The following is a 54,729-nucleotide window of genomic DNA, read 5'->3' as shown; positions in this document are numbered from 1 at the left end:
TTCAGAAAAAGGATCATGACGCAAAAACTGCAAAGCTCGTCGCTGCGATCCGTTCGTTTGAATATATCATAACTGCGACCGAAGAAGAAGCCTATCTTCTGGAAAACACGCTCATCAAACATCATCAGCCGAAGTACAACATCGATCTCAAAGACGCCAAATCCTACGCTTACATCGAACTCACGAAAGAACCGTTTCCGCGGATCACTATTGCGAGAAACACCCGCGGAAACGGCCAGCACTTCGGCCCCTTCGTCTCAGGAAAAGAACGTGACTACGTCCTTTCGGTCGTGAAAAAAACATTCAGACTCAGATCCTGCAAAAACATGCCGAAGAACAGACCCTGTCTGCGCTATCATATAGGCAACTGCACCGGGCCGTGCGGCGGGCACGTTTCCGCTGAAGAGTATGCAAAACAGTGCAGCTATGCAGCGGATGTCCTGAAAGGCAGCACAAAGGAGATCAAAACCAAACTCGAAGATGAAATGGCGGAGTATTCGAAGGATATGGAGTTCGAAGCGGCACTCCTCTGCCGGGACATGATCACCGCGGTCGAAAACCTCTCTTCACGGCAGTATGTCGCCAGAAAAACCGATCATGACGAGGACGTCATCGCCTACCGCGCGGCTGACGGAACGGTGTATCTTATGGTCTTCCATGTGTACAAAGGAACGCTCGGCGGCAGGGACGAGTTTATCTTCGAGGCATCGGAGGGATTTTTCGAGGAGTTTGTTTCGAGATATTACTCGGAGAATCCTGCTCCCAAAGAGATAATCGTCGAGGAGGAGCTTGAGGAGTCACTCGCCGCGTATCTGGGAAATCTGGCAGGGCATATGGTGAAGATCACCGTCCCAAAGCAGGGAGCCAAGAAAAAACTGCTCGAACTTGCGGGAAAAAACATCGAGACGGTCCACTTCGGCGACGAACTGAAAGTAATGGAACTCCAGGCCGCCCTTCATCTCAAAAAACCGCCGGCCGTCATCGAGTGTTTCGACATCTCCCATCTCTCGGGAACCGATACGGTCGCCTCCATGGTCAGATTCGTTTCAGGAAAACCTGACAAGAAAAACTACCGGCGGTTCAAAATAAAAACGGTCGAAGGGATCGATGACTTCGCCTCTATGGCAGAAGTCGTCCGCAGAAGATACAGCCGTCTGATCGAAGAGGAAAAACCGCTCCCTGATCTGATCGTGATCGACGGAGGAAAAGGGCAGCTCTCGTCAGCAAAGCGGATCCTTGATGAGCTGGACGCAAACATCCCGCTCATCTCCCTTGCGAAAGCGGAAGAAGAAGTATTCGTTTCAGGCGTGCCGTTCCCGCTGCCGTTTGGAAAAAAGACAAAGGCAAACATGTACCTCCAGGAGATACGGGACGAGGCGCACAGGTTTGCCGTCACCTACAACCGGCTGCTTCGGAAAAAGCGGCTGGTAAAATAATATTCAGACTTTTTTTATCCAGGTCAGCAGCACGCCGTCGTCGATCTTCTCGATATTTTTCAGCGAGAGCCGGGTGAACTCCGCAGGATCCGTGAACCCGGCGCCGTCTGCAAAGGTGGGGGCATCCTTCCCGCCGATGATCAGTGCGCCGATATAGATGCGTATCTCGTCAAAGAGTTCTTTGCTGAGAAACGACCAGAGCAGCGTGGCTCCTCCCTCGACCATGAGTTTTTGAACCCCGAGTTTTGCCAGTTCATCTAAGACGATTACCAGATCTACCGAATCCGCACCCGCAGAGATCACCGTGGCTTTTTCTTTCAAGGCGTCACATCTTTCCTTCGGGGCTTTTTCCGAGACGAAGATGACCACGCGGCCAAGTCCTTTTTTGAACATGTCCCCGTCTGCAGGCATTCGTGCCATGCTGTCGATCACGACCCGCATGGGATGAGGATCTTTGCCGCCGGCTTTTCGGACCGCGGCATACTCCTCGCTTTTCAGCCGCAGCGAAGGGTCGTCGGAGAGGACGGTCCCTATGCCCACCATCACTGCGTCGGACTCGGCGCGGAGCGTGTCAACTCTGAGAAAATCGTCAGGACCGGAGATCTTGGTCTGTTTTCGTTCCCGGGTGGCAAGTTTTCCGTCAGCACTCATTGCTGCGTTGATTATCACATACGGACGCATACATACACCCGTTGGATACGTGAACGTAGACTGGTCATGGAAAATAGAATGGGGCGAAAGTCTTATACCTTCTTATAAACGTTCACACCAACGCGGACATCGGGGTGTTTGCGGTCGATGGGTTTATTTCCCATGCTGGAGCCGATGATGATCGTTTTTCCAGAGGATGAAGGTCCGACTTCCTGGGAAAGATCGACCGTAATTGTAAGAATATCTCCATCAACTGACGTTTTCACATTTTTCATATCTGTTAATGTGTATGATGAAGAGATAAATCTTGCGGGATTTTTGGAGAGATTTTCGTCTTTTTCTACAGAGTGTACTGAGTGGGCAGAGGAGGCGGACCCATAAAACCCATAAATATAATCATCCGCAAACACCAATGAGTATAACCATGCCGAACTTAACAGTCGCCGTACTTGCCCCGAACGGATATGCCCGGGATCTCGGGAAGAAGGGGACCAGTACCGATATCACATTCTATAATCTGAAAAAAGGTCACGACACCGTGACGCTTCTGGAACCGACGAGGTATCCGGACAGACTTGCTCCGTTATTTTATGTCGTTTCCATGTCTCATGAGGCGATCGTGGTGATCTCTGAGATCACGCCGATGGTCGCCGAGTGGATCCTGATGCTTGATTGTGCAGGGGTGAAGAACGGGACGATCATTCTGAAGAATTATATCCAGCCGAATCAGATCGCCCCGCTGATCAAAGGAACGGTGCTTGAGAATTATACGATAATGGAAGAGGATTTCATCGGCCTTTCCGCCGGACTTCTTGAGCGTGCGGCAAATCAGCCGGATATCGAGCCGAAGGAGGGGGCAGTCGGATCGGTTCCGATCGATCACCACTTCAATGTGCGGGGTATTGGAACGGTGATCCTCGGATGCGTCGCGGACGGGTGGATCAAGAAGCATGATAAGATGCGGGTCGAACCGCTGGATAAGACCGCTCAGATCAGGTCGGTCCAGAAGCATGATGATGATTTTGCCTGGGCGTATGCGGGCGACCGTGTGGGCTGCGCTTTGAAGGATATCGATGCTGAGGAGCTGGATCGGGGTTTCGTTCTTACGACCGATCCGAAAGTGACCCACACGACGACGGTGACGGGCGACGCACACCTGGTGAAGTACTGGCCGGGAGAGATCAAGGAGCAGATGGTCGTGTCTGTCGGACACTGGATGCAGTTTTTGTCTGCACGGGTGACGAAGGTGGAGAACGGATCGGACTGGCACGCGCCGAAGCTGACGCTCGAACTGGATACGCCGCTTGTGTATAAGCCGGGTGATTCAGCGGTGATCCATTATCTGGACGGGGGCAAGCTGCGTATCGTCGGGACGATCAGACTTCCCTGATCTTTTTTTTACAGGGCATTTTCAGGTGTGCTCTGGCGATCGGATACCCGCCATTTTTTTTAATGTACCAAACCAATATCCTATCACGCAGATGACAGCATTTCACCATGGTCTCCTGAATGAGCAGCCGGTTTCCCTGACGGTGAACGGACGGGGTCTTTCGACCGTGATGATGCTGAATGAGATGGCCGAAGAGTTTGCCGCGGGGTATCTGACGACGGAGGGGATCGTGCCGTATGCGGATATCGAGTCGGTGATGCTGACGGAAACGGGCGTGAGTGTGCTGACGAAAAATCCGTTCAAGGTGCTTCTTCCAAAAAAAAGTGTGCTCTCCGGATGCGGGGGCACGGCGTCGTATCTGGATCCGGAGAAGATGCCGGTCCTTGAGTCATGCATCCCGGTGCCGAAAAATATTCTGAATCATGCATTTTCCAGCGACGTGATCAAGGCAGGCGGGTTTGGGGCGAAGGCGTTTGTCGGCGGAACGATCGCGGCATCAGCCGAGGATCTTGGTCAGTTTACTGCGCTGGACAAGGTCGTCGGTCGATTACTCATAGAGGGTATCCCGCCGGAAAGCACCGCGGTCCTTGTCTCAGGCAAGGTGACGGCGGAGCTCGTCAGGAAATGCCTGCATGCAAAGATCTCGGTGCTGGCATCAAAGCAGCCGCCAACCTATCTGGCGGCCGAAGTGGCGAAGAACGGCAAGCTGACTCTTGTCTATTGAATGAACAGGGACTTGCTGATTCGCTGGATAGGACTTAAGCGGTGTTGGTGTGGATCCAATTCGAGAGAGATAGCTAGATGTGGTCGCAAGAGAAAAACCAACCGCGAATCGGCGCGAATCCCGCAAGCCTTTGGCTTGCTCCCAGAATCGGATTTGCTGATCCTCACTCTCGCAAGCCTCGTCCCTCGACTTGCTCGTCCCTTCATCGGGACCGTTTGGGCAAATCCTGTCGCCGCCCCAGCGGCTCCTGTGAGAGAAATATGCATTGAGCAGTCCTAAAAATGGTAAATGTTTTTTTTATTGATAATCTCGAGATGAGATGGAGAGAAATTACCTTTGGGAGGCGCTGGGGCGCCGACAGGATTTGCCCGAACGATCCCGATGAGGGATGAGCAAGACAGCGAAGCTGTATTGCGAAAGTGAGGAATAGCAAATCCGATTCTTCTCGCCCGAAGGGCGGATTCGCGCCGATTCGCGGTTGGTTATTTTTATGTTTCCACACCCAAAAAACTCCTTTACGAATTAGAGTTACACAAACACCGCGTAAGTCCTATTTGAAAAAAAGGGTTAGTAGATATTCTCTGAATTATTTTCTCAGCTGGATGATCAGCTTCGCCACATTATCGCCGAACTTCTCCAGCGTCGCCATGCCCTCTGCATCGTTTGCGACATCGCCCGGTCCATGGCCGAACGCGATGTTCCAGTAGGTGGAACCGCAGACGATCATATCGGAGATGAAAAAGGACATCAGCATCTCCTGCAGCGTCGAGGTCAGACCCCCGCGTCGTGCCACAACGACCGGACCGCCGACTTTCCCTGAAAGCCAGTTCCCGTTCGACCGGGCGATCATCGAAACACGCTGGATAAGATTCATCACATCCCCTCTGGCCGTTCCAAAGTAGACCGGGGCGCCGATGATAAACCCGTCTGCCGCCTTGATATCATCCAGCATATCATTCAGTCCGTCTTTGAGACTGCATTTTCCGTTTTTCTTACACTCACCGCAGGCGATACAACCCTGGATCGGATTTCCCCGAAGCGAGATGATCTTTGCCGAGAGCCCCCTCTTCTCGATCGCGTCCTTGCATACATTCAGTGCATACTCAGTATTTCCTTTCGCCCGCGGGCTTCCGGAGATCAAAACGACATCTGTCATACGTATATCTTGTAGTGCAGATGTAAAAAAGATGGATGTTAGTTCGTAACAACGCGGGTGTTCTTGCCCATCAGCTTCCCGCACTGGATCTTGCCCATCACTAAAATATTGACCCCCCTCACCTCGGCGGAAATGACGCCCGGCCGAAGCAGAACGTTCCCGTCCGACCGGATCACCCGGACTTTTGCATTATCACACACAGTCAGCTGCTCTGTTCCCGCGTTCAGCTCCCCCTCGATCACCGAATCACGGCAGACGACCGCACCATTACAGGTCACATTCCCGGCAACGTGGGACTCGGGGCACAAAAAGAGTTTTCCGGTAACCACAAGATCACGCCAGAAGTACGTCCGGGGCGGAACAAGAAAGTCTCCCTCGATCAGTACAGAGCCCCGGAAGTAGGATCCTGCCTCCGCCATGTGCAGATTATCTTTTACTAATACTTTCATGCTACCCCAAGTATGCTTATTAATCCTTCAACCTCACGGATATTAATATGTTCTGAATTATCAGGCTCTTCACAGGAAAACCGCAGAGATTTCCATCAGCAGAAACACAAAGAGGGCCGCAAACATCCCGTACTTCAGATACGCCGTGCAGTTCGAAGCAGAAAGTTCGTCGGGCCGCGTAAATCCCAGCGCCCGGATCGTCACCAGAATGATGAACGCATCCACGACGCCGATCAGCACCAGATAGACGATCCCCCAGGTCAGGAACGGAACAAAGCTGAAGAGCACGGCGCACAGAACAAAAATCACGGCGAGGACTGCGGTTCCCCGGACCCCGATCCGCATCGGAAGGGTCCGTGCCCCGCCGATCCGATCCCCCTCGATGTCCTCGGCATCCTTGAGCAGTTCGCGTGCGAGCGTCCCGAAGAACGTGATGGCAAACAGAGGCAGCATCACGAGGAAGGACTCCGGCCCGACCAGAAACCCGCCGAAGAGGAAGATGCTCCCCGAAAGATAGGCTACGCTCAGATTGCCCAGCAGAGGGATACCCTTGAACTTCGCCGCATAGATGACCAATAGGGTCGTATTCACCAGAGCGATACCAAGACACCAGAAGTTCGTGAAACAGGCGGCGATGATCCCCACACCAAAGAGGAAACCTGCCCATACGACAGCGCCCCGCGGCGTGACCGCTCCCGACGGGATCGGACGATCCGGCCGGTTCACTTTGTCGATCTCTTTATCAAACACGTCGTTCAGTACGTTTCCTGCACCGCAGATCACAAGCACGATAAAAAACAGCAGCGCCGCAAAAAGCGGCTGCGTGCCGCTAGCGATAAAGTAGGCGATGCCTGCGGTGATACCCGAGACGCCCGCGTTCATCGGACGGATGATCTTTCCATACCCAGCCAGACTCATGTATCGTATTTGTGGGTGTGCCGCTTCGAAAAAGATATCCCCGTGAAGCCCGAATAATTATGAGAATCAGGGCATGTAGCCAAGCCAGGATATGGCGTCAGCCTCCTAAGCTGAATATCTAGGGTTCGAATCCCTACATGCCCGTTTACATTTTTTGGGGTCAATCATGGAATGCAGGGAGATCACGGAAGGGAGCACGACTTTTACCGCCCCGGTCCAGGACGAAAACACTCAGTTTCCGCCGGGCTCGGCTCCGGTCTTTTACAACACCAAAATGGAGTTCAACCGCGATATGACGGTACTCCTCACGAAGATCATACAGCCGGCTGATTATCTGGACGCGATGGCGGCAACGGGCGTTCGCGGCCTTCGGATCGCCAACGAGGCAAAAATACCGGTCACGATCAATGACCGGGACGAGCAGGCGGTCAGGATAATCCGGGCGAATGCGGAGAAACTGGGCGGCGATATCAGCGTGACCTGCGATGATGCGAACCGGCTGATGTGCACGGCCCGGTTCGATTCGATCGATCTCGATCCGTTCGGCACGCCGGTACCTTTTCTCGATGCAGCTTCACGGGCCGCAAAACATTTTCTCTTTGTCACGGCGACGGACACGGCCCCTCTCTGCGGAGCGCATTTCAAGGCAGGCTGCCGCAGATATTTTGCGACGCCGAGAAACACCGAGTATCATGCGGAAGTGGGTCTTAGGATGATGATGGGGGCGATGGCCCGGGAACTTGTGAAATACGACCGCGGCATGAAGCCGATCCTGAGTTTTGCGAAGTCCCACTACTTCCGCTCGCATGTTCGGGTCATAGGCAAAGTCACGGCCGCCGATGAAACGATCGGTCAGATGGGATTTGTGATGCAGTGCCCGAAGTGTCTCTACCGTGCCGAGCAGAAGGGGAGTCTTCTCCCGAAAACGCATATCTGCCCCCACTGCGGCGTCGAGACCATACCTGTAGGTCCCTTGTGGATGGGGCCTCTGCAGGAAAAGGAGGTCCTTGCCGAAATGCAGGAAATCCTGCCCGAACTGCAGTTCGGCACAAAAAGACAGATGGAAAAGCTGCTGACATATCTCCTCGCAGAGCCGGAAACATGCACATACTATGATTATCACATCGTTTCCCGGAACATGAAGGTCTCGCCGCCGAATATGGAAGAACTGATCGCGAGCTTAAATGACGCAGGATACTACACGACCCGCACGCATTTCTGCGATACCGGGATAAAAACGACGGCGCCTCTTCATGTCATAGAAGAGATGATCCGTCTCTGGAATAAAGAAAATCTTCAGATATAATCGCCGATGTCCATCTCGCAGGAGATGAGAGAGTCGCAATACTGACAGCGGAATCCTCTGGGGTGGACGACGAAGCGGCTCTGGACCGGCTCTTTTGTGTTGGTGATACAGTTCGGATTTGGGCATTTGATGACGCCGATGATCTTTTTTGGGACCTCAACGGTTTTTTTCACCGAGACTTTGAAGTTTCTGATGATACTGATGGTCGCGTCCGGGGCGACGAGAGCGATTTTATCCACTTCATCTTTGAGGAGTTCGCGGTTTTCGATCTTGACCATGTCCTTTCGCCCGCCGCGTGAACTGGGAACATTGGATGCGACGATGACGGTGACGTTCGTTCCGTCGCGGATCCCGAGGATCCGGAGAACGGTCAGCCCTTCTCCCGGGGTGATGTGGTCGATGACAGTGCCGTTTTTGATCGGCGAGATGACGATCCCGTCTGAGATAGTGCGCACCATCAGTTCATCACCTCGCTCAGCATGGCCATTCTGATAGGAACGCCGTTGTGCGCCTGTTCAAAGTATTTGGCGCACGGGAGAGCGTCGACTGCCGGATCGATCTCGTCGACGCGGGGGAGAGGATGAAGAACGATCATGCCGGGTTTGGCAAGTTCCAGGAGTTCGGGAGTGATCCGGTAGGTGGATGCATAGTTTGCAAAAGCGACCGGGTCAGGGAACCGCTCGCGCTGGAGGCGGGTCACATACAGCACGTCGAGCTCGGAAACTGCCTCTTCTATATTGTCATGGCCGATGAGTTCTATACCGGCATCCAGCAGGTCTTCTTTGATATATCGCGGAAAATCGAGTCCGTCGGGAGCTATGGTATGGATACGGACATTATTGTATTTGGCGAGGGCAAAGGCGAGGGAGTGGACGGTCCTTCCGTATCTGAGATCTCCCTGCAGGCCGACGTCGATGTTTTCGATCCGCATGGATTCGCGGATGGTGAACAGGTCGAGCAGGGTCTGGGACGGGTGCTGGCCGGCGCCGTCGCCTCCGTTGATAACAGGGACCGAGGCGACTTCGCTTGCAAGACGGGCGGCGCCTTCTTTGGGGTGACGCAGGACGATCGCATCGCAGTATCCGGAGATGACGCGTATCGTGTCAGAAAGGGTCTCACCTTTGGTGATGGAGGTGGCTTCGACACTACCGAGGTTGAGGATCTTGCCGCCAAGCCGCATCATTGCAGCGGAGAAGGACATGCGGGTCCGGGTGCTTGGTTCGAAAAAGAGGACGGCGAGGAGTTTGCCGTCGAGTTCGCGGCCGGTATAGTTCCCGCGGTCGAAGGCTGCTGCAGAACAGAGGAGTTTGTCTATTTCTTCACGTTCCATATCCCGTACAGATAGGATGTTTTTTTGTTCGTGTGTCATGAATGGTGCCCGGAAGTTTTCAGTGTTCAATAGTTGGACTGCCCGGGATAAATAACCCGCGGAAAATCAGAAAGGGCAGGGCGTAGCGGGTGAAGAGATGAGGCAAACGGCAGGAGTTGATCATAGACGACGACCTCAGACCTTCTCTCCTCTGCCCGAAGACCCCGACATCTCTCCCAAAACCGCACCTCCGAGAAGAAGCACCGCACCGAAGATCTGCATCGGAAACAGCACCTCGCCAAGAAGCAGGACGGAAAAAACTACCGCTGACAATGGCTCGAGATAGCCGCAGATTGCCACTGTCTGGACATCCAGCCGGCCGATAGAAGAAAAATACAGATAACATCCTATGCCTGTATTGACCGCGCCGAGAAACAGGATCGGCAGGATGTCTTCTCCTGCGATCTCAAATGCAAACCCTTTGAATATCCCGATAAAAACGGCAACCGTCAGAAAACTGATGAACAGCTGCACCATCGAATTTTCCAGACCTGTGATGTGCGTCGCCTTCTTCGTAAAAATCACCATCACCGCATACATAACAGCCGACATAGCACCGCAGAATAAACCGAAACTGATCGTGCCGGCAAAAAGAGCCTGACCATTCACCAGAATGATGCCAAGAAGAACGGCAAAAAATCCGGCTGTCTTCTGCCGTGTCAGCTTTTCGCGGAACAACAGCGGAGCAAGCACCATTACGATCACCGGTCCGCAGTAATATACCAGAGAGGAAAGACTGACTCCTATCTGCTGATAGGCTTCATACAGGAACATCCACCCGGCTCCCATCGCTATTCCGGAGACGGCAAGATAGGCAAACTGGCGCATATGGTTAAAAACGGTGAGTTTTCCATGCAGGATGAGAAACAGCCCGATCAGCAGAATACTCCCGATAAGCGTCCGTAAAAAGACGATCTCATAACTCGAAAGGGCAATGCTGGCTGCAACGACCCCGTTTGAACCAAATAAAAGCAGTGCTGCAGTATATTTTATAAATTCCCCGTTCATGCCGTCTTTACAGATATGGTTCTATGGATATTTGAAATGATGACATTACCAAATATTTATTATGATTAGCATGACAAAAACAGATGGTTAAAGGAACCTGACGATGGACACAAATATTCTGAAATACCAGGCATTTACAAAAACAGTGGAGTCCGGAAGTTTTACCAGAGCTGCAGAACTCTTAGGATACTCCCAGTCAGGGATAAGCCGGATGATCCGTGATCTGGAAATTGAATGGAACGTATCCCTCCTGCAGAGGGGAAGGTCCGGAGTCAGACTGACCTCAGACGGGGTGATACTTCTGCCGCATGCCAAACGCGTCTTGGAAGAGTATCAAAATCTACTGGTTCAGGTGAATGAACTCCATGGTCTGGAGTCAGGTCTTATTCGGATCGGAACGTTCTCCAGCGTGGCGACCCACTGGCTGCCCAATATCATCAAGGAATTTCAAAAAGATTATCCAAACATCGACTACGAACTGCTTTTGGGAGATTACACGGAGATCGAAACCTGGATCCGCGAAGGCCGGGTGGACTGCGGATTTCTCCGTCTGCCGGCACCTTCGGATCTGGAAACCATCTTTCTGGAACAGGACAAACTGCTTGTTATTCTTCCAAAAGATCACCCACTGGCGGCTCGTGAACGTTTTCCGATCAAAGAACTGGAAAAATATCCTTTCATGCTTCTGGAAAAAGGGGGGAAAGCAGAAATCTCGGAAATTTTTGAACGGTATGACCTTAAGCCCGACGTGCATTTTACGACGTGGGATGATTATGCCATAATGTCGATGGTCGAAAGCGGACTTGGGATCAGTATCCTGCCGCAGCTGATATTAACGCGTATTCCCTACGACATCACGGCAAAAGAACTGGATGTCCCGGCATTCCGCGATATCGGGATCGCATTCCGGGATAAAAATACCGTCTCGCCTGCTGTCAAAAGGTTCCTTTCGTATCTGCAGTACAGAAATCCGCAGGGAATCTGAACCACTTTACGCAGCTTTTTTCTCAGCTCTCTTCTTCAGATACTGAAGGAGGGCAAGGATGCCGGCGCCAAGCAAAAAGAACAGGATGCTGAACGTCTCAAAACTCATCGGGGGTCTTGGCACATCCAGCGTGGTCGCCCCGAGAACGATCGCATACAGTGAGCCGATCAGAAGCCCGATACTGAGATAGATCGTCTGCGAACGGTATTTTTCGAGGCAGTATCTCAGAAGTTTTGCGATGAACACAAGCCCGGTGATCATTCCGAGCCCGAAGACGACGAGCATCGGCACATACGCCAGCTCAAGATGGATGACCGCACTCACAGCCGAGATCAGCGGGACGTACAGTCCCATGATCAGAAGCATCGTCGAGCCTGATATCCCCGGAAGAACCATCACCGAGACCGCTAACACCGCCGCAATAAAAAGAAACAGTGCAAGCTGAGGAGATATCTGCGTCAGATCCACCGAACTTTCGCGGGAGACCGGATTGAAGTACATCATCAGAGGAACCACCGCCACGCCGAGCGCGGTGAAGATGATATGCGGATAATGATTTTTCAGGCTCGAGCGCTCCTCCATCACGACGATCGGGACGGTGCATACGGTCAGACCGATAAAAAGCGAACTTATTTCATAAATATAGGTATCAAAAAGATTTGCGAGGATCACGGCGCAGATGAGAAACGCAGCTGCCCAACCGACGGCGAGTTTGAGCAGGAACGGCAGCGCGGCCTTTCTTCTCTCCATCGTCCCGGTGAGCATATCGTCCACCGAAGAGATGAACTTATCATAAAATCCAAGTAAAAACGCGATCGTTCCGCCGGAAACTCCCGGCACACTGTCGGCGACCGCCATGCACGCCCCTTTTAGAATATCCATATGTCTCTTAATACATAGGAGCCGCCTCACTAATTAGCATTCGGGCTTTGTGTGTCGCAACCATGCAATTTATTCCGATGCCCGCCGGATATATGAGGGAGAGTTTCATGAAATATATCCTTATTCTTGCTGACGGTGCGGCTGACGAGCCTCTTGAAGAGCTTGGGGGAAAGACCCCGCTCGAAGCGGCACACAAACCCAATATGGATCGGATCGCCCGCGAAGGAAGATGCGGCATGCTCAAGACCGTGGACGACTCGCTCTCCCCGGGTTCGGACGTTGCGAACATGTCGATCCTCGGCTACGATCCGCTGAAATATTACACCGGACGGGGAGCGCTCGAGGCGCTCAGCATGGGGATCCCTTTCAGAGAGGGGGAACTCGCCTACCGGTGCAATCTGGTCACGATCGAAAACGGCAGGATGAAGGATTTTGCGGCCGGCCATATCTCGAGCGCTGAGGGAGCGGAGCTTTTCGAGGCTCTCAAAGAGAAGATCCCTGAAGCCGGCTGGTATTCGGGCGTCTCCTACAGAAATGTGATGATGCTTCCAGACGGCAAAGGATCCGAAACGACCGCTCCGCACGATATCGTCGGCGAGGTCATCAATGATTATCTCCCGAAAGGAGAGGATGCACAGCGTCTGATGAACTATATCGTGCGGGCCTCCGATGTGTTCGAGAACCACCCGGTAAATAAAAAGCGCATCGCCGCAGGAAAAAATCCGGCGACGACGATCTGGCCGTGGAGCGGAGGACCGAAGCCTGCGATGCCGGCATTCTCTGAAAAATATCATAAGAAGGGAGCGGTCATCTCGGCAGTCGATCTGCTGTTCGGTCTTGCGAAGTGCGCCGGCATGGAAGTCGTCAAGGTCCCCGGTGCGACCGGCTATCTCGACACGAACTTCCTTGGAAAAGCTCAGGCGGCAGTCGAGACCGCGAACGGCGATGCGGACTTCGTGTATATGCATGTCGAGGCAACCGATGAGGCAGGTCACCTCGGAAGTCTTGAAGAGAAGATCAAAGCAATCGAAAATCTGGATAAAGCCGTCGGCTATATCCTCGACAACTTCGACGGCTGCATCATGCTGATGCCCGATCACCCGACCCCGATCGCGAAGAAGACCCACACAAATGACCCGGTCCCGTTTGCGATCCGCGGACTCGGCGAACCGGATGAGGTCTCGGTCTACACCGAAAAAGAGGTGCAGGCGAAGGGTTCCTATGGGCTCGTCCAGGCAGTCGATCTTCTGGACATGGTCTTCAAGGAGTAGACGGATGCGGGAGGAGATCACAGCCTTCATCGAAAAGTATGTGAAAGACGCTTCCTACTTGCGAAAACCGCTGGTCGGTTTTGCCGACTGTGATTCTCCGATGTTTCCCGGTTTGAAAACCACCGTGATGCCGGGACATCTGATGCCGGCCGAGATCCTTACGGACCCGACGGTCGTCATTTCCTATTTTTTGCCGTTTCAAAAGGAGGTCGCCCTCTCGAATGTGTCCGGGCGGCACGCCTCGAAGCGGTGGGCCGAGTGTTATGTCGAGACGAATCGGCTGATCGCCTCCTTAAACACCTCTCTGATTGATTACCTCCGGGACCGCGGATATCGGGCGGCATATCCAGAGAGCGCCGTCCATCTGGACAAACAGATTCTGATGAGCTGCTGGTCGCAGCGGCACGTCGCGGAGATCGCGGGTCTCGGGACGTTTGGTCTGAACAATCTTCTGATAACGCGTGTCGGTTCGTGCGGACGGTTCGGCTCGATCGTAACCGATCTGCCGGTCGTCGCCGATATGCCGGAGACGGAGGAGAGGTGTCTGTATAAACTGACCGGCAAGTGTTTGAAGTGCGTGAAAAACTGCCCGACGGGGGCGCTGAGCGAGGAGGGATTCGATCGCCGGGTCTGCTTTTCGCTGTGTCAGGAGAATGAGAAGAGATACGGGGCGAACGTCTGCGGGAAATGCGCTGTGGATATCCCGTGCGGGTTTTTGAAATAACACATCCGCAGTTTTGGATAAATTCTGTGGGAAAAACCGTTCGCAAATCTGAGATTTGATCTATTCGGCGTCTTTTTTATTTGGGGTGCGGGAGGGTGACTGCGGGTTGGCGACGAAGTCGACGACCTTAGCTGAGCAAATCTTTGATTTGCGATCCGGCGCGGAGCGTCACGCGGTGGGGATATCCTAATCACAGAGATATGTTAACAATTCATCTCAAAAATTAAGATATTTCCACCGCGTCGGGCTCCGCGCCGGATCGCAAATCAAAGATTTGGTCGCAAGGCAAAGCCTTGCTCGGCTAAGGGATCTAAAGATCCCCGCCTCAGCTAAGATCGCCGGCTGCGCCGTCGATCCGCCTCACCCGAACAAAATACTCTTCGGCTCCGTATACTCATACACGAAGTCCCGCCCGTTCTCCCTGCCGAACCCCGAGTTCCCGACCCCCCCAAACGGCATCTCCGGCGGAAGCGTCAGATGCTTATTCACCCACACCACCCCGCATCGGAGCCCCTCCGCAAACCTGCGTGCCGTGCTGATCTCCGACGTCCAGACCGAAGACCCCAGGCCGTACATCGTCGAGTTTGCGATATCCAAAGCCTCATCCGCCGAACCAAACGGGATCACCGACATCACCGGCCCGAAGATCTCCTCAGAAACCGCCAGCGGACTCACATTCTTCAAAAGCGTCGGCGCATAGAAGTTCCCCGGCATATCCAGCCGCTTCCCCCCGTAGACAAGCTGCGCCTCGTCCCTATCCAGGACCCCCTCTACAAACGCCTCGATCAGCGCCAGCTGATTCGCATTGTTCAGCGGCCCCATATTCACCTTCTCTAGCCCGTTCCCCACAACATACCCCGAAAGCATCACCTCCGCCTTGTGCACGAACTCCTCCGCGATATGTTCATCCACTAAGATCCGTTTCGCCGACGTGCAGACCTGCCCGCAGTTGTAGAACCGGTTCCTCACCGCCGCTTTCACCGCCGATTCGATATCCGCCGTTCTCGTCACGATGAAACTGTCGTTCCCGCCAAGTTCCAGCGTCAGCTTCTTCAGATGCGGAGCCGCCTGAAGCGAAACCGCCTTTCCCGACTGGATAGAACCCGTAAACGAGATATGCCGGACATCCGGATGCGTGATCAGGGCGGACCCCGTCTGCTCTCCTGACCCGGTCACGATCTGCAGAGCTTCTTTTGGAAACCCTCCCTCGTGAAGAGCCTCAGCAATCTTTATGATCGTTAAGGGGGCGGTCTTCGAAGGCTTTGCGAGGACCGCGTTCCCGCAGGCGAGCGCCGCTCCCGCCTTCCAGGCAAAGATCATCACCGGCATGTTCCAGGGAATGATCGCGGCGCAGACCCCGAGCGGTTTTCTAACAACGTTCAGATACCCGTATCCCGGCAGATCGCGTGCATCGCCCGGAATGCTCCCGCATACCGAAGCATAATACTCAAACACATGAGCGGATCCAAGGATCTCGTCACGCGCCTCGCGAAGCGGTTTTCCCTGTTCGGTCGTCAGAAGAGCGGCAAGACCGTCCACCCGTGAGCGGATCAGGGACGCCGCATTCACAAACAGTACGGCACGCTTCGATGCGGCGGTCTTTTCCCAAACGGGAAGGATCTCCTGCGCCGCACTCACGCACAGATCCACATCATCAGGCGTGGTGTTTTTTATTGTGCCGATGACTTCATTCGTGGCAGGATTTCTCACGTCGAGAGATGATTGCATGCTTGAGTATTATTCCGGGCCCTATTTAGTCCTGTCCGTCGAAGCAGAAAAAATAGCAAATCTCTTGTTCCTGCAAAGAGAACGTATGCGCATGCACGAATACGCTGAAAAGATCGCATCGATAGGTGCCGCGGCCAACCCCACGTTCATGACGCTTGGGATCAGCCCGGTCTCGTGGGGTGACGGGCAGGCTGTTCTCAAAATGAAAGCCTCGGATAAACTTCACAACGGTGTCGGATTCCTGCAGGGAGGATTTTACGTCATCCTTGCAGACGAGGCTATCGCGCTTGCGATTTTAGCCGAGCTCGACCCCGGATCAGGGACCACGACGATCTCGGAAACGACAGAGTTCATACGCGGAACAAAAGACGACGAGATCTTCGCCGTCGCAAAGATCATCCGGAAAGGAAGACGCATCATCTTCGCCGAAGCGGAGGTTCGACGCGGCAGTGTCGACGGCGATCTTCTCTCGAAGACCTCGACCTCCTATCTGATCACCCAGTGCTGACGAACTACCTGAAATGGTTTTGGGACGCAGAAATAGGATATCTCCACCGCGGGACGCTCCGCGCCGGAGTCGCGTCCCCGCACCCCAATACAAAAAAATGAAAAAAAAGAAAAACCGGCACGCAAGCAAATCTTTGATTTGCGAACGGGTTTATTCGCGGAGGCGTGCAAACCATCGGTTTGCGTGCCGCCTCAAACGGACTAGGTCCGTTTGGGCTTATTCGCGGTTAAATAATCTCTAGTCTCCACACCCGGCAATACCCTCCCCGAATTGGTGGGATTAACACCCCCTTCCCCAAGAACATAGCATCTTTCATATCTCCTCACGCCAAAGTATAACGATTATGGAGGAACATGGCAGTTGAACTGGAAGTTGTAGACCGGGTCGAAGAGTGGACCGGGTTTCTCAAGAAAAAATACAAAAGCGAACTCAATAAGATCTCGCGTGAATACCCAAGCGAGCGCTCTCTGGAGATAGACTACGGGGTCCTCGAAAAATACGGAAAGATCGGGGTCGTTCTCGCTGATGAACTGCTCGAACACCCGGGAAAGACCTTAGAGGACGTCAAAGACGCGATCCGGACCTCACGGCTCATCACCGGAAAAGATGTCGAAGGAAACGACATCTCCGATACGATCATCGGCAAAGTCAATATCAGATTCTTCCACCTCCCGCGAAAGACCCAGATCAGGGACATCCGGGCAGAAGACATCAATAAATTCGTCAGCATCGATGGGATCGTCCGCCGGGTGACGGAAGTCCGCCCGCGGCTCGTCACCGGAGCGTTCCGCTGCGTGAACGGGCATATCACCTACAAAAAACAGGAGTACGGCTCCTACTCCGAGCCGGACATGTGCGGGCACGCCGAGTGTACGCTCAAAAAGCTCGAACTCGTGCAGAGCAAATCGACCTTCATCGACTCGCAGAAACTCCGTGTCCAGGAGACCCCCGAAGGACTCCGCGGAGGCGAGCAGCCGCAGAACATCGACATCGACACGATCGACGATCTCTGCGGCAGAGTCTCGCCGGGTGACCGCGTCATCGTGAACGGTATCCTTCGAAGCGTGCAGCGGGTCGTCGGCGGCCAGAAAAGCACCGTCTTCGACCTCTACATCGAGTGCAACTCGATCGAGATCTCCATCAAAGAGTTCGAAGAGGTCAACATCTCCGAAGAGGATGAGAAGGCCATCAAAGAGATGGCCTCTGATCCGGGTGTCTACGGCAAGATCTCGCGGTCTATCGCCCCGACCATCTACGGAAACGACGAGGTCAAGGAAGCTATCGCTCTCCAGATGTTTGGCGGCATCCCGAAAGAAATGCCCGACGGCTCGAATCTTCGAGGCGACATCCATATCCTTTTAGTCGGTGACCCGGGTATCGCCAAGTCCCAGCTGCTTAGGTATGTCATCAAACTTGCTCCCCGCGGTATCTATACGTCTGGAAAATCCGCGTCCTCGGCAGGTCTGACGGCCGCCGCGGTCAAAGATGATCTGGGCGACGGGCGCTGGACGCTTGAAGCCGGAGCGCTCGTTCTCGCGGACAAAGGTATCGCCGCGGTCGATGAGATGGACAAGATGCAAAAAGACGACCGTTCCTCGCTCCACGAAGCGATGGAGCAGCAGTCGGTTTCCATCGCAAAAGCCGGCATCAACGCGACCTTGCGGACCCGCTGTTCGCTTCTCGGCGCCGCGAACCCGAAACTCGGCCGCTTCGACGAGTATGCCAACATCTCCGAACAGATCAACATGCCCCCGTCCCTTCTCTCCCGTTTCGATCTGATCTTCATCATGAAGGATCAGCCGGACGCGGTGAGAGATCTCAACATCGCCCGCCACATCATCAAGGCCCACTCGGCAGGTGAAAAACTGATGCGGCACAAGAAGTACCCGATCCCGGGAGCGGACGATGAGTACTTCAAACGCGAACTCGCCCCGGTCACGCCGGAGATCGATGCCGCGATGCTTCGAAAGTATCTGGCCTACGCAAAACGAAACTGCTTCCCTCTTCTGAAAGAAGAAGCGAAGGATGTTCTCGTCCAGTATTATCAGAGCCTTCGAAGCGTTGCCTACGAAAACTCCGACAAACCGGTCCCGATCACCGCCCGTCAGCTGGAAGCGCTCGTCCGGCTCGCAGAAGCGAGCGCACGCGTGCGTCTTGCCGATGAGGTCGAGCAGGAGGATGCGGAGCGTGTGGTCAAGATCGTGGATACCTGTCTGAGACAGGTCGCCTACGATGCGAAGACCGGCGCTCTCGACATCGACAAGATCACCACCGGAACATCCAGGTCAGGCCGTGCGATCCGCCGCGAACTCAAAGAGACGATCGAGACGCTGATCCAGGCAAGCGACGACCGCGTGGCAAAGGTGGAGCAGATCATGGAGACGATGGAGAACAAATATCATTATAAGAGGGATGAGGTCGAACACATTCTCGAAAGAATGCGGATGGACGGCGAAGTGTTCCAGCCGAGGAACGGCCTGATCAAGTTCACCGCACCCATGAGGTAAAATAAATGGCAACAGACAGAGAAAACGCCGTGTTCGAAGCGGCGATCAAACTCGGGGCGCTCTACCACCAGTTTGTGGGAACGCCCATCTCACGTTCGACCGCAGAGATCGTGGAGGCAGCTATCGAAAGTGCGGTCTCCCTTCAGCCGTATGTGACGAAGATCACGGTCCGGCTGGACAAAAACCTGATGAATGAGAATCCGTTCGGATACTCGGAACTCACCGGGGCGATGTACGACGCAGTTATCGAAACGAAGTACGGCGACGCGGTCTGCCGTGCAAGCCTGAAGTTCGAAGGCGGCTATCCGCTGATGAAGATCCTCGAGTGATGGAAAAGTTTCCGATCCTCGACGATCATTTTCATATCAACCGGAGGACAGGCGTCGGCCCGTCGGTCGTCAAAGAGTTCATGCGTTCCGGCGGGACGCACATCGTTTTAGTCTCGCTTCCCTCCTGGTCGTGCGGCGTTACGCCCCATACGCCTGCGGATTACCGTCAGGTGTTCGATGAACTGCTGACGGTTTCGGCGATGGTGAACGAGCTTGGGTGTATCTGTTATCCGGTCGCGGGCGTTCACCCGGCCGAGATCGGGCGGCTTTCGGAAAGGCTCGGACTTTCCGCCGCCGAGGAGCTGATGTGCGGGGCTCTCGATATCGCCGCCGAGTATGTCAGTGAAGGCAGATGTATCGGGCTGAAGTCGGGCAGGCCGCATTATCCGGTGACGCCGGAGGTGTGGGAGGCGTCAAACCGCATCCTTGAAAGAGCCCTTACGCTTGCAGGCGAGCTTGGTTGTTCACTGCAGATCCATGCGGAGTCCGGACCGTGCGGGGACGTGCCGGCTCTCGCAAAATCCTGCGGGATGGATCCATCAAGGGTCGTGAAGCATTTTGCGACCTGCGAGACGCCGCTTCATCCTTCGATAACGGTCAGAGAGCCGTTTCTGGATCAGTGGTTTGCAGAGAAACGGGAGTTCACGCTCGAGAGTGATTACATGGACGATCTTTCACGGCCGGGTGCGGTGAACGGTCCGCGTTCGGTCCCCAGAAGGATGCAGAAACTTCTCCAGGAGGGCGCAGTGACTTTTGAGGATATGCGGCGTGTTCACGGCTCGGTGCCGAAACGGATATACGGCGTCGATTTTGAAATTTGATTGTCTGAACACAAATGATGATTATTTTTCTCGATTTTTCAGGTATGTATCATATTGTTTGATAATAAATTTTAATTTTGTTCACAAAGGATAGTATTATCTAGTTGTGGGTCTATTAGTCAATTGGAGATAAAATGTTTGGCATGTGCTCTTGAGTTATGCCTAAACGGTTTACGCCCGGAGAAATGCCGGGCGGTCAAAAAGCAATGATGCCCCTTCATTTGTTGTTTGATTGCGATAACCGCGCCTGAAAAGAAGGCGATAGATTCAAAACTTATAACGGATGGATAAAACATTTACGGGTGGGCCAGCCCAATGGGGGGAGGGTAACACCCAATCTCCACGTTTTGCAGATTTATTTACCGTTTCAACGACTATTTTTCTTCACAGTTACGTTTTGTAACACCTGAATCTCCTGGAAGTTACAATTTGTAACAGCCCTGCACTATTCTGTTACGATATGTTACTTATATATTGCCGTGGAGATATACAGTAAAGTATGGCAACGAAAGTCGTTCGCATATCCGAGGATGCGCTCGGGATCGCAAATAAATATGCGAAGGATCTCAGCGAAGCGATCAGAATGATGGACCGGCTCATCGAAGAAAAAAGCACGCCGCCAATCGATATGAAAGCTCTGGAAAAGATGATGCGAAACTGCATCGCAGAAGAGTTCGAAAATCTTCAGCGGGGGTACTGAATGCAGCTTACCGGCTGGATAGAAGAGAGCGGCCGGCTGCTCGACCGTGCCGAGATCGAAACGTTTGCAACATCCCGGCTCGCTGAATGCGGCGGCGAGTTCATCATCGAGACGGACGACTGCTTCATCCGGGACAAGTATCATATCATGCCCGGGCTCACCGAAGGAAAACGCGTCATCACGGCCGAGCCGCGTGTCCCTGATATGCCGCTTTGTGAGGCTATCGAGACCGCCGTCTCGCTCCGCACCGCGAAGGATGCCGTCACTACGCTCTCGGGCGGCGTGGACTCCTCACTCGTTGCCGTTCTCGCGGGACTTCCCTGTATCGCGGTCGGCGTTCCCGGTTCGCATGATCTGGAAGCCGCGGAAAAAACCGCAGAGATCCTCGGTCTCCCTCTCACCGTAAAAGAGATCGGCACGGATGATATCAGAGCCGCACTTGAAGAAGTCCTCGCGGTCATCCCGCGGATCACCCCGCTCGACGTCGAGATCGGGATAACCGGATACTTCATCGCCCAAACTGCCAAAGAGGCCGGCGCGTCACGTGTCCTCACCGGTCAGGCAGCCGATGAACTTTTCGGGGGGTATGCACGATACGGCCGCTCGGCCGATCTCCGTGCTGATCTGGCGGCCGACTTTGCCGGCCTTGCTCAGCAAAGGGAAAGGGATGCCGCGGTCGCGGCGCTGTTTGGTGTCTGGTATTCCCTGCCGTTCATGGATGAGCGGGTCGTGCGTGCCTCGCGGAAATTCTCTGCTGAGGAACTGGTCTGCGGCGACCTGCGCAAAATCGCTCTTCGGACCGTTGCCGCCGAGTATCTTCCGGAAGAGATCGCCTGGAAACCCAAAAAAGCCATGCAGTACGGCAGCGGTGTTTCTGCGGCGCTTGAAAAAATCGCAAAACGCGAGGGCTGCCGGCGCTCCGGCGAGCTGATCGAAAAACTCGCCGCCGGCAAAATATAAGAAGGCCGGGTCCAATAGGTATAAGAAATGACAGAAATATCCGGATTCGCACCTGACGGCTGGCTTCTTTTCATTGGCTTCATCCTCCTCTGTTTCATCATCATCATACTCTCGGCCGGACTCGAGAGGAGACTCCGCAGAGCAAAAAAAGAAAAGGAACAGGCAAAAGGCGGGGAAAGTCAGCCGGCTTTTGTTGAGGGGCAGGTGTATCAGATGGAAGACGGCTCCCTTGCCAAGTATGCAGGAAACGGCAAATTCCTCAAGATCAAGCGGGACTGAGATCAGATCCTGCTTTTAACTTTTTCTCGCCGTGGTGTTGTACAGCTCGGCGATGATCCCGTCCTTAAAGACCCCGACGACCGACACCGCATATTTTCCGTCCCCTATATCCGGCGGTATCTTATAGGTCAGCCGTACTCCCGGGGTGTAGACTCCCGGAGGATTCACGGGTTCGGCAGGAACGCCGTTGACATATACCTGAAGTGAAACGATATCATCGAGATCTTTGCCGCTCACGAGTTCCAGCTCGATATGCTGATTGTCTGCGGCGGTCGTCGTGAGGCCGACGATTTTTATGATAAACGAGGGTGTGCCGTACATATCGAGAAAGAAAAGCGCTACGATAAGCGTTATCGTGACCGCAATGGCCAAACCTAGCGTGAATCCGATCAGTGCCGGCGCGGGCAGCGTCTTGCCGGAAAAATACTCCCAGAAGATGTCAAGAAAGGTTGCCACTGATTGGAAATTGGCGTTGATGAGGGATAAATATTCTCTAACAGAATTTTTTTCTATGGTCCGGCGCCGGAAAAAAAGAGGGGAGATTTTGGATGCTTCACTCGGCCAGAGTCGCCCGGATAGCGCGGCGGACACTCTCCTCAGACGTGATTGCCGGATCCCAGCCGAGTGCTCTGAGTTTGTCGACGCCGAGTCTCATCAGCGGAACATCGCCCACCCATCCGCGGTCGCCGCCGGTGAAGTTGAACCTGACATTTTCCAGCCCCATCTCTTCCACGATCAGCTCGGCGATCCGCTTTACGTTGACCCAGTCTTCCGAGCCGATATTGAAAAAGTTGAAGGTGTCGTTTGAGACTTCAGGTGCAAAGATCATCGCCTTCACGCAGTTTTCGACCGCAAGATAGGATTTGCTCTGCCGCCCGTCGCCGAGGATCTCCAGCTCCTTTGGGTTCGCGCGAAGTTTCTGCACGAAATCATAGATGATCCCGTGCGTGCTGCGTGCGCCGACGATGTTTGCGAACCGGTAGACCCAGGCTTTCCAGCCGTAGGTCGCGGCATAGGATGAGATCATCGCTTCGCAGGCGAGTTTGCTCGCGCCGTAGACCGAGATCGGGATCATGGGTGAGTAGGTCTCGGGCGTCGGGATCACCGAAGCTTCTCCGTATACGGTCGAGGTGGAGGTGAAAACGATCTCTTTTACGCCGTGTTCTTTCATAGCTTCAAGAACCCGGATCGTGGCGGTGACATTGTTTTCATACACCTCAAAGGATTTTCGTGCGGATCCGCGGACATCCGGATCGGCGGCGATATGATAGACCCTGTCTGCGCCGGCAAAATGCTTCTGCCAGCCGTCTTTGAGAAGATCGGCGGAAACAAATGTTATCTTGTCAAGATTTTTTTCGATATTGCTCATCCTTCCGGCAACCATCGAGTCGATCACGGTGACGTTATGCCGGCCGGCAGCAAGAAGATCCACCAAATGCGAGCCGATGAATCCCGCTCCTCCGGTGACGATACAGTTCATACAGTTCTTTTGGTTTTTTTCCATGATAAGGGGAACGGAAATCTCTTCGGCACAGCCGCAGATACCTAATGCCGGATACGAATCGAAAATTGGTAAAACTATAAAATCTTCCCACTCAATAGTATTAACCAATGTTACTGCAGGGACGAAGCATTGCAAAAGGGACCGGAACCGGCCCTCTCCTGATAACCGATACACCCATATCCTTCCTCGGAGGTGTCGATCCGAAAACCGGTATCGTCATCGATGAGTCCCATCCGCTCTTCGGTAAGTCGATCACCGGAAAAGTTCTCGTCTTTCCGTACGGAAAAGGTTCGACCGTCGGCTCCTATGTCTTATATGCCCTCGCGAAAAACCACGCGGCCCCCGCCGCGATCATCAACACCGAGTGTGAAACGATCATCGCGACCGGAGCGATCATCGCGGAGATCCCGACGATCGACCGCCTAAATGGTGTTCTTCCAACGAACGGTGTCGTCACCGTTGACGGGACAAGCGGTACGGTCTCTTTCGCATAATGCGGATAACCTGGCGTTTCATCGCAGCGGCCAGAAACTCGTATGCTGCCCTGTATGCCGCGTCCGAAAAATACGGATACATTCTCGAGCCGGTCGATTCCCCCTCGGACGGGGGGGATGTGATCTGTTATAGTCTGAATAGTCTTGACTATCCTAAATATGTCGACGAGATCCGCTCCGCAGAGCAGATCACGATAGTCGGCGGCCCACACCCCTCGGCCTGTCCGGAGGAGGTCGCTGAGATCGCGGATTATGTCGCGGTCGGCGAAGGAGAACGGACCCTCCCTCGGCTTCTTGCCGCTCTCGAGGCGGGAGAGGATGCTTCAAAGATCCCGGGAGTCACCTCCCGGGGTTCCGTTTTCGTCCCGATCGATCATTCGGTCTTACTCGATGCATTCCCCTCGTTTTCGCGGATGAAAGGCTATATCGAACTTTCCCGCGGCTGCCCGTTTTCCTGCGCCTACTGCCAGACGCCATGTCTGCACGGAAGACGGATGCGTCATCGTTCAAGGGAAGCGATCGTCTCTATGGCGGAAAAATATCAGGATGCACGTTTCGTCACGCCGAACGCATTCGCCTACGGTTCGGCGGACGGCCGCGTTCCGGATGTGGAAAAACTCCGCCGCCTTTTGTCTTCGATGCCGAAGAACAATATCTACTTCGGGACGTTCCCTTCCGAGGTCAGGCCCGAGTTCGTTATTCAGGAGACCGCCGAACTCGTGACGGAGTTCTGTTCGAACACCAAACTCCATTTCGGGGCGCAGTCCGGTTCGGACGCCGTTCTCCGGAAAATGGGCCGGGGTCATACGGTCTCCGATGTCTATTCGGCGCTGGATACTTGTAAAAAAGTCGGGCTGATTCCCGTGGTAGACGTGATCTTCGGCTTCCCGTTTGCGTCGGACGAGGATGAGGAGGCGACCCTCTCACTCGTTTCTGACGTGACCAGATACGGAACGGCCCATGTCCATTACCTGACTCCGCTTCCGGGAACGCCGCTCGCCGGTTCCACACCCCGGGACATCCTGCCGGAGATCGACAAACGACTCGGGCAGCTCGCGTTGAACGGCCGGGTCACCGGGTACTGGCACGATAAATTCTAATTTGTCCCTGTTTCTAACCTCGAGAATGCCAGCTCATCGGGCGATAAATAGGTCCAATAGGCCTTACCCTTATGCAGGCCGTCTTCATACTGCCCGAGGATCGTCACCTCTTTCATCTCGAATGCGTCCGCGTACTTGGCCGCGTGATACTCTTTGACAGCAGCGAGTGCCTCTTCGCTCTTCGCTTTCCAGTCCTTCTCCGGGATGACCCCTTCATTAAAATTGATTCCGTAGATTACTTTATCTTCCGTCTCAATGATGTACTCCCACATGACGAAGTCATCGTAGGCGTACATGTTGAAGACTCCGCCGATATCCGGCGTATTCGATGAGTAAGGTTTTTTGTCCGTGTCGAGATGTATGGCCTGATGTGTGCATCCTGCGGTTGAAATAACGGCAAAAATCAGGATAAGTATCAGGAGAAATGCAGATTTCCTCATACGTGTAGAGTTGCCTGCAGGCACCTTATATGTATCGCGAATCCGGGTTTTCGAAATCCCGCTGTCTAAAAAAGGAGTTGGCGGTTAGACCATTTTTTCGGGAGCTGCCTGCATGAACTCTCTCGCGACGGTGGTCGCGTAATGGCCGGGCGGCAGAACGAAGCTCAGCTCCACATTGTTTTCAAAGACCGCGGTCTTTACTTCGGTCGCAAGAGAAATTCTCCTGTGGGCGCCGTCGAAGTTGGTTTTTACAAACTCAGCGGCGGCGGCAAAACTCTGCATGGAGATGTTGTCCTTCTCCATCTGGGCAGTCATCGTCTCTTCGAGAGGACCCGGGGCTACCGGGAGGGTCTTTCCGGGCATCCAGCCGACGACGAAACATCTTCCGCGTTTCATGTGCTGGCGGGCGGTCGCGATGTTTTTCTCGGTGACGGTGTCGATCCGCCCGTTCGTGAACTCGAGATGTTCGCCGATTCTCGGATCGTTGAGCGGTGTTCCGTCTTCGCATCTCCTGGAAAGGGCAATGTTGAAGAGCCAGGACTGGTATGCCGAGACGAACATGGAGAGGAGTTTTGGGGGCATTGCCTGAAGGGCCGCTCCGTAGTCGCCGGGGTTTTTGGCGAGGGAGTCGAGCATGATCCGCTCATAAGAGAGCCAGTAGGGGAGTTCATACAGAGCGGTTTTTGCGTCGCCGGTTTCGGCGAATGCTCTGCGGGCGTTCTGGACCTGTTCGGATTCGTGCGGGAAGCAGCCTCCGACGTAGAGGTCGACGGCTTCTTTGAACTCGTTTCGAAGGATATGGTATCCCATTTTGTGGGTGACGGGTTTGAGTGCGCCGAATCTCTGGAGTCCGTAGTAGTTGGGGATACCGGCCGCTATTTCGCCTGCGATCGCGGCGGTGATCTCAGCGAGATTTTCTTCTTCGCAGTCCCGGAGAGTGATCTTGAAGGTATTGCCCAGGAGCTGCCCGAGGCCGAGGGAGAACTGGTGGGTGGCGACCGGTTCTATGATCATGTCTTTGATGTTGAGGTTCTCGAGGACTTCCGCCGGGACGTTGTAGAGGGAGATGTACTGGGTGGTGACGGCGTTTTTGTCTTTGGTGCCTGCCCATCCGATGCGTTTCTGGCTGATCCTTAACCGGTCGGTGATCTCGTGCATGGCATGCTGGTGTTCCCAGGAGCGTTTGGTGAGTTTGCAGATTGTGTAGGGTCCGGTGTTGGTGAAGGTGATGGGCAGTTCTTCGACGACGAAGTCTTCGGGCGTCGTTCGCAGACGTCCGCCGACTCCCGGCTGGCTTGTGGCGTAGTACCGCATGCCGAGGTCGATTTCGAGTGGGTGGGTGGATGGTTTCATGTCAGAGGAGGGGGAGGTGTCCGGTTATTTTATTGATGAGTTCGGCTTTTGCGGGCCCGATGCCAAGCGCCGTGATGGTTCCGGGGGGGATCTCGGTGTAGCCGGCGTCGATGATGAGGGAGGCAGGGACGCCTGCCATTTCTGCAGCGAATTTGAGTTCGTAGAGGGCTCGTTCGCCGGAGGCTTTGAGGGCGACTTTTTTCTGGCCTTCCCGGAGCCATTCTTTTTTGTCAGCAAGGGAGGCTTTTTCGTAGGCGCCGATGGAGGCATGGGCTGCCTGGGCACACATTTTTCCGCAGCTGAGTTTTAAGTCGCTTCTGAGGATGAGGCACTGTTTATATTTGAATACTTCTTCTCCGCCGGTCATTGGTGTGGGTACTATTTGGGGTGAAGGGGGATAAAGGAGTTTATTCGCGGGTTGGACCCGAGCGAAGCGAAGGGGACGACCTCAGCGGAGGCGGGGACCTTTAGGTCCCTTAGCCGAGCAAGGCTTTGCCTTGCGATCAAGTTTTCGAAGGAAACTTGCGACCGTGGGATATGTGGTTTCTTTCTGAACTACATTTATGAAAAGATGGATGCGGGATTGACCATCATGAGATAATATGTGAAAATTACACACGTGTTAGCTATAATCAATTCATTTGGATTTTATTTATCTGAACCGATGGATCAATCAAAGGAAATTTAGGATTAATTATGTCCCACCGCGAGTAAAATTCCAAGTAGCAACAAGATGCCTGCTGGAATGATATTTGCTAAATCCATACAGAGGATAAAAAGGTTATAACCATCCATATTTCCTGCAATATTTCCCATTTCCCAGATAAGAGGGGTTAATATTATTCTTAAAATAATTACTGAAATTTCTTCTACTACAATTCCAATGATTAGGTTAATCATAACTGCCCCACCTCAACTATGCCGAATTATTTCTGAGTAGTTTCTTTTTGAGAGAGTGCTTCCCTCATTACCAATCGAAGACAGAACCACCAAAGATACATGGAGTTATAGGAGTTGAGTTCATTATATGACAGTAATCCATGGGCCACTTCATTTCGCATATTTAATCCATTACGCTCTGTGAGTAACGCCCGCAATTCAAAATACAAATCTTCGCCAAACACAGTGACCAAGACTTCTTTGTTGTTTGCGATTAAGGTGCCCAAGGCATTTTCTATTTCAATTCCCTCGCTATCAATTGTAGTAGTTAATTGTCCATTTTCTTGTAAAATTAATCGAATCCAGTTCTCAAGTTGAGTTGTAAAGAGATGGGTTGTAATACAAAATTCATATTCAAACCCGTAATATAGAGCTTTTGCCCAAATTTCCTCTCTCTCTTCGGGAACTCTTGATGAATGATGAACTACATCCAATAATAAGGATTCAGTGATATGATGCTCTGCATTAAATGTTTGCAGGGCTGGATAAATGCATCCTTGAGCGAGTAAACCAATGAGTAATTTATACTGGCTCAACATTTGTTCGAATATAATTGGTTCAGATTGTTCCGGATCTAAATTTATTGAATCCACTGATGGAGTTGATGCAATTGTATGCCCCGATTTATCCACATGAATAATTGGGAATAGAGTCTGGAGTGGAGTAGTTTTCATTAGTTCAATACTTTCTTTTCGAAGAGTCGCTTCCTTAATTGGAGGTTGAATCAAACTCAATATCACTAACGCATCGTAAAGAGATTTGCCGGTTATTTTCCTGCTACTCTGAATGACCAGTTCCTTGATATTAATCGGATCGGAACTAATTGTAATCATATCTGCCAGAAGTAATTTATCTGATTCACCTTTCTTGGAACGAAGCGCAATTAATCGCTTATCTACATCAAATTCTCTTCTATTTGCCTTAGGAATTTTTCGAAGAGTCAGTATTGCCGTTTCGAGATATGAATTAATATATCCTTCATTACTGGTATCATTCTCCAAAACCCTTTCTTCAATTCTTGCAACATAATCTGAATATAGTTGCGGTTTTTTGTCTATTTTACCAGCCAATTCATACCATTTTATTGCCTCATCATAGATGTCCTCTACAATATGCAAATATGATTGGTACTTGGCATTCTGTTCTAATTTTTCTGCAATAATCAGCCTTTTCTCATTGGAAACATCTTTAGAATCTAATCTTAACAATCTTGCCAATCTCAACAGAAACACGGAGGCCTTTGACTCTGCCTTGAGTGATTGAAATATATCATACAACGTGTTGATTATTTTTTCATATCGTTCATTTCCACTAGTTTTTAGAATTTTTGAAAGGTAGAGGGCGCGTTCCCAGGCATTTAGGCTATTTTCAATTATGAATCTTTCAGAGTTCAATGGATATTTGACGTAAGCATCTATTGCATGAAGAGCATGATCTTTGTTTCTTGGTTTACCACGTAACCAAAGCGTGTCAGCAATTCTGGAGAGCAAGAATATATCCTCGATTTCTGGGAGGATCGATTCAAAGAATTTCAAATCTGTATCCGTAAAATTATCAGGTAAAGGTGTTTTGAAAGTCCCCATTTGGCCCCATGGTACAAATGGTTGTTGGGGGTTTGATGGCTTATTCAGAATATAGGATGTGATGTCTCTAAACAAATAGAATATTTTAGCTGATTTTAAATCACCTTCTGTTTGTTTAACCTCAGATAGTTTCTCAAAGAGGTGATTATAGTAATAAAGTGTTCCTACCTTCGCATCTTCATCTATGTGTTTAAGAATATCTTTCCATGCGATTTTATTATAATCTTCGAGTGTTACTTCAATCTCCTTTAATGGATTAATATTTTCCATGTTTCACCTTCATCTACTTTAATTAGAATTCTATTCGAAAAAATTTAGGATTGGATTTACGATCCAAAACGCTATGAACGTCCTTATACGGTATGTATGTTTCTCCCACCATTGGATCTGGTCCACATTTTCATACCGTCCATTGCATACATCCTGGCGTGTTTCCTTGTCATAAATACCCCACACTTTAACTCCCCATACATCTTGCTCATCCAAGGATCCATACCACTTATCTGTGAAAGTCTGATTCCATTTATTATTGTAATTATCCCAGTAAACCGTTGGATCAAAATACATCCATTCATCGTTAACTTTTACTTCCACCCATGCATGATTATTTGGTAAATCAGCGTATGTGGCAGAGACCAATCGTGTTTCAAATCCTGATTGATTAGCCACATACGCAAATAATGTTCCTAGTTCCCCGCATGCTCCTATTTTATGATAAGCTATCCAATAGGGATCATTCTGATAAGGACCACTCGCCGCTCTAATCCGCCCCTCGTCGTCATACACATAATTACTTCCCAATCTCCGGGTGTGATTATATGACGTATTCCATTTCTGATATTGAAGAAAATTAATGAATCCATCTATTTCCCAGTCTGCTATTGCAGTGAGTTTATCTATTGGATCGGTAATATTTCTGGTCTCATTGATTATAAGATTAATATTCTCTTCACCTTTGGGATAATAGACTTCCTGATATTGTGTAGAAAAATGGTTGTCAATTTGTTCATTATAGTCAGCGGCTTGTACATAGAAAAATACCAAGAGTAATACAAGTAGCAGTATGAGTATTATTGTACAAATAAAATATGTATTTCGTTGCTTTTTTACTGTGGAAAGTAAATCTTCTTCCTTTACTTCATATAGATCTTTATCAAGCAGATTATTTAATAATTTCATATTCTTTTATGCCCTGAGATTATAGTTTCCAGAAATCATAATTTTGTCATCATTTGGGAATATGGTCTCTCGTTCCACATAAATATTGGCAAGACTCTATCACAAAATCCACAAACACGCAAATCAACGATTTGCTCAGCTGAGGTCGTCCGCTTTCAGCGTCCCATTCGCAACTCAACAAAATGCACAAAAAGGGGTACAGGGGCGGAGGAATGGAGGGGGTTGGTGAATAATTTAGGACGGAGAAGGACAAGGTGTGGACACCTGAGATAAAACCAACCGCGAATCGGCGCGAATCTCGCCCTTCGGGCTTTCAGAATCGGATTTGCTTATCCTCACTTGAACACGGCGTGCCTTATCGTCCCGCCGGTTCATCCCTCATCGGGAACGTTCGGGCAAATCCTGTCGGCGCCCCGGCGCCTCCCGTAAGGATATATGAATATTGTTTGGTTATTTTTGGGGTGCGGGAAGTGACTGCGGGGTGGACGCTGAAAGCGAACACCCTTAGCTGAGCAAGTCGTTAGACTTGCAAGTCGTTCCGCGGTGGAGATATCTTAATTTGTTTGAGAGAGTAGGTTCGTTCCTAACAATAGTAGGAGTTTCAGCAAAATTTCTGACTGTCCTCTCTTCTTACATAACTTTTTTCAGGAGTTTTTCTTTGCGTTCTTCAAATTCCTGTGATTGGGATAGCATACCATAATTTGTGTAATATTTAATAGCCTGATCACAAACATTGAGTGCATCGTTGTATTTTTTGTTTTTTTCATAAATGATTGCTAATCTACTAAACGCGGGTATGACTCCGGTGAAATATCCCACGTTTGATACCTTAGCATCATTCTCAAGGCTACTATGATATTTGGATAACTGCTTTATTGTTTTAATCTCCTGCTTACGATAATCTCTTTGCACATTAGCTAGAGAGTTTATATCTTCATTACAAGCAATAATGCACTTATCCAGATATTTTTCATCGACATCGCGATATTTATAGTAAAAATTCTGTAAAGCAATTAATGAAAAATGCCTATCATATGCATCATCTTTGTTTGAAATAAGGTCTTTTTGAAGTGTTTTCTCCATATCACTATCAAAGACAGGAATTACTTTTTTCTTAGGCTCGGCTTTTACCTCTGCTTTTAATTCGCCACTTTTTCGAAGAGATGCAAGTTTAACTTTAGTCTGTTCATGGGTTTCTTCCAACAAATCGTACACTGCTTTTTTCAATTTAAAATTATCAGCGATTTGCGGTACTTGGATACTCGTATTGATGATAGACATATTTGCAAAAATGCTGGTGTTTTGTACGTGCAATTTTCTGTTCTCTTTTTCATTAATGAAATCCTTAATATTCAAAACATCTGCATTGTATTTTTGTTGTATATTTGTTAAGAGAACTTCTTCAAAAATGTCGGGATATTTTTTGATGTAATTAAGGTTGGTAAACTCAAACGTTTTTGCCATCCGCATGATGTCTTTTGCTGAAAGAGGAATATCCAAACCAAACATACAGAGGAGATACAGATTATCGGAAAATATAAGTTCAAAATCATGATCGATTGACCGAACGAATTTCCTTATTAAATCTGGGCGTTGTCTGTAGAGACCAGTCAATATTAGTGCATTTCCGGAGTAAATTTGAAAAGAACCATTTTGATGAACGTCGCGTAATTTCAAAACAACATCAAATGCTTTTTCATAATTTCCATTGAGAAGATGTCTCTCCAGTCCATAGTATAAGATAAAAATATATCCGATATCTACTCCTGGTTTATACGGATTGGCAAGTAATTTCCAATACTCACCTCTTTGTTCAGGAGTTAGTTGAGCATATCTTGGATAATATGGGGGTCGTTCAACTTTCACAGAATCTTCAACAAAAGAAACAGGTAACTTGAGTGAAATTGAACTCGGTTCTTCCCCGCTCATAGAAGAGATTACAAATCTTAGTCCTTCATATTCGTATCTGCTCTCTTTTTTATCTGGACTATAATTCTTATTTGGCCCGTCATTCAACCAAATTAAATCTCTAATGTCCGGATGAACAGACAGGAGATCAGGTCTTTTTTTTACTGGAATGTTTTTCATTTCAGTCAAATTTGTTTCAGCAGATTGTTTCCCAAATAAATTACTTAGAAACCCCATATTTTCCCTACTTGTTAATCGATCACACAAGTATATTAATAAAACCCCAGAAATTCAGTGATAATCATATCAAAATTCATTCATGCCTTCATGTACTTTTTTTCCCTCGTGCTGTGATCCCTGTATTCACATTGAACGAGATTCCTTGTATGGTACTCCTCATCACACGAAATTCACGAAAAAATAACGCAAATCAGAGATTTGCTCGCAAGTCTATCGACTTGCTCAGCTGAGGGACCTAAAGGTCCCCGCCTCGGCTGAGGTCGTCGCCAACCCGCCAACTAAATTCACGAAAAGGGGGACAGGGGCGGAAGGACAAAAGTATGGATTGAAGACGGTATCGTCTGTGTCAAACTCAAAAACAACAATTGGTATCACTATACAGATTCATACACTTGGTATTAGAGGAGAGGTGTACTGTGGTATAATTAAATAAAGAGAGATAAAATATTAATTTAATGAGGTCAAGAATATGGATTTGAAGCTAGTTGAAATGCTGCATCTGGATTTAGAACCCGTAGGTATATTCTTTGGAAATACGGATGCAAAAATTGATTTGGAAGCTTCTCCGGAAAAGAGGAATTGTGTAATTCCTTTTGTTCTGGCCGCCGCAAAGGGTAAAGTCACGTCAATGAACGAGGACAGCTGTACCTGTCCGGGAGGAGCAGTCGGTGCCTGCTTTGGAGATGGTTTTACCAGATTGAATCCGAATATCCATAAAATGCTTTCTCAAGGGTTAGGGGAGCGCGCGCCGCAAGGAGCTCCGCCGATGGTGAGAGAAGGCGAGAGATTCTTCTGCGATGAAGAAATTGCAATGAGGTGGAGGCAGAATATGCCTTATTCAGATAAGGCATATCCACGAATTGTTTTTGCACCGCTTAGTAAATGGGCAGAAGTCGGCACTCCGGATTTAGTATTTATCTTTGCAAATGCAGACCAGATGTCAGCACTTGTTACTATGCAGGGCTTCTATAATGGAAAAGCTGTGAATACTCTTGCACCATTTGGAGCAGCGTGCCATTCTATCGTATATGCGGCAGAGCAGATAGATAAAGAAGAACCTTATGCGATCATGGGCCTTTTTGACATTTCCCAGAGAAGTGCCGCTATTAAAGACTACTTGTCAATGACTATACCGTATAGGCTTTGGGAAAACATGACGAAGGATTTAGATAAAAGTTGTCTGAGTACTCATAGCTGGAAGAATATTGAGAAACGGTTATAAGGGACAAATTTCAGTTCGATTGGAGAAGGTACTGTCAAGAGACAACATGAACGAAGCGTAGAAAAGAGTCAAAGCTAATAAAGGCGCTGGCGGGGTGAGCCGGAGGGGGTCTCAGGCACACACAAAAATGTCAGCATCAAAAAATCAATCATTCGTGTAACTCAAGTGCTGTACGCAGGGCAGATATCTGCATATAATACAGCGGGATAATCGTTTACTGCAAAATCCCAGACGTATTTGAGATCGACATTCGCATATGCATGGATCAGACGGTCTCTCATTCCGGCCATTTTTCTCCAGGGGATATCAGGATATTCGGTGCGGATCTCTTCTGGGATATATTTTGCCGCTTCACCGATGATTTCAATGAAACGGATGATGCCTCCGCTGCAGAGCGGTTCGGTTGAGAACTCCTGATGATCCATGCGGCCGACAGCAGCCATGATGTCTTAGGATCGTTCACAGATCTCTTTTCAAATAAATCATATCAATCAGCTGCTGTCCGTCTTCATACATAGCATGGTCGTAATTATCTACAAAAAAATTTTTAACAATGTGCGACTTTACAAATCCGCATTTTTCGTAGAAACGAAGTATCGCAGGACTATCGCCCGTTCCAACATATAATTCGCTGCCAGACTTATTGTAGTAGTCAACAATAAAGGCAATGAGTTTTTGTCCATAGCCTTTCCGTTGATATTTGGGAACGGTAACAATATTCTTGAGTTCAAACGTATCTGCCTGCTCTTGTGTAATAACGCAAATTGCCCTAACATCATCATCCTCATCATCATACATAGCGAACATATCACCGCGATATAAGTATTTTTCTATCATACTTACCTGTTCATCTGCAATAAGCAGCAGGTCCAGATATTTTGTCTTGTCGTTATCGTTGATTTTTACAATGTTCATTTGACATTTTCCCTTTCCATTTTTTCTCCTCTCCGCATATCTATTATATCATTTCCAATTTCAAATAGGGGAACACACATCTTTGTAAAAAATATGTGAGGATATCCGATGTTTTCATACAGCAGCTTGTCCCGGACCGCAGAAGATGACATCTTTTAGTATGCTGGATCGGATTCGCTGCCTGTATTTCCTTATCACGTAAACTCAATGCCATGTCTACACTTCACCACGCTCAATGGTCCATTGTTCGTAACGCTCAAGCATATAGTTTGTTATAAATCAGCAGGAGATCTCATCGCCAAAATTCTACTTTTCAGTCCGTAAATGAAGAATCAGCTATATTAAAAGAAAAAACACAAGAGTGTTTCATCAGCTCATCTCTCCGGGGAAGGATGTGGAGGGAATCTCCCAGCGCAAAAATACGAAAGCCTCCCCTCTGCTCTCTGCAAAGACATTTCGCTTGTTATTAAAACGGAGGTGAATATAGAGGGGGATCTGCCTCTCTCCCCCATCGCAAAAGCGGATCAGTTTTCCTTGCCGGGCTGCAGACTCTGCATCAGAGCAAAGAAATGTTCCGGCTTTCCTGTACTGAAATATGCATACCAGGATTCCAGCGTGTTTGATTCAAAAACACCTAAATGCTCAATGATCTGTTTCGCCCACAACAAAGCTCCGGTGGAACCTGCAGTAATAAGGTTATTATCCGCAACAGACGGCTCATCAATATAGAAATTCTGCCCTTTATATCCGGGACAAAACATCTCAAGAAATCCCGGTCCGTTACTGGTATGCAAACGCGTATCCAACATCCCAACATTGGCAAGAGCCGCAGTAGCTCCGCAGATCGCACACACCAAAGCGCCTGAAGAGAGAAGTTCGCCTGCTTTTTCAATAATAGCGCAATGCTTTGGGTCGTCCCATGTATTTGCGCCCGGCAGGATCAGCACGCTTGTTTCACTCACAACGATATCATCGATCAAACAATCGGGCACTATGGTCATCCCGCCCATTGTAGTGATCGGCTCGTTTGAATAACTAACCGTTTTGAGCGATACACGCTCCGCGCCTTTTTTGAAAAACCGGCCGGAATTCAGCTCCGAAGTAACATGCCCCAGTTCCCAGTCGGCCAAAGTATCAAGAATATAAACATAGATCGTAAACATACATTTCCTCCATTATCACTGTAGGTATATGTGTATGTCCTGAAACTCTTTCGCTTTATTTCCTGATATCCTCCAGCCGTTTTGACCTCACCTCCCAAACCTCCTCCCGCGGACAATTGGATACTATGCTCAATATATTTAAGGCACCTCTCATCCTATATGAGATTCATGAAACGGATCGCTGCGTTTCTCCTGATTCTCGCCGTCATCCTCTCCGCCGGATGCCTCATTCCCCTGGAAAACGACACGCATCCGGAAGAAAATCTCGAGACCCTGATCCTGCCGGCCTCGGTCATGAACGGAAAAATACAGGAAACCCAGACGACCGCATCCTTTCCGGCTTCATCCGTCCTTGTCCCCTACATGACGCTCGAAGGCACCTCCGGGAAATACGACATATCCGTTGCAAAAATACTCAGGCCGCACGACCCTGTCATCCTTCTCAAAATCGACTCCGCCGAATATATCGCCCTCATCACCCACGTTCCTCCCGACCGGGTCATGATCCCGCTGAAAAATATCTGCAACTATGGAGAAGACCTTTCGACAACGCTCGAACGTCTCGTCCCGGCGTATGTCCAGTACACCGGAGATGAAAATCCCGCGATCACCATTCTCTTCCCGGCCGAAGGCGGCGAAGCCTCTTACGGGGATGTCGTCCCGCCCTGGGGAGTCGTCCGGGCGTTCATCACATCCAGGTATCAGATCGCCGATGTCTTCGTCCGGTCGGACAGTTACGGTGAGGAAAAAATCACGACTCTCGATCCCTACCCCTGCGTCGCCGGCGAGTATCCGACAACAGCGGGCAATACCAGTATCACTCTCGTCGTCACCGATATTTTTGGAAACACCGCGGAGAAAATGGTGAACTTCACGATGGTCCGCGTGGTCCCGGAGCCGCCGCGCCCAGTGTCCTGATCGTGATCATACAGGTATGCCCAGGCAAATACCATTATTCTTCAGATAATTTTCTTCAAATAGATGCAAAATACCCGACCGGGTAAGCACGACCCCTTCAGAAAAAAAAGCACCGGGGAAAATCCCCGAAAAATCCATAATTAATGTCTGAAATGCCGGGTCCCGGTGAAAACCATCGCGATACCCAGTTCATCCGCCTTCTCGAGGACCTCGTTGTCACGGATAGATCCTCCCGGCTGGATAAGCGCCGTTGCTCCGGCTGCGGCCGCCACTTCCAGCGTATCGGCAAACGGCAGGAACGCATCGGACCCGATCACGGTCCCTTTCATCGTCCTGTCGAACTCCGCAGCCTTCTGGATCCCGAGCTTCGCCGAGTCCACGCGGTTCATCTGACCGACGCCGATTCCCACCGTCTCGGTTTTGTTCGCATAGATGATGGCATTGCTTTTCGCGTACTTGACCACTTTCCAGGCGAGTTTGAGTGCCTCGACCTCGTCTGCGGTTGGAGCACGCTTGGAAACGACCTTCCAGTCCTCGGTGTATGCCGGGGTCCTCTGGACGAGAATACCGCCGTCGATCGTGCGTATCTCATCAGCAGGAACAACCGGCGGGAGAATTAAGAGACGCATATTCTGTTTCGTCTTCATCATCTCGCGTGCCTCGTCGCTGAACGACGGAGCGATTAAAACCTCAACAAAGGTCGAACAGATCTCCTTCGCGATCTCGGTATCAACGTGCGTGCTCATCGCAACGACCGAGCCGTAGGCCGAGACCGGGTCGACATCCCGCGCCTTGAGATAGGACTCGAGCTGATTTTTCCCAAGCGCGACTCCGCAGGGGTTGTTGTGTTTTACGATCACGGTCGCAAATCCGTCAAGCTCTCTGCAGAGACTTACCGCTGCGTGGACATCGAGATAATTGTTGTAGGACATCTCTTTTCCCTGCAGAGCGGTCTGACCGGCGATGCCGGATGTTCCGTAAACGGCGGCCAGCTGGTGGGGGTTTTCTCCGTATCTGAGTTTTCTGCCGTTGCCAAACTGCACGGTGTACACATCAGGGAACTCCTTGTCGATCCCGTTGAGATAGTTGGAGATCGCAGCATCGTAGGCGGCCGTACGGGTGAATGCTTTGGCTGCCAGATGAAGTCTCTGCTCTTCAGTGAACCCGCCGGATTTTACCGCTTCGATCGCCAGCGGATAATCAGCCGGATCGGTCAATACGGCAACATCCTTGTAGTTTTTGGATGCCGCGCGGATCATCGCGGGGCCGCCGATATCGACGAACTCGATGAGTTCTTCGAGCGGGAGATCCTTTTTCGACATCTCCTCGAACGGATACAGATTGACACAGAGGATGTCGATTCTCTCGATGCCGTGTTTCATCATAACATCGTCATCGGTGCCTCTGCGGCCGAGAAGACCGCCGTGGACTTTCGGGTGAAGGGTCTTTACGCGGCCGTCCATCATCTCGGGAAAACCGGTGTAGTCTGAAACGTCTTTTGCAGGAATGCCCGCTTCACGCAGAGCTTTGGCAGTCCCTCCGGAACTTAGGATTCCAATGTTGTTTGCAGTCAGGACGCGGGCGAGATCAAGGATCCCGGTCTTATCCCAGACTGAGAGCAATGCGAGAGTCATTATCTATTACTATAGACGCGGGGGTTAATTAAGGGTGGCACTTTCTTTTCCGGATAAGGCGGTGAAAGGCATAAAAAAAGAGTGTGATCGGGAGTACGCTCCCTTGCAAAGAGCACCGGTCCGGGGGTGTTTACAAATATATTGTGTGGAGGGATTTCGTTTCGGGTGGGGTGAAGGGAAATCCTCGCTTGGTCGCAAACCTTTGGTTTGCTCAGCTGAGGTCGTCTGCTTCGCATCCGACCCGCAGTCGCAAATCAAAGATTTGCTCCCCGCTTCGGGTTGAGTGAAGGGAAATCCTCGCTTGGTCGCAAACCTTTGGTTTGCTCAGCTGAGGTCGTCTGCTTCGCATCCGACCCGCAGTCGCAAATCAAAGATTTGCTCCCCGCTTCGGGTGGAGTTAAGGGAACCTTCACTCCACCCTCGCTTACTTAAAGATCCCGCGCTTTTTGCGGCCTTCCTTCTCGTCATCCTTCGACGAAGAAGAGCCGGCGTTTCCTTCAGCCTTCAGAAGCTTTTCATACAGTTCCTTCTCTGCAGAAGAGATCTTCTTTGGCACAGAGATCACGACCCTGACCAGCAGATTTCCGTAGTTGCCGCGTCTTCGAACACCTTCGCCGGCGATCCGGAGACGGGTCCCGTAGGCGATACCTGCCGGGATCTTCAGCACGACCTTCTTCTTATCGATCGTCTCGATCTCCACCTCGCATCCGAGAACTGCCTGTGCCGGCGAGATCTCATACTGAGTGATCAGATTATCATCCTCACGGTCGAACTTCGGATTCGACACGACATAGACTTCGATATACAGATCGCCGTTTCTCGCTCCGTAATCTCCCGCCTCGCCGTATCCTTCCATGCGAAGACGCATGCCGCTGTCGATACCTGCCGGAACATTGACCGTGACCTTTCTGCGGATCTTGGTCCGTCCCGTTCCGTTGCATTTCTTACACGGAGACTCGGGGATCTTCCCTCTTCCGCCGCAGTTTGGACACGGAGACTGGGTGACCATCTGGCCGAAGATCGAGTTCTTCACCTGTTTGATCTGACCCGTTCCTCCGCATTTGCTGCAGGTCGTGGTCTTCTTCGTTGAACTGCCAGTCCCGTCACAGTCAGGACAGCTCTCCGTATGCATGACCTCGATCTCCTTCTGCGTTCCGAACACCGCCTCTTCCAGCGTGATCTGGATCCGCATCAACAGATCGTCGCCTTCTCTTGGCCCGCTCTGTCTGCGTCCTCCTCCGCCGAAGAAATCGAAGATATCTCCAAATCCTGAGAAGTCCGCATTGAATCCTGCACCTCCTGCACCGGAATAATTACCTTTCGATGCATTCGTGAAATTATCATGTCCGAGCTGATCATACTGCCGGCGTTTGCTCTCGTCAGAAAGAACATCATAAGCCTCGTTGATCGACTTGAACTTCTCCTCAGCCCCGGCTTCTTTGCAGACGTCCGGGTGATACTTCTTGGCGAGGTTTCGGTAAGCCTTTTTAATGTCTGTCTCCGTAGCGTTACGGGGCAAACCCAAGACATCATAGTACGATTCCGAACCCATTTCTTACATTCCCAAAAAAAGGAGGTTTAGTCCTTTTTGACTTCGTAGTCTGCGTCTACGACATTGTCGTCGGTTTTGCAGGAGTCACAGTTGCCTTCACATCCGGAACCGGCCGCATTGCCTGCCGCCTGCTGTTCTTCCTGGATCTTCTGGTACATCTTGGAGGTCGCCGCGAAGACGACTTCCTGAAGGGCGTCCATCTTCTCTTTGATCTCCTCGGAGGATGCATCCTCTTTTGCAAGGACGTCTTTGAGAGCTGCAGCGCCGGATGAGATCTTTTCCTTGTCTTCGGCGTCGATCTTGTCAGCGGTCTCTTTGTCGTTGACGAGTTTTTCCGCAGCGTAGACGGCGTTGTCGGCGTTGTTTCGAAGCTCGATCTCCTCACGGCGTTTCTTGTCCTCTTCCTCGAACTGTTTTGCGTCGCGGACCATCTTTTCGATCTCGTCATCTTTGAGATCTTTTCTGCCGGAGATGGTCATCGACTGTTCGTGGCCGGTTCCAAGATCCTTTGCGGAGACATGGACGATACCGTTTGCGTCGATATCGAAGGTGACCTCGATCTGCGGCATGCCGCGGGGTGCTGACGGGATGCCGGTGAGCTGGAATCTGCCGAGACTGAAGTTGTCGCGGGCGAACTGACGCTCTCCCTGGACGACATGGATCTCAACAGAGGTCTGGTTGTCTGCCGCGGTCGAGAAGATCTGACTCTTTCTGGTCGGGATGGTGGTGTTTCTCTCGATGAGTTTCGTGGCGATGCCGCCGAGCGTCTCGATACCAAGCGTCAGCGGGGTGACATCGAGTAAGACAACGTCCTTTGCTTCGCCGGTGAGAACTGCTCCCTGAACTGCCGCGCCGAGCGCGACACACTCGTCAGGGTTCAGGGTCTTGTCGGGTTCTTTGCCGAGAAGGTTTTTGACGGTCTCGATGACGGCCGGGACACGGGTCGATCCGCCGACAAGGAGAACATGGTTGATGTCAGAAGCGTTAAGGCCTGCATCCTTTAATGCCTGCTTGACGGGCTCGACGGTCTTCTGGACGAGGTCGCCGATGAGCTGCTCGAACTTTGCACGGGTCAGATCAACATCCAGGTGTTTGGGTCCGTCGGAGGTGGCGGTGATGTACGGGAGGTTGATGTTTGCCTTCTGGAGTGAGGAAAGTTCGATCTTTGCCTTCTCTGCGGCATCCTTCAGTCTCTGGTGGGCGACCGGGTCCTTTCTCAGGTCGACGCCTTCCTTCTTCTTGAACTCGTCGGCAAGGAAGTCAACGACGCGTGCATCGAAGTCGTCTCCGCCGAGACGGTTGTTTCCTGCGGTCGATTTGACTTCGAAGAGTCCGTCGTCAAGAGTGAGGATGGAGACATCGAAGGTTCCTCCGCCAAGGTCGTAGACAAGGACGGTGACTTCGTTTTCTTTGTCGAGGCCGTATGCCAGAGCCGAGGCGGTCGGTTCGTTGATGATACGAAGGACCTCAAGTCCGGCGATCCGTCCTGCGTCTTTGGTTGCCTGACGCTGAGCGTCGTTGAAGTAAGCAGGGACCGTGATGACGGCTTTGTCGACTTTCTCGCCGAGGTATGCTTCTGCATCCATCTTGAGTTTCTGCAGGATCATTGCAGAGATCTCCTGCGGGGAGTATTTTTTGCCGTCGATCTCGGTCGGGTGGTCGGTACCCATGTACCGTTTGATCGAGCTGACGGTTCTGGTGGGGTTGATGATCGCCTGACGTTTTGCAACGTTCCCGACGAGTCTTTCGCCTTCTTTGGAGAAGCCGACAACAGACGGGGTTGTTCTGAATCCTTCTCCGTTTGCGATGACGACCGGACTGCCGCCTTCCATAATAGCAAGGCAGGAGTTGGTGGTTCCAAGGTCGATTCCGATTACTTTGTTTGATGCCATTTTTAGTACCTGTATTATTCTTTTTTCTTCGCTACGGCCACTTTTGCGTGACGGAGCACCTTGTCCCGGATCATGTATCCGGGAACGGCGGTGTCGATGATCGAACCTTCAGGAGCGTCTGCGGGGATGCAGGCGACGGCTTCGTGGAATGCGGGGTCGAACGTCATTCCTTCGATGATCATTGGTTCAATGCCGTTTCTTGAAAGGATGGAGAGATACAGTTTGTGGATCTGCTCGAGTCCGTCACGAAGATGTTCGTCGTCGCTTTTGAGCGCACGTTCGAAGTTGTCGAGGATGTCGATGATGTCGAGAGCAAACTTTTCGTTTGCATATCTGACAGCATTTTCCTGTTCGCGTATCACACGCTTTTTGTAGTTTTCGAATTCGGCTGCGAGACGAAGATGTTTGTCATTGAGTTCATCGTATTTTTTTGTGAGTTCGTCAACAACAGTGGTTTCAGGAACGGGATTTTCATCCTGGTTAGTGGTTTCTGCCTTTGAAGACGCAGTTTTTCTGGCCTCCGCAGGCTCGGTGTGTTTGTCCATGGCTTTTCCTGTTTCGCTTGTTGCACATATTTGTTGTATTGCAGTTCTATATATTGTTTCCTATCGCGGACCACTAAATGCTGATGTCGCTGAATGACGGATTTTTTGGGGCTGATGTCGCCCTGTCAGGAGAAAAGTATCAGAAAATCCGGCATTTTTTCTGATATGCGCCGGTGAAGGACCGGGCGGTGTCTTTTTATCCTGACGGGTGTCCTGTTTTTGGAGGGAGCAGACTGGAGGGTTTGTATCCGGATGCACAGCAAAAAAGCGCGGAGAGTTCCAGGCGGGATCCGGCAAAAAAAAAGATTTGGGGCCGGCAGATCACTCGAAGAGGTTTGCAAGGTACTTGGATGCCCAGAAGTACAAAAACGGCAGGGCGAAGATCAGAACGATCCAGCCGATGATCGGGATCAGCATGCAGATGAAGACGATCACGCAGAAGATGATCCAGAGGAGGATGAGTGAAACGATGTATTTGAGCAATCCGGCTTTGCCGATCATGCGTACCAGTTCACCGATCCGGAATGCTGCGCAAAATCCTTTGCGGGCAAAGTTGACGACCGCCGGTGTGGCGAGCAGGGAGAACAGGAACGCCACAACGAAACTGAGGATGATCAGACCGGACATGACAGCAAAGCCCGCTATTTCGGACATTCCCGAAACGGAGGGATCTCCCGGGGTCACGGTTACGGAGCCGAAGGTGAACATGCCGACTGAGACAACGATGATCAGGATGATCGGCACGATCATATAGATAAGGCCGATGATGAGGGCGAGAAGCCCGTCGATGAAGGTTTTTCCCAGATTCTCGAGATCAGGTTCCTCGCCGCGCAGAACTTTGACATACACCCCGTAGACGATCCAGTCGACGATCGGGACGAGGTTCAGGATCGAAAGGATGAGCCAGGTGACCGGGCTGCCGCCGAGTTTATCTTTGGCAAACCCGAAGGATGCGGTTAAGTTTTCTCCAATTCCTATTGACATATGATTTTCCTCTCAATGAATGAGACAGATAGTTGAAGGATGCAGAGATATATAAAACGATTCGCTTAAAGGAGGAGGAGGAATTGAGCCGGGGTGGTGAGGTTTGGGGTCACACACATACCGCGTAACTCCCATATGTGTCAAAACGACTCCCATTCACGAAAACGACGTGCAGCCCATAATTACCTCAGTTATCCCGCTTTCCGGCCAGTTGATTTTTTGCACACGCTTTTATATCATGTGAGGTAATTTTGATCCCGCAGCCGGACTGCGTGCCCGGGTTTTTTCCAGAACCATGGGACGGGCAGGAAGTTACCGGGTTGGATCTTTATATTCCTTCAGCAGAGCTTTCTCATACTCTCTTGTCTTTTTTGTGGGAACATAGTTCAGCACCTTTGTCCGTTTGAGCAGTTCTTCGGTGATGGCGGTGTCATCGGTAAGATGTAATTTTTTCACCTCGGCAATGATCCAGTCCAGTTTGTCGATCCCGGTTGCTTTGCCGTCTACGAGGATCTGCCGGATGTGGATCTTGTCCGGAGGGATACCGCCGCAGATGGTGCAGTAATATCCGTCGTTATCATTCCCGCCCATCTGAAGTTACCCCCGGATCATGGTCAGTGTCATTTTGAATTTTGTTATGGCGCTGAGCGCATGGGGGGCGTTTGCCGGGAATATGATGGTGTCGCCCGTTTTCATCTGGAGAGTGTTGCCGGCGATCCATACCTCGCATTCGCCGTCGATGATCGTGACCACGGCGTCATACGGAGCGGTGTGTTCGGAGAGTCCTTCGTCTTCATCAAACGAAAAGACGGTGATGCTCCCAGATTTATTGCTGACGATCATCCGGCTCGAAACCGCCCCGTCCTGATAGGAGACCAGTTCTTTGAGGTCGAGGACTTTTCCCAATAATTCTTCCCGCTTTTTGACGGGTTTGTTTGTCATTTCAAGATCAAAATCTGCCATTGTTCCTTCCTGTTTTCTGCAATATCATATCTGTTTTTCTGTTCCGTCAGCATTTCACCGGCAAAGCGCCGTCGTGTGTTTTTTTCCAGGCCGGTTTTTGCCGGGCATCATAGTATCTTTGGAGCGGGATGGGATAAACCTGAGGTACGGGGACCATCAGCCGGCTGTGTGCCGACTTTTCCGATTTTTTTTAATAGGAGTTACGCGGTGCGATCTCAGACGAACCAAACTGACGGGCCAATCAACAGGGTGTACGTCGATTTCGTGTACGGTATTTGTGCAGACACACGAGAAAAGCCGGTAATGCCCTTGATGAATCGGATCAGGGATAACACCGCGTAACTCCTGTTAAAAAAAGAAAAGTGAGTTATGTTCTTACTCGAACAGGTTTGCGTAGAACTTTGCTGCCCAGACGATAAGGAACGGGTAGATGATCAGCATGATGAGCCAGCCGATGAAGGGGATCATGCCGAGAAGGCCGATGATGCCGAAGATGATCGCAAGTAAGATGATTGAGATGATGTACATGAGCCAGCCGGCTTTGCCGATCATGCCGAAGATCTCACCGAACTTGAATGCTGCGCCGAATCCTTTGCGGGCAAAGTTGACGATCGCCGGGGTCATGACGAGAGCAAAGAGAAGGTAGAGAATGAAAGCAAGGACGAGAACGCCTGCTCCGACGCCTGCAACTGCGGCAGTCGATCCTGATGTAGCGGCAGCAATGAGACTTCCTCCGCCGAGAATCCCTACGATAATGGTCGGGATGAGCATGTAAAGGAAGGCGATGATCAAAACAAGCAGACCGTCGATAAAGGATTTGCCGATGTGTTCAACTTTCGGGTCTTCTCCGCGGTAGACCTTCAGATAAGTTCCCATTGCGATGAAGTTCACGATCGGGATAATGGTCAGGATGATCAGAAGGATCCAGTTGCCAATACTTCCCATAAGTTTGTCTTTTGCATAACCAAAAGATCCGGTTAAATTTTCTCCAATTCCAATTGACATAATAATACCATCTCCTTTTTTTTGAGATAGTTTATAGAAGAACGTTCTAGTATATAAAATACACGCCGACTTCCTTCAGATATCTCAGGATAAACGGGTTTTTTTGCACGGATGGGTGAAAATTGTCCGGGAACACGCTCCAAAGACCGGGAATGATCATCCTCCCGCATGAAAGTCTTTCCGGCAGCAGATACCTCGCGGCAAAAAATATGCCCGGTCTTGCCCACGCAAAAATCGGCTCTGCCCAGTCGCAAACCTTCTGTTTGCTCCGCTGAGGAACCTAAAGGTTTCCGCCGCCGCGTAAAGACACCTGCTCTGCGCGGGACCGGAACATGAACAAAAACCGACCGAATCACCCGTTCACGACGCAGAATATAAATTGCAGGCATCCTTACTAATATAGATACAGACATCATTTGCGACGTATGGGTCTGTACAAAATCATGTATGGAGATAAAGTGATAATTTATCATGAGAAATAAGAGCAAACTCAGAGGTGCAGCGTGAAAAGCATTTTTCCCGCAATACTCGCTGGCATCGCAGCATTCATCATCTATCTGATACTGTCTGCAGGCTCGGCGCTGCCAAACGACGGGATCCTTCTCTGGTCATCTGCAGAACTCATCATTGGACTAATTCTTTCGATTATAACCGGGTTGATATGTCGGAAAATCTGGGTTGGAACAAGCTATAAAATGGCAAACCCGCTTCGCTGGCTCCTCCTGATCGTCTATATCATTCCGTTTCTAATCGAACTTATTATTGCAAATCTGACCGTTGCCTGGAAAGTCATCACCGGCAGAAACATCAGACCAGGGATCGTCAAACTCACGCCGGGAATGAAAACCGACGCAGGAGCGCTTCTTCTTTCCGCATCCATCACCTATCAGCCGGGAACGGCCAGTGTGGACGTGGATGAAGAGACCCGGGAACTGTATGTCCACTGTCTCGATATCGGTGAAGACCCCAAAGGCGCCATACCTGCAGACAAGATCTTTGCAAAGCTCAACCTCGCCAAATGGATCCGGAGGATCACTCAATGAACGATATATTCATGGTCGCGGCGATCATCTTCGTGCTGCTCATCTTCGCGTGCGGGGTCCGTATCTGGCGCGGCCCGACGAACGCAGACCGTATGCTCGCTCTTGATGTGATCAACATCCTCGTCGTCATCGTCATGATCACCCTCTCGCTCTGGTTCGAGCAGCCGGTGTTCATCGACGTGGCGATCGTCTATGCTCTTCTCTCCTTTGTCGGAACACTCTACGTCGCCAAACTCATCATGGGAGATCTGGAATGATCGACATAATCGTAACCGTCTGCGTGCTGATCTCACTCATATTCAGCATCCTCGGGGTGATCGGTCTTTTCCGGTTCCCTGACTTCTACACCCGCATCCATGCCGCAGGACTTGTCGGAAGCTTCGGTCTCCTGTTCATGGGAGCCGCCGTCCTCATCTATGCCGCCGGTCTTTTGCTTTCCGGCGATGAAGCCTGGCTCAACTACGGAGCACATGTTCTTCTTGCCTTACTCGTCGCGGTGATAACGGGGACCACCTCCACCCACGCGATCGCACGCAGCGCATACCGGTCGGGAAACGCTCCGATCGCCAAAAACGACGCGCTGAAAGAGGACATACAATCCATGAAACGCCGGGAGGAGAAAAGACGATGATCGAACTGTTTCCGGAAAGTTATGTGGTATTGCATCTCCTGTTCCTCTCAGCGATCCTCTTCTGCGCAGTAACGGTGTTTTTCTTAAAGGATCTGATCGCTGCCGCGATCGCTTTTTCAGCATTCAGTTTCCTGCTCGCCCTGGAGTTCTTCCTTCTGCAGGCGCCTGATGTGGCGATCGCAGAAGCAAGTATCGGGGCAGGAATCTCGACGGCGATCCTCATGATCGCCATACGCGGAACAAAACGCAAGGAAGGTGATGAGGAATGAAGGAGGCAGGCTCCGTCTTCCAGCCAAGATTTGTGATCGTGCTGATCGTTCTTGTAACACTCATCCTTCTCCTGCCGGCGGTCGGTCTGACCTTCGGCGATCCGAGCATCTCGTCAACGGACCAGTATTACATTGACCACTCGCAGACCGAGACCGGCGCAAACAACGTGGTCGCCGCTATCGTCTTCGACTACCGTGGGTTCGATACGCTCGGTGAAGCGACCGTCCTCTTTATCGCGGTCCTTGGGGTCGCGATGGTTTTCAGGAGGCTGCACAAATGACGATCGGTCTTATCGGACGAAGCGCCGGCCGGCTGCTCGTGCCGTTCATCTTCATCTTCGGCTTTTACATCGTTGTCCACGGCCACCTGACGCCGGGCGGCGGATTCCAGGGAGGCGCGGTGATCGCGACCGGCGTTGCGCTGATCCTCGTCTGTTATTATTACCGCGAGTGTATGGAGCGGTTCATCCCGGTGAAGAGCTTCAAACTCATCGAATCAGCGGGTCTCATGCTCTTCATCTGCACGGCGCTCGCCGGACTCGTGGTCGCATCGGGATTCCTCTTCAACTGGCTGAATGCCTCGGGAGGACTCTTCGGCCATGCGGTCGCCTACGGAATAAATCCCGGCGATCTCTACACAGCCGGCATCATCCCGGTCCTGAACTTCGCGATCGGGATCGAGGTGTTTGGCGCACTCTCGGCCGTGCTGATGTTCATGTTCGCCGGCCTGAAAGAACCTACTCAGGAAGAGGACGATGCAGAATCATCTGTCCTGAATATCGATACGGATAAAAAAGGAGGGAGAAAATGATAGCAAATCTGCCGTTCATCGCGGTGGCATTACTTATAGGCATCGCGCTCGCCACCATTCTTCTCAAGAAGAATATGATAAAAATGGTGATGGGACTCGCGATGCTCGAAGGAGCGGTCAATCTGTTCCTCGTATCCCTCGGATACCGGGAAAACGGGATCGCCCCGATCTTCACGAACGCACCGGAAGGCGCCGATATGGTCCTCCCGACGGTCCAGGCGCTCACACTCACAAACATCGTTATCGGGGTCGCAACGACCGCCCTTATGCTTGTTCTCGTGATGGTCATCTACAAAAAATACGGAACGGTCAATGCGGATAAGATGCGGAGGCTCAAGGAATGAACGTTCTTTTCGAAAATCTGCCGGCACTGCTGATCGCAGTACCGCTGTTCTCTGCATTCCTTCTCCCGGTCATCGGAAGATTCGTGCCGAAGATCAGGGATGCCTGGATCGTTCTTGCCTCGCTTGCTTCGAGTCTTACCGCCGTTATTACGGCGATAATGGTCTATACGAAAGGAACGATCGTCTATGTCTTCGGAGCGGCAGCCGGAACGCCCGCAGCCCCGATCGACTCGGGCGGGATCCCGTTCCGGATCATCTTCACGATTGACGGATTCGGCGCATTCATGCTGCTTTCCGCGGCGATCGTTTCGTTCGCGGTCGTTTTGTATCTCGTCTCCTCCCAAAAGGAGCGGAGCGGCAAATCCGAGTTCTACGCCCTGTATCTCCTGCTGACAGCCGGCATCTTCGGCATGGTCTCGACCGGGGATCTGTTCAACTTCTTCGTGTTCCTCGAGATCAACTCGCTTGCAGGCGCAGCGCTCGTCTCCTATCACAGGAGAGGCGGGATCGCCGCCGAAGGAGCGCTCAAATATCTGATCGTCAACACAGTCGGCGGCCTAATGGTCCTGTTCTCGATCGGCATCCTGTATGCCCAGTATGACTCCCTCAATATGGCAGTCATCGCGTCGCAGATCAGCTTCTCGACCCTGAACATCGTCGCCCTCGTCCTCTTCATCACGGCACTTGCCATGAAAGCAGGATCGGTGCCTTTCCACTTTGCGACGCCGGACGCTTACTCGGTCGCCCCATCGGGGATCACCGCGGCGATGATCGTGGCGAGCCAGGCGGGTCTTTACGGACTCTTCCGGATCGTTTTCACGCTCTACGGCGATATCTTCAACACTGTTACGATCGGCTGGGTCGTCATCATCCTTGGTGTTTTGTCGATGGTCATCGGCGTTACGATGGCAATCCCCCAGAAGGATGTTAAACGTCTGCTCGCCTACCATGCTGTTTCGCAGACCGGATACATGCTTCTCGGCGTGGGCGTGGCTTTGGCAGTTTTGGGCGATCCGCTCGCAATGGCCTCTTATGGTCAGACCGCCATGGAAGGAGGTCTCTTCCATATCATCAACCATGCGATGTACAAGGGTCTTTTGTTCCTCGCGGTCGGCGCCGTGATTTACCGGACAGGCGTCTGGAGTCTGAACAAGATGGGAGGTCTCGGCCACAACATGAAATGGACGATGATCTTCTTTTTGATCGGAGCATTGGCAATCGCGGGAATCCCGCCCTTCAACGGCTTCGCCTCGAAGCTGATGATCTACGAGTCGGTCTTTGCGTTCAACCCGGCCCTTTCGATCATCGCGGTGGTCGTCTCGATCCTGACGCTCGCCTCCTTTATGAAAGTGTTCCACTCGATGTTCATGGGGCCGCAGCTCCCCGAGTATGCAGAAGTGAAGGAAGTCCCGAAACTCATGATCGCCGGCATGGTCATTCTGACGATCTTCGTCATCGGATTCGGTCTTTTCCCGGATCTTGTGGTGAACAATCTCATTACTCCGGCGGCTGATGCCCTTATTAATAATGGTGCATATATCACCGCGGTCCTTGGAGGCGGATTATGATCGGCGATCTTCTAACAGGATACGGATTCTGGAATCCGCTCGTCTGGGTCGCCGTTATGGCCACGGGACTTCTCTTCGCCTGGCTGATCTGGCGCTGCGGGGAATCCGACTACGACAAAGGAACAGAACAGACGAAACCCTACCTCTCCGGAAACGACGAGCCTGAAAAAGGCGCGGTCCACATCAGAGGCGGGAACATGTACTGGGGATTCACTCAGGCCCTCAAAGGATACTACGACAAACTCGTTCCCCTTCATTCCGGCGTGGTGAACGACTACCTCGCATGGTTCCTGATAGGGGTCATCGTGATCTTCGTGGTGGTGATCGTCTTATGAAACTCACACCATCCTTAAACAGATCTCTCTGGGTCTTCCACTTCAATGCGGGTTCGTGCAACGGCTGCGATATCGAGATCGTGGCGACCCTGACCCCCAGATACGACCCGGAACGCTTCGGCGTGAAACTCGTGGGCTCCCCCCGCCATGCGGACGTTTTACTCGTAACGGGACCCGTCACGAACCAGATGGCCGACAGACTCCGCAGGGTCTATGCCCAGATGGCCGGACCAAAAGTGGTGATGGTCGTTGGAACATGCGGCCAGTCAGGCGGCGTGTTTTCGACATCATACAATCTGGCAGGCCCGGTCGATCAGATCATCCCGGTGGATGTGTATGTCCCGGGATGTGCGCCGAGACCCGAGGCAATTATAAACGGCGTGGTTACGGCGATCGCGAAGCTCGAACGACTCGAAGGAGGAAAATAATGGACGAAATATATACACCCGCGGAAGTGGCGGAGAAACTCAAAGCCGCACTCGGCGATTCTATGCTGGACTCCTCCATCAGGGTCAGAGCCGAGGGCGTAAAGAAACGGGAAAACAGCAATATCTGGATCACGATCAAAAGAGAAGCGATCCATCAGGCAGTTGAGGAGCTGATGAAGATCAGATATCCTCATCTTTCCTGCATCTCAGGATACGACAAAGGAGCAAAAGATCCAAACCTCCGCATCCAGTACATCTTCTCGCTCTACGGCGGGATCGAAAAAACCGAATGCATGGTCATCATTTCTTTTGATCTCCCGAAAGCTGATCCGCATATCCCGACGATCACCGATCTGATGGAAGGCGCGGCCTTCACCGAACAGGAGAAGCGGGAGTACCTCGGCATCATCGTCGACGGACTGCCGGAAGCAAAACACAAATTCTTCCTGCCGCAGGATTTCCCCAAAGATGTCTATCCTCTGAGAAAAGACGAGAAGAGGATCCCCGACTCGATGATCAAAGATCTCTGGGCATGCGGAAGACCGGAAAACCGGCCGCCTGCTACCCTGGAGGATGAGTAAATGGCCGGAAAAGCACCCTACATCGTGCCGGTCGGTCCGATCCACCCGGCCTTAAAAGAGCCGGTCCACATCGAACTGACCGTGGTCGGCGAAGAGGTCATCTCGGCCGACTTCACGCCGGGCCAGACCCACCGCGGCATCGAGTGGATGGGTCTTTCAAGAAACCCTGTCCAGATCGTGCATCTCACGGACAGGATCTGCGGTATCTGCGGCGTGACCCACTCGCTTTCCTTTGCGAGAGCGGTCGAACAGATCGCCGACATCACCGTCCCCGAACGGGGCGATTACGTCAGAACGATCATCGCCGAGTTCGAGCGTATCCAGTCCCACCTGCTTTGGGCAGGAGTCGCCGCTCACGAACTAGGATTTGACACGCTGTTCTATCTTGCGTGGAGGGTCCGCGAAGAGGCAATGGACGCGATCGAAGTTATCACCGGAAACCGGGTGAACTACGATATCATCCAGATCGGCGGGACCCGCCGGGACATCACCGAGGATCAGCATGCAAAGATCCGCAAATGTCTGAACACCTACAAGGACCTGTTTGCAAAACTCAAAAAGCTCTTCCTCGAAGACGCGGTGATCAAATCCCGCTGTGTCGGAACCGGCCTTCTCTCATTCGAGACCGCGATGGCATATTCCGCCGTCGGTCCAACCTCGCGGGCATCCGGCGTTACTGCCGATCTCCGCGTTGATTATCCCTACTGTGCCTACGGAGATCTGGACATCAAACCGGTCATACCGACCATCTACGGAAGCGATGTGAACGGCGATACCTACGACAGGATCGTTGTCCGCATCTTCGAGGTCGCCCAGTCGATAGAGATCATCGAGACATGTCTCGACAACATGCCGCAGGGCCCCGTTATCTGGGAAGAGAAGGTCGCAAAGATCCTCTCGACCTGCAAGAAAGCATCGGGCGAAGCGGTCGGACGGCACGAAGCCCCGAGAGGCGAAGCGGTCCATTATGTGGCACTGGACGGAGCGGAAGCTCCAATTGCCTGGAAGGTCAAGGCATCGACCTACAGTAATGCGCATGTCTGGCCGATCATTCTGAAAGGCGCCCAGCTCGCCGACATCCCGGTCATCGTCGCCTCGATCGATCCGTGCATGTCCTGTACCGACCGGGTCGCCGTTACGGATAACGGAACCACGAAGATCTTTACGAAAGAGCAGCTCGCAAAGATGTCGTATGAAAAGTCCCAGAGGATGATGCAATGAACATCATCCTCTCGGCAGTCGGCGGAACGGTCGTCCTCGCGATACTCGCGATATTCGCCGGCCTGTTCCTTGCAGGAATCGACCGGCGGATCGCCGCCCACATGCAGGCACGCATGGGCCCGCCCCTTTCCCAGCCGTTCACCGATGTGAAAAAACTGTTCGCCAAACAGAGCATCGTTCCGGCGAACGCGATCCCCTGGCTTTTCAATCTGATGCCGGTCGCCGCCCTCGCCTCCTCGATCGCAGTACTTCTCTACCTGCCGTTTGGAAGCCTTGCCCCGATCCTTGGAGAGGCGGGAGACATGATCCTTGTCCTCTATCTCCTGATCGTCCCTTCGCTTGCCCTCGTTATCGGCGGATTTGCCTCGGGCTCGCCGTATGCAACGGTCGGCGCCCAGCGTGAAATGGTCTCGATGATCGCCTACGAATTACCGCTCGCGGTATCCGTGATCATCATCGCCTGGAGACTGATGGCCGCAAACATCGCGAACCCGTTCTCCTTTATGACCTTGATGGAAACATCCGTCTGGGATGTCGTCGGACCTCTCGGGATCATCGGTCTTCTGATCCTTCTGATCCTGTTTGCCTGGATCACTCCCGGAGAGCTCTCGAAGGTCCCGTTCGATACGCCCGAAGCGGAAACGGAACTTGCGGGAGGAATTCTCGTCGAGTATTCCGGCAGAAACCTCGGTGTGTTCTCACTTGCTCAGGCAGTGAAAACGGTCGCGATGATCGCGTTCGGCGTGATCATCCTCTTACCCTGGAATCTTTCGCCAGTAATTGGAATCACGGGGGCCGGAGCCGCGGTTGTTGATCTCGTCTTTTTCTTTGCGAAAGTGGTCATCGTCTCGATCTTTTCGGTGACGGTGGTCAGGACGATGATGGCAAGGTTCCGTATCACGCAGGTCGTGAAGGTCTACTGGTTCATCTTCGGCGGTCTCGGGATCGCGGCGATCATTCTTCTGATGCTGGATGCTTTTCTGATGGGAGGTCTCTGAGATGTTCCCAATGTTAAAAGAGATCCTCGTCCAGTCGGTGAAAAAGCCGGTCACAAATCTCTTCCCGGCGGCACGTCTCCCAAAAACCATCACCGGATTTCTGGGTCAGGTGAGCGAGGGAAAGGCCGCGCTTATCCCGCCGGTGGAGACGCCGGCCGCGATGCGGGGCAAACTGCTCTATGACAGAAATCTCTGCAACGGCTGCGGCCTGTGTATGAAGGTCTGTCCGGCGCATGCGATCGAACATGTCGTGTACCCGGCCCCTCCCGCAAAGGATGCCGAGGACAAGCCGCGTGCCCAGAAGAGAGTTAGAATTTATGTCGGAAACTGTATTTTCTGCGGTCAGTGCATCGATATCTGCCCGAAGGGAGCGATCTCCCAGTCGCCTGAGTTCCTGCTTGCAACGGAAGACAGATTTGCTGAAAGCCAGATCATAGAGTGAGAGCTTTGCAGATCGGCCTTCGACCCTGGGAGGAGCGGGATGCCCCTTCCCTTGCTTTTTTTGCAAACGAACCTTTGATCGCGAAGAATCTGCGGGCAGGATTTCCTTCGCCGTACGGCCTTGAGGATGCGAAAGCTTTCATCGCTTTTTGCCATCAGCAGGATCCGGCGGAAAATCTCTGTCTCGCGATAACCGATGACGATACAGCAGTCGGCAGCATCGGCGTGTTCTGCCGGGGGAATGGCCTGGCAGAGCTTGGCTACTGGCTCGGCAGACCCTACTGCCTGAATTTGACAGTTAGTGGAAATGCCACATAATGAATGCCCCTAAGCATTTTTCAAAAGCCATGATAAACTCTCTCGCGAGTCACTTACTTTTCAGAATAAATCTTCAATGTATCACATATTTTTCTAATTATGGGGTG

Annotated in this window: 64 protein-coding genes and 1 tRNA gene (1 of these 65 only partly in view); 34 read left to right on the top strand and 31 right to left on the bottom strand. The window is 51.5% G+C overall.

The genetic code is table 11. The annotated features are described in order from the left end of the window. A protein-coding gene (uvrC, locus tag EYA77_RS02920) for an excinuclease ABC subunit UvrC (RefSeq protein ID WP_167815856.1) crosses the window boundary here: on the top strand, positions 1 to 1,436 show its 3' portion. Its footprint begins 124 nt before the window's first position; the window shows 1,436 of its 1,560 coding nt (coding positions 125-1,560); the start codon falls outside the window, past its left edge; it ends in the stop codon at positions 1,434 to 1,436. Between the two features lie 3 nt (positions 1,437 to 1,439). Here uvrC and EYA77_RS02915 read toward each other — a convergent pair whose 3' ends face one another. Next, positions 1,440 to 2,117 carry a 2,5-diamino-6-(ribosylamino)-4(3H)-pyrimidinone 5'-phosphate reductase gene (locus EYA77_RS02915; protein ID WP_042697497.1) on the bottom strand — a complete coding sequence of 226 codons (678 nt, stop codon included), beginning with the start codon at positions 2,115 to 2,117 and terminating at the stop codon, positions 1,440 to 1,442. A gap of 62 nt (positions 2,118 to 2,179) precedes the next feature. After that, positions 2,180 to 2,497: a hypothetical protein gene (locus EYA77_RS09870; protein WP_245241142.1), complete on the bottom strand. Its 318-nt coding sequence runs from the start codon at positions 2,495 to 2,497 to the stop codon at positions 2,180 to 2,182. A gap of 14 nt (positions 2,498 to 2,511) precedes the next feature. Between EYA77_RS09870 and EYA77_RS02905 the strand changes: the two genes are divergently transcribed. Continuing rightward, complete coding sequence (locus tag EYA77_RS02905; RefSeq protein WP_095642270.1) at positions 2,512 to 3,477, top strand: EF-Tu/IF-2/RF-3 family GTPase; 966 nt, start codon at positions 2,512 to 2,514, stop codon at positions 3,475 to 3,477. Positions 3,478 to 3,568: 91 nt separating this feature from the next. Then, positions 3,569 to 4,201 carry a formate dehydrogenase accessory sulfurtransferase FdhD gene (locus tag EYA77_RS02900; protein WP_042697719.1) on the top strand — a complete coding sequence of 211 codons (633 nt, stop codon included), beginning with the start codon at positions 3,569 to 3,571 and terminating at the stop codon, positions 4,199 to 4,201. A gap of 586 nt (positions 4,202 to 4,787) precedes the next feature. Here the strand turns inward: EYA77_RS02900 and EYA77_RS02895 are convergent. The 3 genes from EYA77_RS02895 to EYA77_RS02885 form a co-directional block, all read right to left on the bottom strand. Beyond that, positions 4,788 to 5,357, bottom strand: coding sequence for a flavodoxin family protein (locus tag EYA77_RS02895; protein WP_167815820.1), 570 nt, complete (start codon positions 5,355 to 5,357; stop codon positions 4,788 to 4,790). 38 nt (positions 5,358 to 5,395) lie between these two features. Beyond that, positions 5,396 to 5,806 (bottom strand): hypothetical protein, encoded by a 411-nt coding sequence (locus EYA77_RS02890; RefSeq protein ID WP_042697514.1) that lies wholly within the window; start codon positions 5,804 to 5,806, stop codon positions 5,396 to 5,398. A gap of 69 nt (positions 5,807 to 5,875) precedes the next feature. Then, positions 5,876 to 6,724 (bottom strand): geranylgeranylglycerol-phosphate geranylgeranyltransferase, encoded by an 849-nt coding sequence (locus tag EYA77_RS02885; RefSeq protein WP_167815819.1) that lies wholly within the window; start codon positions 6,722 to 6,724, stop codon positions 5,876 to 5,878. Positions 6,725 to 6,793: 69 nt separating this feature from the next. On the opposite strand from EYA77_RS02885, the gene EYA77_RS02880 reads away from it, so the two are divergent. Next, a tRNA-Arg gene (locus EYA77_RS02880) sits at positions 6,794 to 6,868 on the top strand. A 22-nt stretch (positions 6,869 to 6,890) separates the two neighbouring features. Further along, complete coding sequence (locus tag EYA77_RS02875; RefSeq protein ID WP_167815818.1) at positions 6,891 to 8,030, top strand: tRNA (guanine(10)-N(2))-dimethyltransferase; 1,140 nt, start codon at positions 6,891 to 6,893, stop codon at positions 8,028 to 8,030. On the opposite strand, the gene pyrI is transcribed toward EYA77_RS02875, so the two are convergent. The 3 genes from pyrI to EYA77_RS02860 form a co-directional block, all read right to left on the bottom strand. After that, positions 8,021 to 8,488 carry an aspartate carbamoyltransferase regulatory subunit gene (gene pyrI, locus EYA77_RS02870; protein ID WP_042697523.1) on the bottom strand — a complete coding sequence of 156 codons (468 nt, stop codon included), beginning with the start codon at positions 8,486 to 8,488 and terminating at the stop codon, positions 8,021 to 8,023. The genes EYA77_RS02875 and pyrI overlap by 10 nt on opposite strands. Beyond that, entirely contained in the window at positions 8,488 to 9,399 is a 912-nt protein-coding gene (gene pyrB, locus EYA77_RS02865; protein ID WP_042697527.1) for an aspartate carbamoyltransferase, read from the bottom strand. The genes pyrI and pyrB overlap by 1 nt, the downstream gene beginning before the upstream one ends. A 135-nt stretch (positions 9,400 to 9,534) precedes the next feature. Continuing rightward, positions 9,535 to 10,407 carry a DMT family transporter gene (locus tag EYA77_RS02860; protein ID WP_167815817.1) on the bottom strand — a complete coding sequence of 291 codons (873 nt, stop codon included), beginning with the start codon at positions 10,405 to 10,407 and terminating at the stop codon, positions 9,535 to 9,537. A gap of 103 nt (positions 10,408 to 10,510) precedes the next feature. Here EYA77_RS02860 and EYA77_RS02855 point away from each other — a divergent pair, with 103 nt between their 5' ends. After that, on the top strand, positions 10,511 to 11,392 hold the full coding sequence (locus tag EYA77_RS02855; protein ID WP_042697534.1) for a LysR family transcriptional regulator: 882 nt from the start codon (positions 10,511 to 10,513) through the stop codon (positions 11,390 to 11,392). Positions 11,393 to 11,398: 6 nt separating this feature from the next. Here EYA77_RS02855 and EYA77_RS02850 read toward each other — a convergent pair whose 3' ends face one another. Further along, a complete protein-coding gene (locus EYA77_RS02850) occupies positions 11,399 to 12,274 on the bottom strand; it encodes a DUF368 domain-containing protein (RefSeq protein ID WP_245241132.1) in 876 nt (291 codons plus the stop codon). A gap of 107 nt (positions 12,275 to 12,381) precedes the next feature. Here EYA77_RS02850 and EYA77_RS02845 point away from each other — a divergent pair, with 107 nt between their 5' ends. Together EYA77_RS02845 and EYA77_RS02840 are read left to right on the top strand one after the other, a co-directional pair. Further along, the gene (locus EYA77_RS02845) at positions 12,382 to 13,545 is read left to right on the top strand and encodes a cofactor-independent phosphoglycerate mutase (RefSeq protein ID WP_042697541.1); all 1,164 of its coding nucleotides are present in this window, start codon (positions 12,382 to 12,384) and stop codon (positions 13,543 to 13,545) included. Positions 13,546 to 13,549: 4 nt separating this feature from the next. After that, positions 13,550 to 14,269, top strand: coding sequence for an epoxyqueuosine reductase (locus tag EYA77_RS02840; protein ID WP_167815816.1), 720 nt, complete (start codon positions 13,550 to 13,552; stop codon positions 14,267 to 14,269). A 360-nt stretch (positions 14,270 to 14,629) separates the two neighbouring features. Here the strand turns inward: EYA77_RS02840 and EYA77_RS02835 are convergent, their stop codons facing one another. After that, on the bottom strand, positions 14,630 to 15,997 hold the full coding sequence (locus EYA77_RS02835; RefSeq protein WP_167815815.1) for an aldehyde dehydrogenase: 1,368 nt from the start codon (positions 15,995 to 15,997) through the stop codon (positions 14,630 to 14,632). On the opposite strand from EYA77_RS02835, the gene EYA77_RS02830 reads away from it, so the two are divergent. From EYA77_RS02830 to EYA77_RS02800, 7 genes are all read left to right on the top strand, one after another. Continuing rightward, entirely contained in the window at positions 15,996 to 16,505 is a 510-nt protein-coding gene (locus EYA77_RS02830; protein ID WP_245241130.1) for a PaaI family thioesterase, read from the top strand. The two genes, EYA77_RS02835 and EYA77_RS02830, sit on opposite strands and share 2 nt — an antisense overlap. A gap of 353 nt (positions 16,506 to 16,858) precedes the next feature. Beyond that, positions 16,859 to 19,012 carry a minichromosome maintenance protein MCM gene (locus EYA77_RS02825; protein ID WP_042697551.1) on the top strand — a complete coding sequence of 718 codons (2,154 nt, stop codon included), beginning with the start codon at positions 16,859 to 16,861 and terminating at the stop codon, positions 19,010 to 19,012. A 5-nt stretch (positions 19,013 to 19,017) separates the two neighbouring features. Next, positions 19,018 to 19,341, top strand: coding sequence for a dihydroneopterin aldolase family protein (locus tag EYA77_RS02820; RefSeq protein ID WP_167815814.1), 324 nt, complete (start codon positions 19,018 to 19,020; stop codon positions 19,339 to 19,341). After that, positions 19,341 to 20,162, top strand: coding sequence for a TatD family hydrolase (locus EYA77_RS02815; protein ID WP_167815813.1), 822 nt, complete (start codon positions 19,341 to 19,343; stop codon positions 20,160 to 20,162). The genes EYA77_RS02820 and EYA77_RS02815 overlap by 1 nt, the downstream gene beginning before the upstream one ends. 499 nt (positions 20,163 to 20,661) lie before the next feature. Continuing rightward, positions 20,662 to 20,862, top strand: a complete 201-nt coding sequence (locus tag EYA77_RS02810; protein ID WP_167815812.1) for a hypothetical protein — start codon at positions 20,662 to 20,664, stop codon at positions 20,860 to 20,862. Next, entirely contained in the window at positions 20,863 to 21,822 is a 960-nt protein-coding gene (locus tag EYA77_RS02805; protein WP_167815811.1) for an asparagine synthase C-terminal domain-containing protein, read from the top strand. It begins immediately after the preceding gene. Between the two features lie 27 nt (positions 21,823 to 21,849). After that, positions 21,850 to 22,101: a hypothetical protein gene (locus EYA77_RS02800; protein ID WP_042697565.1), complete on the top strand. Its 252-nt coding sequence runs from the start codon at positions 21,850 to 21,852 to the stop codon at positions 22,099 to 22,101. 15 nt (positions 22,102 to 22,116) lie between these two features. Here EYA77_RS02800 and EYA77_RS02795 read toward each other — a convergent pair whose 3' ends face one another. Further along, positions 22,117 to 22,557 carry a hypothetical protein gene (locus tag EYA77_RS02795; RefSeq protein ID WP_042697567.1) on the bottom strand — a complete coding sequence of 147 codons (441 nt, stop codon included), beginning with the start codon at positions 22,555 to 22,557 and terminating at the stop codon, positions 22,117 to 22,119. A gap of 97 nt (positions 22,558 to 22,654) precedes the next feature. Continuing rightward, the gene (locus tag EYA77_RS02790) at positions 22,655 to 23,581 is read right to left on the bottom strand and encodes an NAD-dependent epimerase/dehydratase family protein (protein WP_042697726.1); all 927 of its coding nucleotides are present in this window, start codon (positions 23,579 to 23,581) and stop codon (positions 22,655 to 22,657) included. Positions 23,582 to 23,712: 131 nt separating this feature from the next. Between EYA77_RS02790 and EYA77_RS02785 the strand changes: the two genes are divergently transcribed. Next, positions 23,713 to 24,099, top strand: coding sequence for a DUF126 domain-containing protein (locus EYA77_RS02785; protein ID WP_167815810.1), 387 nt, complete (start codon positions 23,713 to 23,715; stop codon positions 24,097 to 24,099). Further along, a complete protein-coding gene (locus tag EYA77_RS02780) occupies positions 24,099 to 25,199 on the top strand; it encodes a TIGR04013 family B12-binding domain/radical SAM domain-containing protein (protein WP_167815809.1) in 1,101 nt (366 codons plus the stop codon). The genes EYA77_RS02785 and EYA77_RS02780 overlap by 1 nt, the downstream gene beginning before the upstream one ends. On the opposite strand, the gene EYA77_RS02775 is transcribed toward EYA77_RS02780, so the two are convergent. The 7 genes from EYA77_RS02775 to EYA77_RS02745 all read right to left on the bottom strand — a co-directional run bounded on the left by EYA77_RS02775 (position 25,196) and on the right by EYA77_RS02745 (position 32,838). Further along, the gene (locus EYA77_RS02775) at positions 25,196 to 25,639 is read right to left on the bottom strand and encodes a hypothetical protein (protein WP_167815808.1); all 444 of its coding nucleotides are present in this window, start codon (positions 25,637 to 25,639) and stop codon (positions 25,196 to 25,198) included. The two genes, EYA77_RS02780 and EYA77_RS02775, sit on opposite strands and share 4 nt — an antisense overlap. 84 nt (positions 25,640 to 25,723) lie before the next feature. Beyond that, a complete protein-coding gene (gene truD / locus EYA77_RS02770) occupies positions 25,724 to 26,992 on the bottom strand; it encodes a tRNA pseudouridine(13) synthase TruD (RefSeq protein WP_167815807.1) in 1,269 nt (422 codons plus the stop codon). 1 nt (position 26,993) lies between these two features. Beyond that, entirely contained in the window at positions 26,994 to 27,359 is a 366-nt protein-coding gene (pth2, locus tag EYA77_RS02765; protein WP_167815806.1) for a peptidyl-tRNA hydrolase Pth2, read from the bottom strand. A gap of 323 nt (positions 27,360 to 27,682) precedes the next feature. Beyond that, entirely contained in the window at positions 27,683 to 27,892 is a 210-nt protein-coding gene (locus EYA77_RS02760; protein WP_167815805.1) for a hypothetical protein, read from the bottom strand. Positions 27,893 to 27,918: 26 nt separating this feature from the next. Beyond that, positions 27,919 to 29,784, bottom strand: coding sequence for a DUF4209 domain-containing protein (locus EYA77_RS02755; RefSeq protein WP_167815804.1), 1,866 nt, complete (start codon positions 29,782 to 29,784; stop codon positions 27,919 to 27,921). A 30-nt stretch (positions 29,785 to 29,814) separates the two neighbouring features. Beyond that, positions 29,815 to 30,693 carry a transglutaminase-like domain-containing protein gene (locus EYA77_RS02750; RefSeq protein WP_167815803.1) on the bottom strand — a complete coding sequence of 293 codons (879 nt, stop codon included), beginning with the start codon at positions 30,691 to 30,693 and terminating at the stop codon, positions 29,815 to 29,817. 630 nt (positions 30,694 to 31,323) lie between these two features. Further along, the gene (locus EYA77_RS02745) at positions 31,324 to 32,838 is read right to left on the bottom strand and encodes a TerB N-terminal domain-containing protein (RefSeq protein WP_167815802.1); all 1,515 of its coding nucleotides are present in this window, start codon (positions 32,836 to 32,838) and stop codon (positions 31,324 to 31,326) included. A gap of 478 nt (positions 32,839 to 33,316) precedes the next feature. On the opposite strand from EYA77_RS02745, the gene EYA77_RS02740 reads away from it, so the two are divergent. Further along, on the top strand, positions 33,317 to 34,063 hold the full coding sequence (locus tag EYA77_RS02740; RefSeq protein ID WP_209314993.1) for a DUF169 domain-containing protein: 747 nt from the start codon (positions 33,317 to 33,319) through the stop codon (positions 34,061 to 34,063). A gap of 161 nt (positions 34,064 to 34,224) precedes the next feature. On the opposite strand, the gene EYA77_RS02735 is transcribed toward EYA77_RS02740, so the two are convergent. From EYA77_RS02735 to EYA77_RS02725, 3 genes are all read right to left on the bottom strand, one after another. Then, the gene (locus EYA77_RS02735; protein ID WP_167815801.1) at positions 34,225 to 34,506 is read right to left on the bottom strand and encodes a DUF86 domain-containing protein; all 282 of its coding nucleotides are present in this window, start codon (positions 34,504 to 34,506) and stop codon (positions 34,225 to 34,227) included. Positions 34,507 to 34,522: 16 nt separating this feature from the next. Further along, positions 34,523 to 34,978 carry an N-acetyltransferase gene (locus EYA77_RS02730; protein ID WP_167815800.1) on the bottom strand — a complete coding sequence of 152 codons (456 nt, stop codon included), beginning with the start codon at positions 34,976 to 34,978 and terminating at the stop codon, positions 34,523 to 34,525. Positions 34,979 to 35,502: 524 nt separating this feature from the next. Continuing rightward, the gene (locus EYA77_RS02725; RefSeq protein WP_095642249.1) at positions 35,503 to 36,141 is read right to left on the bottom strand and encodes a type 1 glutamine amidotransferase family protein; all 639 of its coding nucleotides are present in this window, start codon (positions 36,139 to 36,141) and stop codon (positions 35,503 to 35,505) included. A 168-nt stretch (positions 36,142 to 36,309) separates the two neighbouring features. Here EYA77_RS02725 and EYA77_RS02720 point away from each other — a divergent pair, with 168 nt between their 5' ends. Next, positions 36,310 to 37,059, top strand: a complete 750-nt coding sequence (locus EYA77_RS02720) for a hypothetical protein (protein ID WP_167815799.1) — start codon at positions 36,310 to 36,312, stop codon at positions 37,057 to 37,059. 140 nt (positions 37,060 to 37,199) lie between these two features. Here the strand turns inward: EYA77_RS02720 and purH are convergent, their stop codons facing one another. From purH to EYA77_RS02675, 9 genes are all read right to left on the bottom strand, one after another. After that, positions 37,200 to 38,693 (bottom strand): bifunctional phosphoribosylaminoimidazolecarboxamide formyltransferase/IMP cyclohydrolase, encoded by a 1,494-nt coding sequence (purH, locus tag EYA77_RS02715; protein WP_167815798.1) that lies wholly within the window; start codon positions 38,691 to 38,693, stop codon positions 37,200 to 37,202. A gap of 424 nt (positions 38,694 to 39,117) precedes the next feature. Next, entirely contained in the window at positions 39,118 to 40,245 is a 1,128-nt protein-coding gene (gene dnaJ, locus EYA77_RS02710; RefSeq protein ID WP_167815797.1) for a molecular chaperone DnaJ, read from the bottom strand. 26 nt (positions 40,246 to 40,271) lie between these two features. Continuing rightward, positions 40,272 to 42,137 carry a molecular chaperone DnaK gene (dnaK, locus tag EYA77_RS02705; RefSeq protein WP_042697603.1) on the bottom strand — a complete coding sequence of 622 codons (1,866 nt, stop codon included), beginning with the start codon at positions 42,135 to 42,137 and terminating at the stop codon, positions 40,272 to 40,274. Positions 42,138 to 42,151: 14 nt separating this feature from the next. Continuing rightward, complete coding sequence (locus tag EYA77_RS02700) at positions 42,152 to 42,682, bottom strand: nucleotide exchange factor GrpE (protein ID WP_042697606.1); 531 nt, start codon at positions 42,680 to 42,682, stop codon at positions 42,152 to 42,154. Between the two features lie 321 nt (positions 42,683 to 43,003). Next, positions 43,004 to 43,666: a DUF4013 domain-containing protein gene (locus tag EYA77_RS02695; RefSeq protein WP_042697609.1), complete on the bottom strand. Its 663-nt coding sequence runs from the start codon at positions 43,664 to 43,666 to the stop codon at positions 43,004 to 43,006. A gap of 312 nt (positions 43,667 to 43,978) precedes the next feature. Next, on the bottom strand, positions 43,979 to 44,257 hold the full coding sequence (locus tag EYA77_RS02690; protein WP_042697612.1) for a hypothetical protein: 279 nt from the start codon (positions 44,255 to 44,257) through the stop codon (positions 43,979 to 43,981). Between the two features lie 6 nt (positions 44,258 to 44,263). Continuing rightward, complete coding sequence (locus tag EYA77_RS02685; protein WP_052319929.1) at positions 44,264 to 44,629, bottom strand: cupin domain-containing protein; 366 nt, start codon at positions 44,627 to 44,629, stop codon at positions 44,264 to 44,266. A 375-nt stretch (positions 44,630 to 45,004) separates the two neighbouring features. Beyond that, positions 45,005 to 45,634: a DUF4013 domain-containing protein gene (locus tag EYA77_RS02680; RefSeq protein ID WP_167815796.1), complete on the bottom strand. Its 630-nt coding sequence runs from the start codon at positions 45,632 to 45,634 to the stop codon at positions 45,005 to 45,007. Further along, positions 45,607 to 46,050 carry a hypothetical protein gene (locus EYA77_RS02675; protein WP_143745010.1) on the bottom strand — a complete coding sequence of 148 codons (444 nt, stop codon included), beginning with the start codon at positions 46,048 to 46,050 and terminating at the stop codon, positions 45,607 to 45,609. Before EYA77_RS02675 ends, EYA77_RS02680 begins: the two co-directional genes overlap by 28 nt. A gap of 87 nt (positions 46,051 to 46,137) precedes the next feature. Between EYA77_RS02675 and EYA77_RS02670 the strand changes: the two genes are divergently transcribed. Genes EYA77_RS02670 through EYA77_RS02600 form a run of 15 tightly spaced genes read left to right on the top strand, consistent with a single transcriptional unit; the run spans position 46,138 to position 54,622 of the window. Next, a complete protein-coding gene (locus tag EYA77_RS02670; protein WP_052319930.1) occupies positions 46,138 to 46,677 on the top strand; it encodes a Na+/H+ antiporter subunit E in 540 nt (179 codons plus the stop codon). Next, entirely contained in the window at positions 46,674 to 46,934 is a 261-nt protein-coding gene (locus EYA77_RS02665) for a cation:proton antiporter (RefSeq protein ID WP_042697617.1), read from the top strand. The genes EYA77_RS02670 and EYA77_RS02665 overlap by 4 nt, the downstream gene beginning before the upstream one ends. Then, a complete protein-coding gene (gene mnhG / locus EYA77_RS02660; RefSeq protein WP_042697621.1) occupies positions 46,931 to 47,308 on the top strand; it encodes a monovalent cation/H(+) antiporter subunit G in 378 nt (125 codons plus the stop codon). Before EYA77_RS02665 ends, mnhG begins: the two co-directional genes overlap by 4 nt. Next, a complete protein-coding gene (locus EYA77_RS02655) occupies positions 47,305 to 47,577 on the top strand; it encodes a hydrogenase subunit MbhD domain-containing protein (protein WP_042697624.1) in 273 nt (90 codons plus the stop codon). Before mnhG ends, EYA77_RS02655 begins: the two co-directional genes overlap by 4 nt. Next, a complete protein-coding gene (mbhE, locus tag EYA77_RS02650; protein WP_042697626.1) occupies positions 47,574 to 47,858 on the top strand; it encodes a hydrogen gas-evolving membrane-bound hydrogenase subunit E in 285 nt (94 codons plus the stop codon). The genes EYA77_RS02655 and mbhE overlap by 4 nt, the downstream gene beginning before the upstream one ends. Continuing rightward, the gene (locus tag EYA77_RS02645; RefSeq protein WP_167815795.1) at positions 47,855 to 48,388 is read left to right on the top strand and encodes a Na(+)/H(+) antiporter subunit B; all 534 of its coding nucleotides are present in this window, start codon (positions 47,855 to 47,857) and stop codon (positions 48,386 to 48,388) included. The genes mbhE and EYA77_RS02645 overlap by 4 nt, the downstream gene beginning before the upstream one ends. Next, positions 48,385 to 48,732, top strand: coding sequence for a sodium:proton antiporter (locus tag EYA77_RS02640; RefSeq protein WP_095642242.1), 348 nt, complete (start codon positions 48,385 to 48,387; stop codon positions 48,730 to 48,732). The genes EYA77_RS02645 and EYA77_RS02640 overlap by 4 nt, the downstream gene beginning before the upstream one ends. Then, positions 48,729 to 50,300: a proton-conducting transporter membrane subunit gene (locus tag EYA77_RS02635; RefSeq protein WP_167815794.1), complete on the top strand. Its 1,572-nt coding sequence runs from the start codon at positions 48,729 to 48,731 to the stop codon at positions 50,298 to 50,300. The genes EYA77_RS02640 and EYA77_RS02635 overlap by 4 nt, the downstream gene beginning before the upstream one ends. Beyond that, the gene (locus EYA77_RS02630; protein ID WP_167815793.1) at positions 50,297 to 50,635 is read left to right on the top strand and encodes a hydrogenase; all 339 of its coding nucleotides are present in this window, start codon (positions 50,297 to 50,299) and stop codon (positions 50,633 to 50,635) included. The genes EYA77_RS02635 and EYA77_RS02630 overlap by 4 nt, the downstream gene beginning before the upstream one ends. Then, positions 50,632 to 51,063 carry an NADH-quinone oxidoreductase subunit B family protein gene (locus EYA77_RS02625; protein WP_042697635.1) on the top strand — a complete coding sequence of 144 codons (432 nt, stop codon included), beginning with the start codon at positions 50,632 to 50,634 and terminating at the stop codon, positions 51,061 to 51,063. The genes EYA77_RS02630 and EYA77_RS02625 overlap by 4 nt, the downstream gene beginning before the upstream one ends. Then, positions 51,063 to 51,644, top strand: a complete 582-nt coding sequence (locus tag EYA77_RS02620) for an NADH-quinone oxidoreductase subunit C (protein WP_167815792.1) — start codon at positions 51,063 to 51,065, stop codon at positions 51,642 to 51,644. Before EYA77_RS02625 ends, EYA77_RS02620 begins: the two co-directional genes overlap by 1 nt. After that, on the top strand, positions 51,645 to 52,865 hold the full coding sequence (locus tag EYA77_RS02615) for a nickel-dependent hydrogenase large subunit (RefSeq protein ID WP_167815791.1): 1,221 nt from the start codon (positions 51,645 to 51,647) through the stop codon (positions 52,863 to 52,865). It begins immediately after the preceding gene. After that, positions 52,862 to 53,863, top strand: coding sequence for a respiratory chain complex I subunit 1 family protein (locus EYA77_RS02610; protein ID WP_167815790.1), 1,002 nt, complete (start codon positions 52,862 to 52,864; stop codon positions 53,861 to 53,863). The genes EYA77_RS02615 and EYA77_RS02610 overlap by 4 nt, the downstream gene beginning before the upstream one ends. A 10-nt stretch (positions 53,864 to 53,873) precedes the next feature. After that, positions 53,874 to 54,305, top strand: a complete 432-nt coding sequence (locus tag EYA77_RS02605; RefSeq protein ID WP_306463686.1) for a 4Fe-4S binding protein — start codon at positions 53,874 to 53,876, stop codon at positions 54,303 to 54,305. Then, positions 54,302 to 54,622: a GNAT family N-acetyltransferase gene (locus EYA77_RS02600; RefSeq protein WP_209314992.1), complete on the top strand. Its 321-nt coding sequence runs from the start codon at positions 54,302 to 54,304 to the stop codon at positions 54,620 to 54,622. Before EYA77_RS02605 ends, EYA77_RS02600 begins: the two co-directional genes overlap by 4 nt. Positions 54,623 to 54,729 lie beyond the last annotated feature (107 nt).

Origin of the sequence: Methanocorpusculum sp. GPch4 (genome assembly GCF_012062385.1) — an archaeon.
GTDB lineage: Archaea > Halobacteriota > Methanomicrobia > Methanomicrobiales > Methanocorpusculaceae > Methanocorpusculum > Methanocorpusculum parvum.
The sequence above is the reverse complement of the archived record's forward strand: the minus strand, read 5'-3'. Positions and strand labels throughout refer to the sequence as shown.

Bases quoted from the DNA above. Each gene is read 5' to 3' on its own strand.
- EYA77_RS02890 (WP_042697514.1), bottom strand. From the start codon at position 5,806: ATGAAAGTATTAGTAAAAGATAATCTGCACATGGCGGAGGCAGGATCC.
- EYA77_RS02860 (WP_167815817.1), bottom strand. From the start codon at position 10,407: ATGAACGGGGAATTTATAAAATATACTGCAGCACTGCTTTTATTTGGT.
- EYA77_RS02615 (WP_167815791.1), top strand. From the start codon at position 51,645: ATGGCCGGAAAAGCACCCTACATCGTGCCGGTCGGTCCGATCCACCCG.
- EYA77_RS02915 (WP_042697497.1), bottom strand. From the start codon at position 2,117: ATGCGTCCGTATGTGATAATCAACGCAGCAATGAGTGCTGACGGAAAA.
- EYA77_RS02750 (WP_167815803.1), bottom strand. From the start codon at position 30,693: ATGAAATTATTAAATAATCTGCTTGATAAAGATCTATATGAAGTAAAG.
- EYA77_RS02790 (WP_042697726.1), bottom strand. From the start codon at position 23,581: ATGAACTGTATCGTCACCGGAGGAGCGGGATTCATCGGCTCGCATTTG.
- purH (WP_167815798.1), bottom strand. From the start codon at position 38,693: ATGACTCTCGCATTGCTCTCAGTCTGGGATAAGACCGGGATCCTTGAT.
- EYA77_RS02635 (WP_167815794.1), top strand. From the start codon at position 48,729: ATGAACGTTCTTTTCGAAAATCTGCCGGCACTGCTGATCGCAGTACCG.
- EYA77_RS02785 (WP_167815810.1), top strand. From the start codon at position 23,713: ATGTTACTGCAGGGACGAAGCATTGCAAAAGGGACCGGAACCGGCCCT.
- EYA77_RS02900 (WP_042697719.1), top strand. From the start codon at position 3,569: ATGACAGCATTTCACCATGGTCTCCTGAATGAGCAGCCGGTTTCCCTG.
- EYA77_RS02875 (WP_167815818.1), top strand. From the start codon at position 6,891: ATGGAATGCAGGGAGATCACGGAAGGGAGCACGACTTTTACCGCCCCG.
- EYA77_RS02695 (WP_042697609.1), bottom strand. From the start codon at position 43,666: ATGTCAATAGGAATTGGAGAAAACTTAACCGCATCCTTCGGGTTTGCC.
- EYA77_RS02690 (WP_042697612.1), bottom strand. From the start codon at position 44,257: ATGGGCGGGAATGATAACGACGGATATTACTGCACCATCTGCGGCGGT.
- pyrI (WP_042697523.1), bottom strand. From the start codon at position 8,488: ATGGTGCGCACTATCTCAGACGGGATCGTCATCTCGCCGATCAAAAAC.
- EYA77_RS02700 (WP_042697606.1), bottom strand. From the start codon at position 42,682: ATGGACAAACACACCGAGCCTGCGGAGGCCAGAAAAACTGCGTCTTCA.
- EYA77_RS02760 (WP_167815805.1), bottom strand. From the start codon at position 27,892: ATGATTAACCTAATCATTGGAATTGTAGTAGAAGAAATTTCAGTAATT.
- EYA77_RS02730 (WP_167815800.1), bottom strand. From the start codon at position 34,978: ATGAACATTGTAAAAATCAACGATAACGACAAGACAAAATATCTGGAC.
- EYA77_RS02755 (WP_167815804.1), bottom strand. From the start codon at position 29,784: ATGGAAAATATTAATCCATTAAAGGAGATTGAAGTAACACTCGAAGAT.
- EYA77_RS02830 (WP_245241130.1), top strand. From the start codon at position 15,996: ATGCTTGAGTATTATTCCGGGCCCTATTTAGTCCTGTCCGTCGAAGCA.
- dnaK (WP_042697603.1), bottom strand. From the start codon at position 42,137: ATGGCATCAAACAAAGTAATCGGAATCGACCTTGGAACCACCAACTCC.
- EYA77_RS02720 (WP_167815799.1), top strand. From the start codon at position 36,310: ATGAAACGGATCGCTGCGTTTCTCCTGATTCTCGCCGTCATCCTCTCC.
- EYA77_RS02835 (WP_167815815.1), bottom strand. From the start codon at position 15,997: ATGCAATCATCTCTCGACGTGAGAAATCCTGCCACGAATGAAGTCATC.
- EYA77_RS02815 (WP_167815813.1), top strand. From the start codon at position 19,341: ATGGAAAAGTTTCCGATCCTCGACGATCATTTTCATATCAACCGGAGG.
- EYA77_RS02745 (WP_167815802.1), bottom strand. From the start codon at position 32,838: ATGGGGTTTCTAAGTAATTTATTTGGGAAACAATCTGCTGAAACAAAT.
- EYA77_RS02855 (WP_042697534.1), top strand. From the start codon at position 10,511: ATGGACACAAATATTCTGAAATACCAGGCATTTACAAAAACAGTGGAG.
- EYA77_RS02680 (WP_167815796.1), bottom strand. From the start codon at position 45,634: ATGTCAATTGGAATTGGAGAAAATTTAACCGGATCTTTTGGTTATGCA.
- EYA77_RS02655 (WP_042697624.1), top strand. From the start codon at position 47,305: ATGATCGAACTGTTTCCGGAAAGTTATGTGGTATTGCATCTCCTGTTC.
- EYA77_RS02845 (WP_042697541.1), top strand. From the start codon at position 12,382: ATGAAATATATCCTTATTCTTGCTGACGGTGCGGCTGACGAGCCTCTT.
- pth2 (WP_167815806.1), bottom strand. From the start codon at position 27,359: ATGACCGGCGGAGAAGAAGTATTCAAATATAAACAGTGCCTCATCCTC.
- EYA77_RS02850 (WP_245241132.1), bottom strand. From the start codon at position 12,274: ATGGATATTCTAAAAGGGGCGTGCATGGCGGTCGCCGACAGTGTGCCG.
- EYA77_RS02725 (WP_095642249.1), bottom strand. From the start codon at position 36,141: ATGTTTACGATCTATGTTTATATTCTTGATACTTTGGCCGACTGGGAA.
- mbhE (WP_042697626.1), top strand. From the start codon at position 47,574: ATGAAGGAGGCAGGCTCCGTCTTCCAGCCAAGATTTGTGATCGTGCTG.
- EYA77_RS02735 (WP_167815801.1), bottom strand. From the start codon at position 34,506: ATGGCTGCTGTCGGCCGCATGGATCATCAGGAGTTCTCAACCGAACCG.
- EYA77_RS02810 (WP_167815812.1), top strand. From the start codon at position 20,662: ATGGCAACGAAAGTCGTTCGCATATCCGAGGATGCGCTCGGGATCGCA.
- EYA77_RS02895 (WP_167815820.1), bottom strand. From the start codon at position 5,357: ATGACAGATGTCGTTTTGATCTCCGGAAGCCCGCGGGCGAAAGGAAAT.
- EYA77_RS02675 (WP_143745010.1), bottom strand. From the start codon at position 46,050: ATGATGTCTGTATCTATATTAGTAAGGATGCCTGCAATTTATATTCTG.
- EYA77_RS02800 (WP_042697565.1), top strand. From the start codon at position 21,850: ATGACAGAAATATCCGGATTCGCACCTGACGGCTGGCTTCTTTTCATT.
- truD (WP_167815807.1), bottom strand. From the start codon at position 26,992: ATGAAACCATCCACCCACCCACTCGAAATCGACCTCGGCATGCGGTAC.
- EYA77_RS02645 (WP_167815795.1), top strand. From the start codon at position 47,855: ATGACGATCGGTCTTATCGGACGAAGCGCCGGCCGGCTGCTCGTGCCG.
- EYA77_RS02840 (WP_167815816.1), top strand. From the start codon at position 13,550: ATGCGGGAGGAGATCACAGCCTTCATCGAAAAGTATGTGAAAGACGCT.
- EYA77_RS02640 (WP_095642242.1), top strand. From the start codon at position 48,385: ATGATAGCAAATCTGCCGTTCATCGCGGTGGCATTACTTATAGGCATC.
- EYA77_RS02780 (WP_167815809.1), top strand. From the start codon at position 24,099: ATGCGGATAACCTGGCGTTTCATCGCAGCGGCCAGAAACTCGTATGCT.
- EYA77_RS02685 (WP_052319929.1), bottom strand. From the start codon at position 44,629: ATGGCAGATTTTGATCTTGAAATGACAAACAAACCCGTCAAAAAGCGG.
- mnhG (WP_042697621.1), top strand. From the start codon at position 46,931: ATGATCGACATAATCGTAACCGTCTGCGTGCTGATCTCACTCATATTC.
- pyrB (WP_042697527.1), bottom strand. From the start codon at position 9,399: ATGACACACGAACAAAAAAACATCCTATCTGTACGGGATATGGAACGT.
- EYA77_RS02775 (WP_167815808.1), bottom strand. From the start codon at position 25,639: ATGAGGAAATCTGCATTTCTCCTGATACTTATCCTGATTTTTGCCGTT.
- EYA77_RS02805 (WP_167815811.1), top strand. From the start codon at position 20,863: ATGCAGCTTACCGGCTGGATAGAAGAGAGCGGCCGGCTGCTCGACCGT.
- EYA77_RS02605 (WP_306463686.1), top strand. From the start codon at position 53,874: ATGTTAAAAGAGATCCTCGTCCAGTCGGTGAAAAAGCCGGTCACAAAT.
- EYA77_RS02610 (WP_167815790.1), top strand. From the start codon at position 52,862: ATGAACATCATCCTCTCGGCAGTCGGCGGAACGGTCGTCCTCGCGATA.
- EYA77_RS02665 (WP_042697617.1), top strand. From the start codon at position 46,674: ATGAACGATATATTCATGGTCGCGGCGATCATCTTCGTGCTGCTCATC.
- EYA77_RS02905 (WP_095642270.1), top strand. From the start codon at position 2,512: ATGCCGAACTTAACAGTCGCCGTACTTGCCCCGAACGGATATGCCCGG.
- EYA77_RS02620 (WP_167815792.1), top strand. From the start codon at position 51,063: ATGGACGAAATATATACACCCGCGGAAGTGGCGGAGAAACTCAAAGCC.
- dnaJ (WP_167815797.1), bottom strand. From the start codon at position 40,245: ATGGGTTCGGAATCGTACTATGATGTCTTGGGTTTGCCCCGTAACGCT.
- EYA77_RS02885 (WP_167815819.1), bottom strand. From the start codon at position 6,724: ATGAGTCTGGCTGGGTATGGAAAGATCATCCGTCCGATGAACGCGGGC.
- EYA77_RS02630 (WP_167815793.1), top strand. From the start codon at position 50,297: ATGATCGGCGATCTTCTAACAGGATACGGATTCTGGAATCCGCTCGTC.
- EYA77_RS02625 (WP_042697635.1), top strand. From the start codon at position 50,632: ATGAAACTCACACCATCCTTAAACAGATCTCTCTGGGTCTTCCACTTC.
- EYA77_RS02820 (WP_167815814.1), top strand. From the start codon at position 19,018: ATGGCAACAGACAGAGAAAACGCCGTGTTCGAAGCGGCGATCAAACTC.
- EYA77_RS02825 (WP_042697551.1), top strand. From the start codon at position 16,859: ATGGCAGTTGAACTGGAAGTTGTAGACCGGGTCGAAGAGTGGACCGGG.